This window comes from Stutzerimonas azotifigens DSM 17556, assembly GCF_000425625.1.
GTDB classification, from domain to species: domain Bacteria; phylum Pseudomonadota; class Gammaproteobacteria; order Pseudomonadales; family Pseudomonadaceae; genus Stutzerimonas; species Stutzerimonas azotifigens.
On record NZ_AUDU01000017.1, the window covers coordinates 1 to 55057 of the forward strand.

Genomic DNA, 55057 nt, shown 5'->3' on the forward strand with positions numbered 1-55057 from the left:
GCCCTCGGCAGCGGGAGGCGAATCATACAGCGTTATCCAACCCTGTCAACCCGCCTCGCATTCGCCCGATCGCTCCGGCGAAGCCTTCCAACCCATCGACAACCCATTGATTTAAAAGGTCTTTACTAGCGACTGCGCCGGAAGTGGTGCGCATTATAGAGACCCCATCCGGACCGTCAACAACTATTTTCAATTCAGTCATCCCGTAGGAGCGCAACGCTCATCGCATGACCTTGACCGTCATTCGAGAAACCAAATACTGTTTGCATATCCAGTATCAAGGTACACCCTCGTCATGACATCCGTGGTCGCTCTCGACCGCCTGCTCGATGCACGTCGCGTCTGGCGTGGCCAGACCCTCTCCCCTCTGCCTGGCAGCCAGTCGACCGGGCACCCCGCACTGGATGCCGCCCTACCCGGTGGCGGCTGGCCGGAGTCGGCGCTGAGCGAACTCCTCGTTGCCGCGCCTGGGACCGGCGAGCTGCGCCTGCTGTGGCCAACCCTGGCTCGCCTCACCGCCGCCGGGGAGCGGGTGGTGCTGGTCGGCCCGCCGCATGTGCCCTACCCGCAAGCCTGGCTGGCCGCAGGTATCGATCTCGGCCACCTGAGCATCATCCAGGCAACGGGCCGGGATGCCCTCTGGGCGGCCGAGCAATGTCTGCGTTCGGGCAGCTGCGGTGCAGTGCTGTGCTGGCCATGCCAGGCCGATGATCGCGCCCTGCGCCGCCTGCAGGTCGCCGCGGAAAGCGGCCAGACCCTGGGCTTCGCCTATCGTCCCCAGCACGAGGCGGCGAATCCGTCGCCCGCCGCCCTGCGCCTCGCCGTCGACGCACGGCCGGCACAGTGGCGCATATTGAAGTGCCGTGGCGGTCTGGCCCCGGACCGGCCGATCGCGGCCGGCACCTGGCAGTGAGGCCGGCATGCTCTGGGCTTGCATCCTGCTGCCGCAACTGGCCATGGACGGCGTGCTACGTCAGCGCGCCGACGCCGACTCGCCGCTGGCGTTGCTCGCCGGCCCGCCGCAACGTCGCGTGCTGCAGGCCGTCAATGGCAGGGCGCGCGCGCTCGGTCTCAGACCCGGCCAGACGCTCACCGCCGCCCAGGCTCTGACGCGCGACTTCGCCACCGCCGAATACGACCTGGCGATGATCGAATGCTGGCAGCAGTTCCTCGCGGCCTGGGCATACGGCTTCAGCTCGCAGGTCAGCCTGCACTACCCGCGCTGCCTGCTGATGGAGGTGCAGTCCAGCCTCGCCCTGTTCGGTCCCTGGGCGCATTTCGAAGCCCGCCTGCGCGGGGAGCTGGCAGCCCTGGGATTTCGCCAGCGCATCACGGTCGCCCCCAATCCCGCCGCCGCACGCGTACTGGCCAATGCCCACGACGGCCTGGCGGTGACGGATGGCCGGACGCTGCACCAGGCCCTCGGCAGCCTTCCGGTGGAGCGCCTCGGGCTTTCCCGCGAGGTGGCCACGGCGCTCGTACGCATGGGGCTGCGCAGCCTGTCGCAGGTTCTCGCCCTGCCGCGCGACAGCCTGGCCCGGCGTTTCCCCGTCGAGGTGCTGGCCCAGCTCGACACCCTGCTCGGCAGTCGGCCGCTGGCACTGGAGTTCTACCGGCCGCCAGACGTGTTCGATGCGCGCATCGAGCTGAATTTCGAAGTGGAGTCGCACCAGGCGCTGCTGTTTCCGCTGCGCCGCCTGACCGCCGACCTGGCTGCCTACCTGGCCGGGCGCGACAGCGGCGTGCAGCGCTTCGTCCTGCACCTGGAGCACCGCAACGGTGCCGGCAGCCAGGTCCAGATCGGCCTGCTCGCCGCCGAACGGGAGGCGGCCATGCTCTTCGAGCTGGCCCGCGGGCGCCTGGAGCAGCTGCAACTGCCGGCACCAGTACTGGCCGTGCGCCTGGTGGCCCGCGAGTTGCCGCCCTTCACTCCGGAGCACCGGCAACTGTTCGACGAGCGCCCGCAGCAGTCGCTGCCCTGGGAGCAACTGCGTGAGCGCCTGCGCGCCCGGCTCGGCGACGACGCCGTGCAGGGCCTCGGCGCCCGCGCCGAGCATCGGCCCGAACACGCCTGGACGACGCAACCGGCGGTTCTGCCGCTGCCGCCTTGCGGGCCCCGCCCCGGCTGGCTGCTGAGCGAACCGCAGCCGCTGCGCGAAGCCTCGGTGCGCATCCTCGCCGGCCCTGAGCGCATCGAGTCCGGCTGGTGGGACGGCGGCGACGTGCGCCGCGACTATTACCTGGTGGAAACCCGCAGCGGCCAGCGCGGCTGGGCCTTTCGCGCACTGGGAGACGAGGGGCCGCTGCTGCTGCACGGCTGGTTTGCATGAACGACTACGCCGAGCTGCACTGCCTGTCCAACTTCAGCTTCCAGCGTGGCGCCTCCAGCGCCAAGGAGCTGTTCGAGCGCGCCCTGCGGCTCGGCTACCGCGCCCTGGCGATCACCGACGAATGCACCCTGGCGGGCATCGTGCGAGCCTGGAAGGCCTCGCAGGACAGCGGCCTGCCGCTGATCGTCGGCAGCGAAATGCGCGTCGACAGCGGGCCGAAACTGGTGCTGCTGGTCGAGAACCTGAGTGGCTACCAGGCACTGTGCCGGCTGATCACCCAGGCCCGACGGCGTGCCGAAAAGGGGCGCTACCGGCTGCTGCGCGAGGATCTGGACGCACCGCTGGACGGCCTGCTGGCGATCTGGCTGGCGGAAGACGATGCTCGGCACGGCGCCTGGCTGCGCGAGCGCTTCCCCGAGCGGCTGTGGCTCGGGGTCGAACTGCACCGGGGACCGGACGACGCCGCGCGGCTGCGCACGCTGCTCGACCTGGCCGAAACCCTCGGTCTGCCGCCGGTGGCCTGCGGCGACGTGCACATGCACGCCCGCGGCCGCCGCGCCCTGCAGGACTGCATGACCGCGATCCGCCACCACCTGCCGGTGGTCGAGGCCGGCGCCTATCTTTATCCAAACGGCGAGCGCCATCTGCGCCGGCGCGAGGAGCTGACCGAGCTGTACCCGCCAGCCCTGCTCGACGAGACAGTGCGCATCGCCGAACGCTGCACCTTCGATCTCGGCCAGTTGGAATACCAGTATCCCCACGAGCTGGTGCCTGCCGGGCACGACGCCACTTCCTGGCTGCGCGCGCTGGTCGAAGAAGGCGCGCGCTGGCGCTGGCCGGACGGTGTGCCGGCGAAAGCCCGCGAACGAATCGAGCATGAACTGGACCTGATCGCCGAACTGGAATACGAGAGCTATTTCCTGACCGTCCACGACATCGTCCGCTGGGCCCGTGATCAGCAGATTCTTTGCCAGGGTCGCGGCTCGGCGGCCAACTCCACGGTGTGCTTCACACTGGGCATCACCGAACTGGATCCGACGCTACCGGACCGCCGGCTGCTGTTCGAGCGCTTCCTCTCCCGCGAACGCGACGAGCCGCCGGACATCGACGTCGACTTCGAGCACGAGCGTCGCGAGGAAGTCATCCAGTACGTGTTTCGCCGCTATGGGCGCGGGCGCGCGGCGCTCACCGCGGTGGTCAGCACCTATCACGGGGCCGGCGCGGTGCGCGACGTGGCCAAGGCCCTCGGATTGCCGCCGGACCAGATCAACATGCTGGCCGACTGCTGCGGCCACTGGAGCGACCAGGCGCCCTCACCCGAGCGCCTGGCCGAGGCCGGCTTCGACCCGGACAGCCCGCTGCTGCGCCGGGTACTGGTACTGACCGAGGCACTGATCGGCTTCCCTCGCCACCTGTCGCAGCACCCGGGCGGCTTCGTCATTTCCGAGCATCCGCTGGAAACCCTGGTCCCGGTGGAGAACGCGAGCATGACCGACCGCACGGTGATCCAGTGGGACAAGGATGACCTCGACCAGGTCGGCCTGCTCAAGGTCGACGTGCTGGCGCTCGGCATGCTCAGCGCCTTGCGCCGCTGCTTCGATCTGCTCGCGCACTACCGAGGCACCCGCTGGACCCTCGCCAGCCTGCCTCAGGAGGACCCGGCCACCTACGAGATGATCAGCCGCGCCGACACCATCGGCGTGTTCCAGATCGAGTCGCGGGCGCAGATGGCCATGCTGCCGCGCCTGCGCCCCCGGAGGTTCTACGACCTGGTGATCCAGGTGGCCATCGTCCGCCCGGGGCCGATCCAGGGCGACATGGTCCACCCCTACCTGCGCCGGCGGAACGGGGAAGAGGCGGTGGATTATCCCTCCGCAGAGCTGAAGCCGGTCTTCGAACGCACCCTGGGCGTGCCACTGTTCCAGGAACAGGTCATGGAACTGGCCATGGTCGCGGCCGACTACACGGCGGGCGAAGCCGATGAATTGCGCCGCAGCATGGCCGCCTGGAAGCGCCATGGCGGCCTGGAATCTCATCGAGAGCGCCTTACCACGCGGATGCTCGCCAAGCAGTACGAACCCGAGTTCATTGCGCGCATCTTCGAACAGATCAAAGGCTTCGGCAGCTACGGCTTCCCCGAATCCCACGCCGCCAGCTTCGCCCTGCTCACCTACGCCAGCAGCTGGCTGAAGTGCCACGAGCCGGCCGCCTTCGCCTGTGCGCTGGTCAACAGCTGGCCGATGGGCTTCTACAGCCCCGACCAGGTGCTGCAGGACGTCCGTCGCCACGGTATCGAGGTCCGTCCACTGGACGTCCGTCACAGCGGCTGGGATTGCAGCCTGGAGCCCGCCGGCGATGAACGGCAGCCGGCCATCCGCCTGGGCCTGCGCATGATCCGCGGCCTGCGCGAGGCGGATGCGCGGCGTATCGAGGCCGCACGCCGGGAACACCCCTTCGGCGATGTCGAGGACCTCAGCCTGCGTGCCGGGCTGGATGCCCGTGCCCGCGAACGGCTGGCCGATGCCGGCGCCCTGCGCGGCCTCGCCGGCCACCGTCACCGGGCGCGCTGGGCGGTGGCCGCGGTCGAGCCGCAGTTGCCGCTGTTCGCCGGGCAGCCGGCGCCCCGCGAGGCGCCGGTGAACCTGCCCCGGCCCTCGGTCGGCGAGGACCTGCTCACCGACTACGCCACCCTCGGCACCACCCTCGGGCCGCACCCACTGACGCTGCTGCGCCCCCGGCTCGCGGCCCTGCGCTGCCGCAGCTCGCGCGACCTGCCCAACGTCGAGTCCGGCCGACCGGTCAGCGTCGCCGGCCTGGTGATCGGCCGCCAGCGCCCGCAGACCGCCAGCGGCGTGATCTTCGTCACCCTCGAGGACGAGTTCGGCCTGGTCAACGTGATCGTCTGGCACGACCTGGCCGAGCGCCAGCGACGGGTGCTGGTGCAATCACGCCTGCTGCGCATCGACGGACACCTGGAGGCGGCGAATGGCGTGCGCCATGTCATTGCCGGCCGGCTGCGCGACCTCACCCCACTGCTGGCCGGGTTGAATGTACGCAGCAGGGACTTTCAGTGACGCAAATACCGGAACCGCATTCCGACTCGCCTGCTCGCTAAAACCCGATGGCGAGCCTTGGCAAGGTTGCGATGATAAGCGTGGAGCCGATCAGTACGGCGCCGTCGTCCAGAACCAGCGGGGCCTTCACGCCAGGATTCAGGCCCCTGAAGCGCTCGTAGCCACTGAAGATGGACAGGGGAAGATGGTCGAAGTCCACGTCCAGAAATCCGAGGGTGATGGCGGTCCGCCTGACATAGGGTGAGTCGAGCTTGCCGACGAGCTTCACGGGTTCATCCTCTCGCCTGGGTTGCCGGGCGGGCGCGCCCGCACAAAACATTGTTCGATGACCTTCGTTCCCCACTGCTGTCCCTCGGACGCCTCCTCCAGCACGAATCCCTGACTTTCATAGAGCCGGCGCGCGGCGTCCAGGCCCTGGAAGGTCCATAGCCGCGTTTTCGAGAACCCTCCCGCGTCGCAGAATGCCAGCGCCTCTTGCAGCAACCGCCGCCCCGCGCCGGCGCCGCGAAAGCCGTCCTCCATGATGAACCAGCGCAGGTGCGCGCAATGCTCGGGCAGGTCCTCGCCGTCAATGGCCACCGAACCCACGATCCGCTGATCCGAGATGGCCAGCCACAGGCCGTTGCAGGACCTGTCCAGGCGCCCGGTGAACTCGGCCAGGCCGCCAGCGACCTTTCTTTCGAAGAAAGACCCGAATCCGGCTTGCGAGCCATAGAACCTCGCATGCATCTCGACGATGCGCCCGATGGCGCCACATCGGTAGCCACGCTCGATCTGGATCGGACGAATGACACCCGAGGAACCGCCTTGCCGGTTCGCAGCCAGGGCGCGCGCATACATTGCCAGGCCCGAGGAGACTTCGTGCTGCTGTTCCGGCGCCAGTTGGGCCAGGGCTTCGGCCACCTGCTTTCTGCCGAAGGCTTCGATGGAGGTATGCGAGCGCTTGCCCTTGGCCGTCAGGGACAGCCATTTGACCCGGCCATCGGTCTCGCAGGCAGATTCCTCCAGCTCTCCCGCGTCGATCAGCTTGCGCACCATGCGGCTGACGCTGGATCGCTCGAGGCAAAGCCGTTCGCAGAGCTGCGCGGCGGTCAGGCGGCCCCGGGGACCGATCTCGAGAATCGTGTGAACCGCCGAAGGTGGATACTCGGTCGCCGCGAGGGTGGTCTGCATGAACCCCAGTTCACGCACCATCTCCCGTGAGGCGGAGCGAATGCTGTCGATGAGTTGCAGGTTCCGGTGCGCCACTTCTCGCTCCTCGTTTTTGTTGCACGCTACAACAATATCGCCGACCATGCCAAGCATCGGCCGGCACGACGCTGCAGGCCATCGTTCGGGAGAAGCGCCCATGCCGGACCAGGATATGACCGTCGTTCAGCCTTGCCGCCTTCGCGGAAGGGTATGCCTCGTCACGGGAGGCGGTAGCGGCATCGGGCGGGCCACGGCGCTGCTGATGGCGCGCGAAGGTGCTCGAGCGGTGGTGGTGGCGGGCAGGCGCGAGGACGAAGGGAACGCGGTCGCCGCCCAGGCCCGGCGCCATGGGTGTCGTTCTCTCTTCATTCGCACCGACGTCACCCGCGAAGAGGACGTCGTTCGACTGATCGAGCGGACGGTCGAGGAGTTCGGCGGGCTGGACGTCGCGTTCAACAACGCGGGCCTCCAAGAGAAACGCGCTCCGCTGGAGCGACAGGGAAGCGAGGTCTACACGAGGATCTTCAATGCCAACGTACGATCCGTCTTCCTCTGCCTGAAGTACCAGATCCCTCACATGGTGGCTCAGGGTGACGGCCGGATAGTGATCAATGCATCGGTCAGCGGTATGCGCAACCCGAACCCCGGCCTGGCGCTGTATTCCGCCTCCAAGGCAGCAGTGATTTCACTGACGCGCTCGGCGGCACTGGAATGCGCGCCCCGAGGGCTCCGGATCAATGCCATCGCCCCCGGCCGGGTGGTCACCGACATGATGTTGTCTTCCGGCATTGCCGACATGTCGGCTGTCGGCGCAAGCCTGCCGTTGAGGCGCATGGGAAGCCCCGAGGAGGTTGCCGAAGCGGTCGTCTGGCTATCGTCGGATCAGTCCGCCTATGTCGTCGGCCACGTACTGGTCGCCGACGGTGGCTTCATGGTGACTTGAACGCTTTCGCTACACGTTGCGTCACGCTCACCAGCTCGCCCGATAAAGGGCCAGCCCTGGTCGGGTATGCGGACAGGGCGCCGATGGGTAGCCGATCATCATCAATCGTCCCCACCTTGAACCTGGAGGTTCACATGCGTGTTGGCTTCATCGGGCCCGGCATCATGGGACAGCCCATTGCATTGAATCTGGCGCGCGCCTGCGTGCCGCTCATCGTCCTGATCACCTTGGTGACCGGCTTCGTCGGCGCGCATAGGCTGGATCCGGATCGGCTCCGCGCGATCCTCGACGCCGGCCCGATGGCGCGCAGGATGTCGCGAGCAAAAGGACTCAAGCTCGCCATCAGGGACCTGGAAGCTCAAGCCGCGATAACCGATGTTCTAAAGAACAGCCGGCTTGTCGCCGAAGCGGCCGCTGGCACCGGCCTCGCGCGCCCCCTGATGGGTGTCTGCCTCTCGTTGTTCAACGAAGCGGTCTCGCCCGGGTTCGGCCACGCAGACATGATCGCCGTCATCAAGGCGACCGAAGCACGAAGCGATGCCGCTGCACGCCACGAAGAAGGCGGTACGCCATGAACTCCCCAGGCTCGGCGCCCACCATGCCGTAGGCTTCTATCTGCGAAAGCAGGATGTGGACGTCACTCATCCACGGCCTATCCCTCACCGTAGCTCTTGGTCATGAAAAAAGCCTGGAGCTGGCTATGCCGCATTTGTCCGCCATTGCGGACGCCATCTACCGGTATCACAGCTCTCCATTGCTGAGCGAGTTCATGGACACAGTCCTGGCTCGCTTTATGCGAGAAAACGATTACGCGCCCAAGGCGGCCTACATGCTTCGAGCGCGGATGGCACGATGACGCCCGCCGCGTCCAGCACTTGGGCGACGGTTTGGTCGGCAGGCACCTGTAGCACTTGCCCGCTACTGCTCAGCTGGACTTCGAAGCTGCCGTCATCCACCTGCGCGGTGGGGGCTGCGCTGAAATACTCACGATGCAGGTTCGCCTCGTGCCAGCCTTGCGCCCTGGCGGTGCTCAATACGTGCGCCATGAAGCCGCTTGGACCACAGACATAGAGATGCGTACCGTCTTCCGGCGCAGCCAGCACAGTCGGCGCGTCGAGCGGCTCACCGCCCGCGCCATCATCAAAGTGGCTGGCCACCAGTGATAAATAATTAATTGAGATTAGATGGAATCTGATGACGCTTTGCGTTGGGATTGAGCAACGCCTATACGAGCTTGCTTAAAAGAATTGCTAAGCAAGTTCTGATAATGAAAACCGGCGATTTACATTTGCCAAGCAGGTTTGTTTTAGATGCTTAAGAACATCATCTTCTGATTCTGACGGAAACAAATCCCCTGCATCATAAGCGTTAGAGATTTTAAAGCCGGGGCCAAGCCTGATTTTTACACCCAAATATCGCGCGCAGTAATTTCGCGCTAGGTTTCCAGCACCTCCTAGCAGACCACACTGTTGCCTTTCAGGTCTTTTGGCACCACTACCCGAAAGGATTGAGTTTAGGTCCAGATACGTATGTAGACCTTTAACTAAAGGGAAAACGTAAATAGTCGGCCAATCTTCAGAAGATCTTTCATTCCAAGAGTGGCTTTTATACTCCATCTTCCCGTTACTGGCGATGCACTTCCTTGTTGCGAACCAAGCTGCAATGGTGTGCTCGCGAGTTATATCTAAATATGCGGAAGGCGCCCCATACTGCTGCAGAATTAAGCCTCTTTGATAGGACTCTAAACCGCTAGCGTTAACTGCTGCCACACCAGCGGCTTGTGTATTGATGTTAGCTTGGCTGCCACTAGGTATAATCTGCTTTGCATAATAAACCCACTCCGCCAATTCAAGCACAAGCCCTTCATAATGGCTCTCACAATCTAAGAATTCATCATATTTCCGATACAGAGATGGCGTAAAATCAGAGTCCCTTACGTTTGAGTACGGAGTAATGTTTAGCTGAGTTAGAATGGAGCGATCTGGAGTCTGGTAGTCCTGGCTCTGCCCCCTAAACCAAAGTTCGACACCTGGTAAATTACTGGCGCTATCTTTTAGTACTTTTATTAGATCCCCAAGCTCGGACTCTGAATTTACCACCAATACAGGAGGAGATGCTAATTTTATAGGGTCGGTTTCTGGAGGTATCAAATCTTTAAGCAACAGCCTTCCTGCAAAAGCTCCGCCTGATAGCATGTCATCAGCCCGGTTCTTCCAAAGACCTTCAGATAGCTGGACTGGCATTGATTTGAGGTGTGATGACCAAACATCTATTGCTAGACAATGGTTATGAATCTTGCCATTTCTGGGGAGGTAAACAAATCCATACAATGGATCAAGAAGATACAAAGGCGATTGAAATCCACTCTCCATCATCTTTCTTGCGTCGGACTCTGGAGAGTATCGCCTCAACATTTCAAGAGACACTAGTGAGAGCCTGCAGTCTTTGTGCCTCTCTCGAATAATTGGATTGATATTGAGTTTCTCGAAAGCTCTATCTAGATATCGCGACTGGACCGGATGAGCAGGCTCTATTGTTAATGCAGACTTTTCATGCGGATTTGAGAGCCCCAGACTTTTAATAACTTTTGCCAGCTCTGTAAAATATGATGCTCGCGCGGCCTGTTCCTTATGAAGCCCTTTGAAGCCTCTAATACTCGAGGCTCTACTGGCGGCATTTTTTGCCTCTAATAGCGCTGTCTTCCACTCTTCATGCATTATTATTAATCGCTGTCATTTAATTTTCTGGCCGAAAGCGCATCTAACTATAAATATGACGCCATGTTGTGAAAAACATGAGGTGATGAATCCAGCGGAACGTCCTGGGGTAGACTGGGCGAAGTAAAATGGCGGACTAAGCTCACCACAACTACAACTCCTTAGCTGGCGGTGTTCGAGCTAGCGCAAGACTACCTCCCAGCGAGGGTCACTCACAATCTCTGCTCCATCGATCTATTGTGACAGGCTGCTTTTGGCCAGCTCTAGCTTCTCGCTCAAGATTGCTCTCGGAAAAGCAGCCGGTCTACCCAATAAAAACTATCCCCCCTTTCCACGCGATTGAGCAACTTGCTCCCGAAGGGCCGGACTGACCTCCGTAAGGTTATCTGCACGCACGCCCACCTTCAGGCGCGCGAAAGGATTCGTTTGAGAGGAGCATTGATTGCATCAAATGAATTGATGACACCATCTAGGACAAAATCTAGTGCTCGCCCGTATCCCTGATGCAGGCTCGCGATATCGAATCCTTGATCCTGTAGCCTCTGAAGGGACTCACCCACTGAGTCATGGGCGTCAGCAATTCGAAAATCATTGGCAACAAATAGCATCGCCAATCCAGAATTCCTGTCATCCCAATGTTCTGGCACCTGGTCGCTCTTAAAAGCGTCCACTGCCTCTTCGTCATTATCTAAGCGTTGCAGGATGTTCAACAACGTTTGCAACAGCCTCAAGCTTGCCCGATTAGAAATCTTGACTCGTGGAACACCGGCCATTTGCAAAATTTGTTTTAGAAAACCGTTGGGTAGCTTTTGCCAAAGCTCATGGATGGACTTGCATCGAGCTAGGAACGCTTGCTGGGTCATCGCTATAGGAGCAACTTGGGCGAGCTTTTCAAGCTGAGGGTAATGCAGCCAACCATCGTCCTTTACTACGCTGCGCGTGAATCCAATCAAGTCGTTTGCGGACCTTTCTATGCCCAAGGCGCCTGCGAGTTCGGACAGACTCTCCCCCAAAGCCAGCAGTTGAGCCAATAGCCTATCCACCTTTGAGACGATGTGCTCTTCGCTCATATCGTGCTGAGCGACGATATGGGGATCTAGCGCATGGGCATGCGCATGCAGAATCTCTCGGTCCGGCGTTCCTTTGTATAGCTCGCGCAATGGCACCCTAATCAGGTTGCGACCAACGCGCATGCAGCCTGAGAAGGCCCACTGCCCCAAGTAAGAGGGACTACAGTGCCAGAAGCCATACAGGTTGACTGGAGTGCTATCGTAGAAACTGCTCTGCTCATATCGCTCAAGAAATCTGTCGTCGAGATAGATGCTGTCTTCGTTCAAAATAGCGTTGGCGCTGACGCGGGTGACCGCATTCTTAATACCGGGCCAATGTAGGCCTTCGGCACTCTGCTCCGGGGAAAGCTCGCAGGAAATAGCCTCTACAGTCGCCCATACCTGAAGGAGGAAACCATCACGCTCCTCTCGAATATCACCCTCAAGCCAGCCTCCACTCGCCCCAAGCTCGACAAACTGACGTCCGTTCATCCACTCGCGCAGCTCCGGAACGTCTTGAAGCATCACCTTGTAATAGAGCTGGCGAACACCACGCCCGCCTCTTAGCCACAGATACTTGCGCAGGTACTCATTGGACATGAACCATTGGATTTGACGGGACGCAGTAAAGTAGTACTGGGCTGAGATCTCACCCTCCGCAACGCCGAACTCAGGAAGCCCGAGATCATCGTAGACCAGCCGCTGCTGCTCATTGCCGAAGCAACGAGGGGTGAGTCCTAGTGTCATCCATACCTTTTCCGCCAAGTGATAGGTATAGAAAGACCCATCCCCCCAAGATGCGACGATATAGTCATATCCACTCACGCTGGGCGAGAAGCCTCTCTCGCTACCCTTCTCACGCAGTATCGGAGTCGAATAAGCAACCTGACCTTGTTCGCTACTAAGGATGGGGACAGCGCTATGACTGTCGCCGGGAACGACAGCCATCAGCATAAATACAGCCTCGCGTTTCGGCTCGGAGGGGGCATCTTCTGTGAAGCAACTGACCTCCACCCGAAGCGCTGGATCGGTACCGATTGGTTGTAGCAGTAGGCGTAACCGTTCTGGCAGCAAATGTGCTGGAACAGGGAATGCTGCGAGGTAATCAATCATCTATATGCGTCCTTGCCTCTTAACGCCAACCCACATCAATTCTTCGCTCGGCGAAAACCCCAGGATGAGAGCGGCAAAATTTTGCTTGTTTGAACTCGGGCAGCCAAGGCGCAGGGAGCGGCTCAAATCTCTGCCTGTTAGCCTTGCGTGAACCACCTTTGTACTGTAGATGCCTCTGACCGATCTGAGCCCTCGCACTGAGCATCAGAGCTGAAGGGATCGAAACCCCAAAAGCAGGTAAGCATTTTCAGAAGCATGGCGTCACCGGACACAAAGTGCGAGCGCAGCACAAACGGTCACCAAACGGTCACCAAAACCGATCACGAGGGGCTTATGAAAAAACTACTGCCCATAAAAAAATCCAGTCACCGCTAAGTGACTGGATTTTCTAGGGTTTTTTGGTCGGGACGGAGTGATTCGAACACTCGACCCCTTGCACCCCATGCAAGTGCGCTACCAGGCTGCGCTACGCCCCGACTGATGCCTACTGGGTAGGCGGAGCGCACTATACACTAATCGCCTGATAAGTAAAACAATTCCCCGTTGGTTACTTTCCGAGCACCTGCAGCAGCTGCTCGAGTTCAACGATCATCTGACGGATCAGCTGGCGGTACTGGGTGGTGTCTTCGCGTGCTTCGTCGCCGGAGAGGCGTTGGCGGGCGCCGCCGATGGTGAAGCCCTGGTCGTAGAGCAGCGAGCGTATCTGGCGGATCATCAGCACGTCCTGGCGCTGATAGTAGCGGCGGTTGCCCCGCCGTTTGACCGGGTTGAGCTGTGGGAATTCCTGCTCCCAATAGCGCAGCACGTGCGGTTTCACCGCACAGAGCTCGCTGACTTCGCCAATCGTGAAGTACCGCTTCCCGGGGATGACGGGGAGTTCGTCGTTATGGCTTGGTTCCAGCATAGGCCTCGACCCTTGCCTTGAGTTTCTGACCCGGCCGGAACGTCACGACTCGTCTGGCAGTGATCGGGATTTCCTCGCCCGTCTTGGGGTTGCGACCGGGGCGCTGACGCTTGTCCCTGAGATCGAAGTTGCCGAAGCCGGACAACTTGACCTGCTCGTTATGTTCGAGCGCCTGGCGGATTTCTTCGAAGAACAGCTCCACGAGCTCCTTGGCCTCACGCTTGTTCAGGCCCAGCTCTTCGTAAAGACGTTCCGCCATCTCAGCTTTCGTCAGTGCCCCCATACGCTATTTCCTTAACGTGGCATCGAACCTTTCTTCCAGCGAGGCGAGCACGGACTGAGCAAAACCGTTCACCTCTTCGTCGTTTAGAGTGCGGGATGGGTGCTGCCAGGTCAAGCCGAAGGCCAGGCTTTTACCAAGCGGATCAATGCCTTTACCGTGATAGACATCAAACAACTTGAGGTCTTGCAACAAGGGCCCTGCGGCCTCCCGGACGGCACCCAAAATTTCCGCAGCCGGCACGTCGCGGCCGACCACCACGGCGAAGTCCCTTCGCACTTCGGGGAAGCGGGACAGCTCGCTGAACTTCGGCAGTGCGCCTTCCGCGATGGCCGCCAGATCGAGTTCGAACAGCAGCACCGTCTGCGCCAACCCGAGGTTGGACGCCAGCGAGGGGTGAAGCGTTCCGAGGAAGCCCACCGGCTTGCCGGCGCGCACGATCCTGGCGGTCTGGCCCGGGTGCAGGGCCGGATGCTCGGCGGGTTCGAAGTCGTATGCGCCTTCCAGCCCGCCGGGCAGATCCAGCAGCGCCTCGATGTCCGCCTTCACGTCGTAGAAGTCGACGTCCTGGCGCGGGTTGCTCCAGGCCTCGACCAGCCGCGAACCGGTCACCGCCCCGGCGATCACCTTCTCCTGACGAAGCCCGTCCAGTTGCCCGACGAAGCGCAGGCCGGTCTCGAAGATGCGCACCCGGCTCTGCTGCCGGTTGAGGTTGTGCTGGACGACCTTGATCAGTCCCGGCCACAGCGACGCGCGCATGGCGGACATGTCGGCGGAGATGGGGTTGGCCAGCAGCAGCGGCTCGACACCCGGCGAGAACAGCTCGAATGCCTTCGGGTCGATGAAGCTGTAGGTGATCACTTCCTGGTAGCCACGCGCGACCAGCAGCCGACGCATCGCCGGAACGCCCGCCTCCGCCTCGGAAGCGGCATGTGGGGCGAGCCGGGCCTGCGGGTAGCGCACCGGCAGCTGGTTGTAACCGTACAGCCGCCCCAGCTCTTCGATCAGGTCGATTTCGATCGAAACGTCGAAACGGTGCGAGGGTACGGAGACGCGCCAGCCCGCCTCCTGCGCGACCAGCCCGAAACCAAGCCCCTGGAGAATCCGCTCGACCTGGACATCCTCCAGGCTGAGCCCGAGGACCTGTTCGATCCGCGCGCGCCTGAGTTCGATGTCGGCCGGCTTCGGCAGCACCGCCTCGTCTGCCGCCTCGACCACCGGGCCGGCGCTGCCGCCGACGATGGCCAGCACCAGCTCGGTGGCCCGCTCGATCGCCTGTCGCGCCAGCTGCGGATCGACGCCGCGCTCGTAGCGGTGCGAAGCGTCGGTGTGCAGCCCGTAGGAGCGGGCGGTACCAGCGAGCGCGATCGGATCGAAGTAGGCGCTCTCCAGGAACAGGGAGGTCGTGCTTTCGGAAATGCCGCTGTGCTCGCCCCCCATGACGCCTGCAATCGCCAGCGGTCGCTCGTGGTCGGCGATGACCAGCGTCTTCTCGCTCAGCGTAACGTCCTGCCCGTCGAGCAGGGTCAGGCGCTCGTCCTGTCCGGCGAGGCGCACCCGGATGCCGCCGCGGATTTGCTCCAGATCGAAGGCGTGCATCGGCTGGCCGAGTTCGAGCATCACGTAGTTGGTGATGTCGACGACCGCATCGATCGAGCGGATGCCGGAGCGACGCAACCGCTCGGCCATCCAGCCCGGCGTCGGGCGGGACAGATCGATGCCGCTGATGACACGCCCGAGGTAGCGCGGGCAGGCCTGGGGCGCCAGGATTTCCACCGGTCGAGAGGTGTCGATGCTAGGCACGACCGGCTCGATCGCCGGCTCCCGAACGGGTACCTGATAAATCGCCCCCACTTCGCGGGCCAGCCCGCGCAGCGAGAGGCAATCGCCCCGGTTCGGGGTAAGGCCGATTTCGATGCTGACGTCGTCGAGCCTGAGGTAGTCGCGCACCGACTGGCCGACCGGCGCATCGCTGGCGAACTCCATGAGGCCGCTGTGATCTTCGCTGAGATCCAGCTCCGCCGCCGAGCACAGCATGCCCTGCGACTCGACGCCACGCAGCTTGGCCTTCTTGATCTTCAGCCCGCCCGGCAGCTCGGCGCCGATGCGCGCGAACGGTACCCGCAGGCCGGGCCGTACGTTGGGCGCGCCGCAGACCACCTGCACGGTCTGCGCGCCGTCGCTGACCTGGCAGACGCGCAGCTTGTCGGCATCCGGATGCGGCTCGACCGCGCTCACTTCGGCCACCACCACATCGTCGAAACGGCCGGCAACCGGCGTGACCGCGTCCACCTCCAGCCCGACCATCGACAGGCGCGCCACCAGCTCCTCGCGGGAAACGCCCGGCTCGGCCAGGCTACGGAGCCATTGTTCGCTGAATTTCATGCTGCTCTCCTAGAAAATCTGTATGTGGCCTTAGCGGAATTGCGCGAGAAACCGCAGGTCGTTGTCGAAGAACAGGCGCAAATCGTTGACTCCATATCTGAGCATGGCCAGTCGCTCGGCTCCCATGCCGAAGGCGAAGCCCTGGTAGCGTTCCGGATCGATGCCGGACATGCGCAGCACGTTGGGGTGTACCATGCCGCAGCCCATCACCTCGAGCCAGCCGGTCTGCTTGCAGACACGGCAGCCCTTGCCGTTGCACATCACGCATTGCATGTCGACTTCCGCCGACGGCTCGGTGAACGGGAAGAACGAGGGGCGGAAGCGCACGCCGAGTTCCTTCTCGAAGAACACGCGGAGAAACTCCTCGATGGTCCCCTTCAGGTCGGCGAAGTTGACGCCCTCGTCGACGAGCAACCCCTCGATCTGGTGGAACATGGGCGAGTGGGTGACGTCGGAATCGCAGCGATAGACCCGTCCTGGGCAAACAATGCGGATCGGCGGCTGCTGCGATTCCATCGTGCGCACCTGCACCGGAGAGGTGTGGGTGCGCAGCAGCATGTTCGCGTTGAAATAGAAGGTGTCGTGCATCGCCCGCGCGGGGTGATGGCCCGGAATGTTGAGCGCCTCGAAGTTGTGGTAGTCGTCCTCGACCTCGGGGCCCTCGGCAACCTGGTAGCCGATGTTGGTGAAGATCTGCTCGACACGCTCCAGGGTGCGCGTGACCGGATGCAGGCCGCCGGAGGTCTGGCCACGGCCCGGCAGGGTCACATCGATGCGCTCGGCGGCCAGCTTCTCGTCGAGCGCGGCCCGCTCCAGCAGCGCCTTGCGCACGTTGAGCGCGTCCTGCACCTGCTCCTTGGCGGTGTTGATGCGCGCGCCCGCCTGCGGCCGCTCTTCGGCGGACAGGCTCCCGAGCTGCTTCATCAGCGAAGTGATTTCGCCTTTCTTGCCCAGATAGTGGACGCGCAGCTGCTCCAGCGCAGCGACGTCCCCGCTGTGCCGCACGGCCTCCAGCGCCTGAGAGACCAATGCATCCAGGTTTTCCATTTACAACCTCCAGAGGGTCTTGCAAAAGCGGCCTGTGAGCCAGGCGCCCGCCTTTTGCAAAAGCCCCTTCCCATATACGAAATAGGGGAAGAGCACAGGCTCTTCCCCTATCGGTGACACCACTACGAATCGGCGGATCCGTGATTGTCGCGAGGACTCAAGCCAAGGATGCTTTTGCTTTCTCGACAATCGCGGCGAATGCCACTTTTTCGTTGACTGCCAGATCGGCCAGAACCTTGCGGTCGATCTCGATGGACGACTTTTTCAGACCGGCGATCAGGCGGCTGTAGGACAGACCGTTCTGACGGGCACCGGCGTTGATACGGGCGATCCACAGGGCGCGGAACTGACGCTTGCGCTGACGACGGTCACGGTAGGCGTACTGGCCAGCCTTGATTACCGCCTGCTTGGCGACACGGAACACGCGCGAGCGCGCGCCGTAGTAGCCTTTTGCGAGCTTCAGGATTTTCTTGTGACGAGCACGGGCGATTACGCCACGCTTAACACGAGCCATTTTTCAGTCCTCTCAAAAATATCAACGCAGGCGCAGCGAACGCTCGGCACGAGCGACGTCAGACGGGTGCATCAGCGAAGTGCCACGCAGCTGACGCTTACGCTTGGTGGACATCTTGGTGAGGATGTGGCTCTTGAAGGCGTGCTTGTGCTTGAGGCCACCAGCAGTCTTCTTGAAGCGCTTTGCAGCGCCACTCTTGGTCTTCATCTTTGGCATGTTCGGTACTCCAGTAGAGTGATTACAAAATAACCGCAAGGCCTGCCAGTGCCCTGGAGGTTACTTTTTCTTCTTGGGAGCGATGACCATGATCAGCTGGCGTCCTTCCATCTTCGGATGCTGCTCGACCGAACCGTATTCGGCGAGGTCGTTCTCGACCCGCTTCAACAGCTCCATCCCCAGCTCCTGATGTGCCATCTCACGGCCACGGAATCGCAAGGATACCTTGGCCCTGTCCCCATCGCTAAGGAAACGTACCAGGTTGCGAAGCTTGACCTGGTAGTCGCCCTCTTCCGTCCCTGGGCGAAACTTGACTTCTTTGACCTGAACCTGTTTCTGGTTCTTCTTCGCCGCCGCTACCTGCTTCTTCTTCTCGAACAGGTGCTTGCCGTAGTCCATGATCCGACATACGGGAGGCACGGCGTCTGCGGAAATCTCGACCAGGTCGAGCTTGGCCTCTTCCGCTACACGAAGCGCTTCATCAATCGAGACGATGCCGATCTGCTCGCCATCCGCACCAATTAAACGAACCTCGCGTGCCGAGATGTTCTCGTTGATCGGGGCTCTGGGTTGAGCTCGTTTATCTTGTCTCATTTCACGCTTAATAATGATTACTCCAACTCTTGGCGACCACGCCGGGCAACCGCCTGTGCAAGCATCTCGCGAAAGCCGTCGAGCGGCATGCTGCCGAGGTCGACGCCATCACGGGTGCGCACAGCGACGGAACGTGTCTCAACTTCCCGGTCTCCGATAACCAAGAGATAGGGAATCTTGAGCAAGGTATGCTCGCGGATTTTAAAACCGATCTTTTCGTTTCTCAAGTCACACTTGGCACGAAATCCGCTTTGATTCAGGGTCTTCTCGACTTCCTCGGCGAAGGCGGCCTGCTTGTCGGTGATGTTCATCACCACCGCCTGGACCGGCGCCAGCCAGGCCGGGAACGCACCCTCGTAGTGCTCGATGAGGATGCCGATGAAGCGCTCGAACGAGCCGAGGATCGCGCGATGCAGCATCACCGGATGCTTGCGGCTGTTGTCCTCACTGACGTACTCGGCGCCCAGGCGCACCGGAAGGTTGAAGTCCAGCTGCAGCGTGCCGCACTGCCAGACGCGCCCCAGGCAATCCTTCAGCGAGAATTCGATCTTCGGACCATAGAAGGCGCCCTCGCCCGGCTGCAGGTCGTACGGCAGGCGAGCGCTGTCCAGCGCCGACGCCAGCGCCGCCTCGGCACGATCCCAGAGTTCGTCCGAACCCACCCGCTTTTCCGGACGAGTGGACAGCTTGAGCTGGATGTCGTGGAAGCCGAAATCGGCATAGACGGCCTGCGTCAGCCTGATGAACGCCGCCGATTCGGCCTGCATCTGCTCCTCGGTGCAGAAGATGTGCGCGTCGTCCTGGGTGAAGCCGCGTACCCGCATGATGCCGTGCAGCGCGCCGGAGGGCTCGTTGCGGTGGCAGGCGCCGAACTCGGCGAGGCGCATCGGCAGCTCGCGGTAGCTCTTCAGACCCTGGTTGAACACCTGCACGTGGCACGGGCAGTTCATCGGCTTGATCGCGTAGTCGCGGCTTTCCGACTCGGTGGTGAACATGTTCTCGGCGTAGTTGGCCCAGTGCCCCGACTTCTCCCAGAGGCTGCGGTCGACGACCTGCGGCGTGCGGATCTCCAGGTAGCCGTGCTCGCGCTGGACGCCGCGCATGTACTGCTCAAGCACCTGGTAGATGGTCCAGCCGTTGGGGTGCCAGAACACCATGCCTGGCGCTTCTTCCTGGGTGTGGAACAGGTCGAGCCGCTTGCCCAGCTTGCGATGGTCGCGCTTCTCGGCCTCTTCGATGCGCTGAATGTAGGCCGCCAGCTGCTTCTTGTCCGCCCAGGCGGTGCCGTAGACCCGCTGTAGCTGCTCGTTCTTGGCGTCGCCGCGCCAGTAGGCACCGGACAGCTTGGTCAGCTTGAACGCCTTCAGAAAGCGCGTGTTCGGCACGTGCGGACCGCGGCACATGTCGACGTATTCCTCGTGGTAGTACAGGCCCATCGCCTGCTCGTCGGGCATGTCCTCGACGAGACGCAGCTTGTAGTCCTCGCCACGCGAGCTGAACACGTCGATCACCTCGGCGCGCGGGGTCACGCGCTTGATCACGTCGTAGTCCTTGTCGATCAGCTCGCGCATGCGCTGCTCGATCGCCGCCATGTCCTCCGGTGTGAAGGGACGCTCGAAGGCGATGTCGTAGTAGAAGCCTTCCTCGATCACCGGACCGATGACCATCTTCGCCGTCGGGAACAGCTGCTTAACCGCGTGCCCCACCAGGTGCGCGCAGGAGTGGCGAATGATCTCGAGCCCCTCCTCGTCCTTCGGCGTGATGATCTGCAGGCTCGCATCCCGCTCGATCAGGTCGCAGGCATCGACCAGCCTGCCGTCGACCTTGCCGGCGAGCGTGGCCTTGGCGAGGCCGGCGCCGATGGACTGGGCAACCTCCATCACCGAAACCGGTTTGTCGAATATGCGCTGACTGCCGTCAGGGAGGGTAATGGTGGGCATGGCTGCCTCCTGTCCTAGTGGTGACCCCTACCAAAGGCCACGTGGGTTGGGATGAGCCAGTAAGCGATGCGGAGGAAGACCCGCCTCACGATGGCGGGCGCCCTTGGCACTCCTGCCGCATCACGATCACTGGAAAGGGGGTGCATGCTTTCAGAAAGCCGTTTTGCTGGCAAGCTGCGAGCACCGGCGCTCGCTTGCCGGAAAAGAAAAAGGGCGACCCACCGGATCGCCCTCTTCGTGACCGCCGAAGCGGAATTTGGTAGGCACAATTGGACTCGAACCAACGACCCCCACCATGTCAAGGTGGTGCTCTAACCAACTGAGCTATGTGCCTTCGTTGGACGCGCATTCTACGGCGCGATTCGAAGGAGTCAAGCGGTTTCTGGATAAGCCACTGAATCTTTTCTTTTTTTCAGGCGCGCCCGTGCTTCAGGGACAGGCCGGCAACACCGGGCAGGCAGGTGCCCCGCCCCGCGCGCCGCCTTGCGCTTGCGGAAGCGCCGCGGCCATCCGAGCGTCTTCGGGAGCGAGGCGTCGGGCGCAGCCGAGCGCGGCGTCGGCGGCCGTCTCGCAGGCCCTCCCCGCCAGGACATGCGCCAGGTTGAACCAGGCCGGCGCGAATGTCCGGTCGGCCTGCACGCTCGACACCAGCGCCTGCTCGGCGCCCGCCAGGTCGCCGCGCGCATGGCGATTGTTGCCCAGGGCGAACCAGGAAGTGCCGTCACCCCAGCGCCGGACCGCCTGCTCGTAGGCCGTGCGCGCCTCGTCCGAATGGCCCGTGGTCTCCAGGTCGGCGGCCGCGCGCAGCCAGGGAAGCCGCTCCGCCGTGGCCGGGAAGACGTCCGGCTCGACGGTGATCACCGCCCAGCGCTCGCCCTTTTCCCAGCTGCCGGCGAAGGCGCTCAGCGATTCGACGCGGCGCCGGGTCGTCCCCGAACGCAGGATCACCTCGCCCTTGTCCAGGTCGTAGCCGACGACCACCGCGAAGTGCCACTGGGGCCAGCGTTCGAACGCGAGGTTCTGCAGCACCAGCACGGGGTTGCCCGCGGCGACCTCGGCGAACAGCGTCTCGAGCCGGGGTTTCAGCGGGTAGACCAGCAGGCCGTGGGAACGCGCCGCCGCGACCATCTCCACCTGCAGGCTGCCCTGGCGACCGGGCAGGTAGACCTGGTCAACCAGCGCCTCGGGGCCGGTATCGCGGCCGCGCTGCACCAACAGGGTGGCCAGCGCGGCCGGCCCGCACTGGTACGCCTGCTGTGGATAGAAGGGAGTGTCGCCGAGTTCGGCGCGCCTCGGCAGCCCCGAGTCATCGAGCCGGGAGACCGGCGCACCGGCACAGCCTCCCAGCAGCACCACCAGGATCAGGGCGAGCGCCCGCCCCATCAACGGTTGATGCAGTTGATGAAGTTGAAGATGTTAGTGGCGCAGAGCATGTCGGTGATGATGAAGATCACCAGGAACAGCACGATGATGCCGACCACGCCCGCCCCGGCCGGCGCCTCGTCGAGCTGCTGGTTGAACTGGGCGAGTTCGGCGGGGGTGAGGCTGGCGATGCGCGTCTCGACCTGCTGGCGGTCGACGCCCATGGACTCCAGCTTCTTCTGCACTTCCTCGTCGTCGAGCATCGCCAGCAGCTCCTCGCGGTCAACCTGCTGCTGTTGCTCGACGAGCACTTCGGGGGTGCCGATCATCGACGCCTGCGCCATCGGCACCTGCGCGAACAATACGAAATGCAGGGCGGCCAGCACGGCGGCCAAGCGACGCTTCCAGGAAAAACTGCTCATGGCGGGCTCCATCTTTCTGCTTGTTGGGGGTCCGGCTCGAGACCGCGATGCGTCTGGCACGCACGCGCCGAGTGTCATCCGATAGACGGACGGGCCAGCCGGTTGGTTCCGGAGCCCGGGCCGCGGCGTGAAGTGCAACACGAAAAAAGGGGGCCCGAGCCCCCTTCCCTTTTTCACGTGCCCCACCCGGCTTCAGCGACTGCGCAGCAGCTCCTTCGGCACGTACTTGCCGAGCTCGTGCTTGCCGATGGAGGCTCGATGCACCTCGTCCGGGCCATCGGCCAGGCGCAGCGTGCGCTGCATGGCGTACCAGTGCGCCAGCGGGAAGTCGTCGGAGACCCCGGCGCCCCCGTGGATCTGGATCGCGCGGTCGATGACGCGCAGGGCCACGTTGGGCGCGACCACCTTGATCTGCGCGATCTCGCTCGCGGCGATCTTGTTGCCCACGGTATCCATCATGTACGCGGCGTTGAGCGTCAGCAGGCGCGCCTGGTTGATCTCGATGCGCGACTCGGCGATGTGATCGATGTTGGCGCCCAGGCGGGCCAGCGGCTTGCCGAACGCGGTACGGCTCACCGCCCGTTCGCACATCAGTTTCAGCGCCCGCTCGGCGACCCCGATCGAACGCATGCAGTGATGGATCCGCCCCGGCCCGAGGCGCCCCTGGGCGATCTCGAAACCACGCCCTTCGCCGAGAATCACGTTCTCGTAGGGCACGCGCACGTTGTCCAGCAGCACCTCGGCATGGCCGTGCGGCGCATCGTCGTAGCCGAACACCGGCAGCGGACGCAGCACCTTCAACCCGGGCGTGTCCATCGGCACCAGGATCATCGAGTGCTGCTGGTGGCGCGGCGCGTCCGGATTGGTCAGCCCCATGAAGATCAGTATCTTGCAGCGCGGGTCACAGGCGCCCGAGGTCCACCACTTGCGGCCGTTGATCACCCACTCGTCGCCCTCGCGCACGGCACGCGCCTGCATGTTGGTGGCATCCGACGACGCGACCCCCGGCTCGGTCATGCCGAAGGCCGAACGGATCTCGCCGCGCAGCAGCGGCTCCAGCCAGGTCTTCTTCTGCGCCTCGCTGCCGTAGCGCACCAGCACTTCCATGTTGCCGGTGTCCGGCGCGGAACAGTTGAAGGCTTCCGGGCCCAGTCCGGAACTGCCCATGATCTCGGCCAGCGGCGCGTACTCGGTGTTGGTCAGGCCGAAGCCAAGCTCCGAATCCGGCAGGAACAGGTTCCACAGCCCCTCGGCCCTGGCCTTCGCCTTCAACTCCTCGACGATCGCCGTGGGCTGCCAGCGATCGCCTTCCGCGACCTGCTGATAGAAGATCTTTTCGGCCGGATAGACATGGGCGTCCATGAACGCCTGCACGCGTTCGCGAAGCGCCTGGACCTTCGGAGAGTAGGCAAAATCCATGGGAACAACCTTGCGCGGGGTGGGTGATGCGGAGGAATGTAGAACACGCCCGGCAATTAATCGAAGCTATTTTCAGCGTGTATAAAGATTCATCACCGATATATGATCGCTCGATAATTCATACAAAGGAGCGCAGGCAGAAATGAATCTGAACAAGGTCGATCTCAATCTGTTCATCGTCTTCGACGCCATCTACACCGAAGCGAACCTCACCCGCGCCGGACAGATCGTCGGGATCACCCAGCCTGCGGTTTCCAACGCGCTCGCCAGGCTGCGCGAGACCTTCAACGACCCGCTGTTCGTCCGCACCGCCCAGGGCATGGTGCCGACCCCGATGGCGCAGAATATCATCGGCCCAGTGCGCAACGCCCTGCAGCTGCTGCGCGTCTCGGTGCAGGAAAGCCGGACCTTCAGCCCGCTGCAGGCGAACAAGACCTTCCGCATCAGCATGACCGACCTCACCGAGGCGGTGATCCTGCCGCCGCTGTTCCAGCGCCTGCGCCGGCTGGCGCCGAACGTGAAGATCGAGAGCTTCCTGGCCAAGCGCCGCGAGACGACCAAGGAATTGGCCGCCGGCCGGCTGGATTTCGCCGTCGACGCCCCGCTCAATACCGACCCGCAGGTCCGTCACGTCAAACTGCTCGAGGACCGCTACGTCTGCGCCATGCGCCCGGGGCACCCGCTGGCGAAGGACAGGATCAGCCTCGACGAGTACCTGTCGGTGGCTCACATCCACATCTCCAGCCGGCGCAGCGGCCTCGGCATGATGGATCTGGCGCTCGGCAAGATGGGCCTGCAGCGCAAGGTCGCGCTGCGCTCTCAGCATTACCTGATGGCCACTCTGGTGCTGCAGCAGACCGACCTGGTGATGACGGTGCCCGAGCGTTTCGCGCGCCGACATCAATTGCACCACGTGGCGCTGCCGGTCGATATCCCGGAACTGGAAACGCACATCTACTGGCACGAGAGCACCGACCAGGATCCGGCCAACCGCTGGATGCGCGAACAGATGATCGAGATCGCCCAGCAGATCACCGCACAGGAAAAGGCGGCCTGAGATGGCCAAGGCAATGGCGCGCCACATTCTGGTGGCAAACGAAGAGCAGGCCAGGCGCCTCAAGGAACGGCTCGCGGCCGGCGAGCCGTTCGACGTGCTGGCGCGCAAGCATTCGATCTGCCCCTCGGCCAAGCGTGGCGGCGACCTCGGCGAACTCAGGCCCGGCCAGCTGGTGCACGCGGTCGACCAGGTGGTCTTCCGCAAGGCCCTGGGGGTGGTCCACGGCCCGGTGAAGACCCGTTTCGGCTACCACCTGATACAGGTGTATCACCGCAGCTGAGCATGGCCGCGGTGAGGACTCATTAGCCGACCGCGGTGCTCCAGTCGATCAGGTGCAGCTGCCAGGTCGCCAGGATCAGCAGGCCGAACGCGATGCGGTACCAGGCGAACGCGGCGTAGCTGTGGTTGCCGATGAAGCGCAGCAGCGCGCGCACCGCCAGCATCGCGAAGATGAAGGACGTGACGAAGCCGATGGCGAACACCGGCAGGTCCGCCGGCTGGAACAGATCGCGGTATTTGTAGCCGGAGTAGACCGCCGCGCCGACCATGGTCGGCATCGCGAGGAAGAACGAGAACTCGGTGGCGGCCTTGCGCGACAGGCCGAACAGCAGGCCGCCGATGATGGTCGAGCCGGAGCGCGAGGTGCCGGGCACCAGCGCCAGGCACTGCGCCAGGCCGACCTTGAGCGCCAGGCTCCAGGTCATGTCGTCGACCGTTTCGGCCCGCACCTGGTGCTCGCGCTTCTCGGCCCAGAGCATGATCACGCCGCCGATGACCAGCGCGGTCGCGACGGTGATCGGGTTGAACAGGTACTCGTGGATGGTATCGGCGAAGGCCACGCCCAGCACCACGGCGGGCAGGAAGGCGATCAGCAGGTTCACCGTGAAGCGCTGCGCCTCGCGCTCGCGCGGCAGCCCCAGCACCACGTCGAGGATCTTGCGGCGGTATTCCCACACCACCGCCAGGATCGCGCCCAGCTGGATGATGATGTTGAAGGCCAGCGCCCGCTCGCCACCGAACCCGATGATGTCGGCCACGATGATCTGGTGGCCCGTACTGGAAACCGGTAGAAACTCCGTCAGCCCCTCGACGATACCCAGAATCAATGCCTGAAAGGCAGTCCAAAGATCCATCTATTCTCCATCTCAGCGATGCATGATCGCGCCTGTACTGATTCCAACGACGGGCAAGCGCCCGACCGCCCCGGCGCTTCTCTGACTCGCCGTTCGACCGGAAATTCACCGCTCCGTCTGCCGCCGCGCATTTTTGTCAGGTTTCGTTCAAAAAACCACGCCTCGCCGGCCGCCGGGCAGCACGGACGTCCAGGCTCTCTACCTGCCTATCACCCCTGTGCCCGCCACCTGGGCCCCGGCCTTCGCCGGGACGACGGACTCGGTGCAAGCCGGGCGTAGGGTGGGCTTCAGCCCACCAATGGGCGTACCGTCCGCCATGCCAAGCGAAACGGCAAGCCCAGGCACACAGCGGCAACCGCCATGATGGTGGGCGATTGGCGTGCCGAAAAGCTGTCATAGCACTTCGACATTATTTTGACTCGACTGCTTTCAACCGACGTTCAAGCTGCTAAAGTAGGCGCTCGACCCACCGTCGACGCCACGAGGACTGAGGAACCGCGGTCCGTTCTCTTGCTTCATCCGAGATCGCAGGCCTACCTTGACCCGTCTGACCTTCATGCGCGTACGCGATTTGCTCAAGCAGCACTTTCACCCACTGGGATGCGAAGCCGTGCTCGAATCGCCGAACAGCCTGCTGGTGCGTGTATACGATTCGACCAACGACGAGACGCTGCTCACCGTCACCGGCATCGCCTGCTCCTCCTCCTTTTCGGACGCGGAGGTGCAGCGGCTGATCGGCACCATCGAGTCCGATCTCGAGCTCGTCCAGTCACAGGGCAAGCGCACGCGGGACAAGTGAGCCACCCTAACAACCGGCGCGTCGGAAAATTCCCTGCATTTGCGAACTCGGTTGTGACTTTCCAGTCATCTGCATACATCCATGAGCTGTAGGCTGGTGTCCGATGCACCAGGCAAGCACTCGGTTTTGGGTACACGCAGAGAGACAGCCCACCATGAACGCTCCCCTTCGCTTCAACGAGGCATTGCTGATCACCGACCAGGCCTTCCAGCCGTTCCAGTGCGTCGCCTGGACACTGCCCGAAGGTAACGGCGAAGTCAGCATCACCGTCATCGACCGCACCCATTCACGCACCCTCGCCCGCCGCAGCCTCTCGCGGGGGACCTACACCGACCCGGTCAAGCTCGGCGAAACCCTGGCAGAAACCCGCGAAGAACTGAGCCGCGAAGGCGTAAGCCTCCAGCCCTGGCACATGCCCGAGTAAGCGCCACATACCACAAGAGCCCGGCATCTGCCGGGCTCTTCGTTTGCGGGGCCGCCGTGGATGACAGGGGTGTTCTTATCGGACTTCGCTTCACCCAACCTATGGAGGGAGCGGTCTTGACCGCAATCTTGCTTTGGCATTGCCGGATTCGCGAACAAGGAACTGGCGTCCCCTCGATCCTACGGTGCCCGTGCGCCTTGTGAGCTCTCGCTTCGTCCGGTACGTTCTGCCGGCTGCTCATTCGCGGCACAAGAACAACAACCACGGCAGCGCCACGGCGTTGCCCTGCCAAGGAAAACCGATGAAATATCCGATTTCGGCCGGCCTGTTGCTGGCCAGCGGGGCCGCGTTCGCCGCCCCTTCTGCCTCGCTGCTCGATGACGTCCAGCAGCGCGGGACGCTAAGCATCTGCACCACCGGCGACTACAAGCCCTACACCTTCCTGCGCGAGGACGGCGGCTACGAGGGCATCGACATCGCGCTGGCCGAGTCGCTGGCCAGGAGCCTGGGCGTGAAGGTGCAGTGGGTGCCAACCACCTGGAAGACGCTGATGCCGGACTTCCTCGCCGGCAAGTGCGACATGGCGGTCGGTGGCGTTTCCATTTCCCTGGAGCGGCAGAAGAAAGCCTACTTCAGCGACCCGATCACGGTGGACGGCAAAATTCCCTTCGTCCGCTGCGACGACACGGACAAGTACCAGACCATCGCCCAGCTGAACCAGCCCTCGGTACGACTGATCGAGCCGCCGGGCGGCACCAACGAGGCGTTCGTCCACCGCGAGCTGCCCAAGGCGCAGCTGGAGCTGTTCCACGACAACACCGTGATCTTCCGCCACGTCGCCGAGAACAAGGCGGACGTGATGATCACCGACGCCTCCGAGGCGCTGTACCAGCAGCGCAATTACCCGAGCCTGTGCGCGGTGAACCCGGACAAGCCGCTGCAGTACAGCGAGAAGGCCTTCCTGCTGCCGCGCGACGACAGCGCCTTCAAGGCCTACGTCGACCAGTGGCTGCACCTGGCCAAGGCCACCGGCGAGTACCGCCGCATCGCCGACACCTGGCTGGCCAAGCCGGCGCAGTGACGCGCATTCAGGGCGCGCCGAACAGCGCCGTCCAGTAGATGCCGGCGTCGCTTTGCGGATCCACCGCGTAGGCGGCGCCGAATTCATCGAAGCGCGGGTTCATCAGGTTGGCGCAGTGGCCGGGGCTGGCCAGCCAGCCCTCGACCACCCGGCGCGGGCTGCCGTGGCCGGCGGCGAGGTTCTCGCCCACCGCGCCACCGCGGTAGCCCGCGAGCTCCGCGCGGTCGCTCGGGATGCGGCCGTCCTGTCCCAGGTGGGAGAAGAAATTGCCGTTGGCCATCGCCCGGCTGTACCCCTCGGCGGCGGCGCCGAGTTCGGCATTCCAGCGCAGCGGCGCGGCCGCGTCGAAGGCCTGGTCGCCACACTGGCGTGGCTGCGTGCGGGCGACGTTGATCTGCTGCAGCAACGCCTGCCCTTCCGCCTGCCAGTCGCCGAGGCGGCCGTCCAGCAGCGGCCGGGCGAGCACGATGCGCCAGTCGCGCCCCTGCTGATTGACGCCGATATCGACGAACTGCGGATCGAGCAGCACCTTGCAGAAGCTTTCCTGCAACGCCGCCATGGCCGCCGTTGCGTCGCGCGGTCCGGAAAGGCTGATCGCCTGCACGGTGACCATCGGGTAGCCGCTGGCCGCCAGCGCCTGCTGCAGATCGCCGACGCCTTCCACCGACAGCCGCAGGCGCGCATCCGCGGCCAGCGGTGCCAGCACCTCGGAAGCCTCGCCACCGCAGCGTTGCACCTCGCCGCGATAGGCATTGATTGCCTCGACCAGCCGATCGGGCTCGGCCGCCGTGGCCGGAGCGATGCCGGTGAATGCGAGGCAGAAGGCGACAGCGGACAGCAAAGGCGGGACGACACGCATGACGGGCTCCTCGAAGCGCTTAAAGCACCATGATGCGCGAATCGCAGGACGTTGGGCCATGGCCGAAACCTGCCCTGCCCGGGCTCCGCCTATGCCGTTCCCAGTCCGTTCAGAGCCCGAACATCAATGCTCGGTGCGCGGCGGCCCCTGCCATCGCGCCGTCTCCGACGGCCAGGGCGACCGACCCGGCGGCCCGCGCGGTATCACCACAGGCGAAGACGCCAGGCACCGAAGTCGCCTTGGTCGCATCGGTCTTGATAAAGCTTCCGAACGGCCCCTCTTCCAGCCCGCAGCCGATCTGCGAAGCCAGCATAGAGATGCGCATGCGTGGAGCAAGGAACAGACCATCCAGCGGCAGCGCCCGATCGTCCTGCATCACGACCTCGATTCCGGCACCGGCGAGGCGCGCAATTGCGCCTCGCTCGAGCAGGACGTTGCGCGCCTGCAACTGTGCCAGTTGCTGCTCGTCGGGCTCGAAACAGCCGTTGAGGAAGAAGGTCGTGTCCCCCCAGTCCGGCAACATCAGAGCCTGGTGCATGGATAGCGGCGAGGTCGCCAGCACGCCGATGCGCCCCTGGTTCAGTTCATAGCCATGGCAGTAAGGGCAATGGAACACGTGCCTGCCCCATCGCTCGGCCAGCCCCGGCACATCGGGTAGCTCGTCCACCACTCCGGTCGCCAGGACGAGCACCCGCGCGCTGCGAGAGCCACCGTGCTGGAGACGGACCGAAAAGCCTTCCTCGTGCCGCTGGATCTCTTCGGCCTTCGCCTGCAGCCAGTCGACGGTTGCGTAGTCCATCAGTTGCGCACGCGCCTCGGCGGCGATCTCGTCCGGCGGAGCTCCATCCTGCGTCAGGAAGCCATGGGATGCGGATGCGAAGCGGTTGCGGCGCTCGCCCGCATCGATGACCAGCACCCGCCGGCGCGCCCGAGCGAGCTGCAACCCCGCCGACAAGCCGGCATAACTACCGCCGAGGATGATCACATCGTAATGCATGAGAAGCCCTCTCGCTCGTTTAGGTATCTTTTGAAGTTACACTAAATGGCGAACGGGAGGAAAGCGCTGAGCTGTTCGCTGGTCGGGCGGGTCTGTTGCGTGGATTCAGGTCGGCTTGTGGGTGGCTGCGTTCCGGCAACGGGTGCCGTACAAGGCGTTGAACTCGGCCGAGAGGTCGGCCAGGGAAACCGAACCGAGGCGCCGCAGCAACGATGCCTCGGCCTGCTGCAGCGCATCGGCGACGGCTTCGTTGACCACCCGCTCGACCAGACAATCCGGGTTTTCCCGGTCCAGGCCGATGGCGAAGATCCTGGGTCCGCCCACGGCATGGAAGATATCCAGCAGCGTCACCTCGGCGAGATCGCAGGAAATCATCCAGCCGCCGTTGTAGCCCTTCTCCGCGCGAACGTAGCCCGCCTTTCGCAGCCCGGCCATGGTGCGCCGGACCACCACCGGGTTGGTGCCGAGCATTTCGGCGATCTGCTCGGAGGTCACCGGCCGCTCGTCGCGGGCCATGTGCAACAGTACATGCAGCATTCGGGAAAGACGGCTGTCGGTTCGCATGATTCAGCCTGAAGGGCTTGGCGGAATGGGGGCTCGGCACGATACAACGTAGGCCCGCAGATCGCACGTGACCAGACACCTACGCGGCAACGCCCATTGGTTAAAGGAGTCGGACTCAGCGCCCACCACTCAGCGCTTCGACGATCCGGCATTCCCTGACCGACGATTCGGTGCAGCCGACCAACCGCTCCAGCTCGGCTTCCAGCCGTCGCAGATCGGCGATGCGCTGGCGGACTTCGGCCAAGTGGCCCTCGGCCAGGCGGTCGACCTCCGCGCAGGGCTGGCCGGGCTGGTCGGCCAGTTCCACCAGCGTGCGGATCTCTTCGAGGGAGAAGCCGAGTTCGCGCCCGCGCTTGACGAAGCGCAGTCGCTCCGCCTCGCGTTCGCCGAAGGTGCGGTAGCCGGACTCGGTGCGCACAGCGGGCGTCAGTAGACCGATGCGCTCGTAATAACGAATGGTTTCGACGTTCACGCCGGTGGTCTTGCTCAGCTTTCCGATCGTCAATGTCATCGCTTGACCCTGTAGTCGCTACAGGGTTTAGCGTAGCCGCATCCTTCGATGGGGAGTCAACAGATGGCGGGAAATTGCTGCGGTCAAGGCTGCGCCAGTCCGGCGACGAGCGTGCGCTATCGGCGCATCCTCTGGGTGGCGCTGGCGATCAACCTGGCGATGTTCGCGCTGGAGATCGGTGCCGGCGTGCGGGCCGGCTCGGTGTCGCTGCTGTCGGACTCGCTGGATTTCTTCGGCGATGCCGCCAACTACGGCGTGAGCCTCTGGGTGCTCGGCCTGGGCGTGGCGATGCGGGCGCGGGCGTCACTGGCCAAGGCCCTGACGATGGGCGCCTTTGGCCTGTTCATCCTGACGATGGCAGTCGTCCACTTTCTCTACGGCAGCCCGCCGCACGCGGCGACCATGGGCGTGGTCGGGTTGGTGGCGCTGCTCGCCAACCTGGCGGTGGCCACCCTGCTGTTTGCCTACCGTGAGGGCGACAGCAACATGCGCAGCGTCTGGCTGTGCAGCCGCAACGATGCGCTCGGCAACCTTGCGGTGATGTTGGCGGCACTGGGGGTGTTCGGCACCGGCTCCGGCTGGCCCGACCTTGTCGTGGCGAGCTTCATGGCCCTGTTGGCCATCAGCGCGGCGGTGCAGGTGGCGCGGCATGCGCTGGCGGAGTTGCGCGAGCAGCGGCTCGTGGCCGAGCGGGGTTGAGGCCCGGCAGCCAATCCCATTGGGGCACCAGACCGGGAGGGTGGAAAACCGCGAAGCCTTTTCCACCGCGTTTCGCCATGCCAGACGTTCGAAACGACGAGCCCGGGCCCGGACGGCGAGCGAACCCGACGCGTGGATGAGGCTGGCGCCGTCATCCACCCTACCTCTCGCCCGAGGTCGGGCCCACTGTGGGAGGCGCGCCCTCGCGGCGACCGTCGATGCAGGCAGGCAAAGAAAAACCCGCACGAGGCGGGTTTCTCCAGGCTCACCGCTGGCCGGCGAAATACGCCCGTGCCCGCTCGGCCTCGGCGGCCGTGGGCTTGTAGCTGAGCCAGGGATCCTGCTCGTTCTTCTTGTAGCGGACAACGCCCTGCGCCACGTCGAACTCGTAGTACGGGAACACTTCGCGCAGGTTGTAGAACAGCGCCGGCGCGAAGAACAGGATGTCCGCCGCCAGGTAGCCGCCGTTGAACTTCAGCGGAACGATGCCGTACATCGGCTCCATGCCCGGTTGGGTCGCCTCGAAGCGGTACTGGCCGAAGCTGGTGGCCTTGTAGGTCTTGTTCACCGGAGCGCTGAGCATCAGGGGCGCGTCCTGGTTGATCTTCACCGCGAGGTCGGGCTCGGTGGAACGAAGGGTGGTGGTTGCGGTGCAGCCGCTCGCCAGAACGAGAGCGGCAACGAGGGTTGGCAGGCCTTTGGCTTTCATAGTCATCCATCGATCAAATGAGGGACGGCCCTTGGCCCCGGTATGACCGGAGCCATCGCCATCCTTGGCGGCCCGAACGGGTCGGACATGAGGCTTCGCTGGCGCGAAGCGGGCGCACTGTAGCGAGGGCGGCCGCTGATGGCAATGTGGCGTCACGCTTCTGCCGCCTGCACGCGAAAAGCTCGCCCCGAGGGCGGGCCTCCCACAGAAACCCGCCAGCCTCGTATTCAGTCCGTGGGAGGCGCGCCCTCGCGGCGACAGGTGCCGATACCGCCCCCGGCGAGCAATAACCGCGGCTAGGCGCCCAGCATCTCCACCTCGCGAATCTCGAAGTCGCGGCGCAGGTAGTCCATTCGCCGTTCGTGGAAGGCGCGCATGTGCGGCAATGCGCTGTGCACGGCCAGGTGCTCCTTCGATTGCCAGACCTCGAAGAAGATGAACAGGGTCGGATCGTCCTTGTCACGCAGCATGTGGTACTGGATGCAGCCGTGCTCGGCGCGGCTCGGTTCGACGTAGGGACGCAGCAGCCGCTCGAACGCTTCGGCCTGCTCGGGGCGGGTGTGGGCTTGAAGGATGAAGGCGTACATGGTGGACTCCGGCGATGAATTTGCCTTTACACTATCGCAACACAATCGCTTCCATTCCTGCCTTTGAGTCAAAGATCATTTGACGAGCGAAGGGCTGTTTCGCCCGCACGACCTCGGTAAGCTGCCGCCCTCGATCGACCCGAGGTATCCCATGAAGAAAATCCTGCTCCTCAACGGCGGCAAGCAATTCGCCCACTCCAACGGCCGCTACAACGCGACCCTGCACGAAACCGCGGTGGCTTTCCTCGACCGCGCGGGCTTCGACGTCAAGACCACCGAGATCGATGCCGGCTACGACATCGCCGAGGAAGTCGAGAAGTTCCTCTGGGCCGACGCGGTGATCTACCAGATGCCTGGCTGGTGGATGGGCGCGCCCTGGACCGTGAAGAAGTATATCGACGAGGTCTTCACCGCCGGCCATGGCAGCCTCTACGCCAACGACGGTCGCACCCGCTCGGACGCCTCGCAGAAATACGGCAGCGGCGGCCTGCTGCATGGCAAGCGCTACATGCTGTCGCTGACCTGGAACGCCCCACAGCAGGCCTTCGACGACCCCACCGACTTCTTCGAAGCCAAGGGCGTGGACGCGGTTTACTTCCCCTTCCACAAGGCGCACCAGTTCCTCGCCATGAGCGGACTGCCGACCTTCCTCTGCACCGACGTGATGAAGCAGCCGGACATCGAGCGCGACATCGCCCGCTACCAGCAGCACCTGGCCGAGGTGTTCCAGGCCGGCTGATGGCGGGCCCCGGCCGCACGGATGCGGCCGCACGGTGACCGCCCCCGCGCGCCGTCTGTGACGGCGCCATGATTTTCGAGATGCCGGCTTGCTTTCCCGATGGCTGCGGATAAGGTGCGCGTGACGGCGCAATGATGTCGCCATGACCCATCACTCAGGAAAGAGTCAGTCATGTTCAAGAAAGCAATGCTGCGCGCCGCGCTCCTCAGTTTCGTCCTGCTGCCCGGTTGCGCATCCGTACCGATGGAATCCAGCGACAAGGACCAGGCCTACAAGGCCTTCCCGGCGCCGCCGCAGGACCAGGCCGGGCTGTACATCTTCCGCGACTCATCCCTTGGCGCCTCGCTGAAGAAGACGGTCAAGCTCGATGACGAGGTGCTTGGCGAAACGGCCAGCAAGACCTACTTCTACCGGCTCGTCACACCCGGCCCACATGTGCTCGCGACCGAATCCGAATTCGGCGACAACACCCTCGACCTGAACGCCGAGGCCGGCAGGAACCACTATGTCCGCCAGGCCATCAAGATGGGCGTGTTCGTTGGTGGTGCCAAGTTGCAGGAGGTCCCCGAAGAACAGGGCCAGAAAGGCGTAATGGCCTCCAGGCTGGCGCGCTGAGCGCGCCAGTACCGTTCCCCCGGGAGAAACGCCACTCATAGCCACTCATATAAGAGCGCGGCGTTTCCCGCGCTCGAGCGAACCCGTGCCCCCCGTAGGAGCGAGATTGCTCGCGAACATGGCTCGCACGGCAATATCGGCTCACGCCAGGCCCTCCCCTTATCCGGCCCTGCAGGCCAGCCCCTCGTCGGGAAAGGGAAAAGCCTGGCACCGCTTGTGGAATGCCGTGCGCGCAGACCATCGGTTCGTGGGCTTTAGCCCACCAAGGGGACGACCTCTGCCTGGGCTGAAGCCCACGACGAGCCATGCCGGGACGACAGACCGCACGGTAATCGCCGAGCACCTGTCAATCCTGTCTGAAAGCCGCCCTTATCCGGCCTTCATCCGGCGGGAAAAGGGAAAAGCCCGGCGCAACCCGTGTGCCGGTCTTGAGCGCGAACAAGACCGGCACACGGCCGACGCCCGGGGTTAATCACCGCAGCGGCCCGGGCCCCGTTAAATTGCATCCATCGGTCGATGGCGGATTGGCGGAACGCGGATGAGACTGGAGGCTCCCCACAATACCTGCGGGCGTCCACGCCATGTTCAAGCACAGCCTCCTCGCCGCGTCGACTTCCCTGCTTGCCCTGCATCATGCCTACGCCCAGAACACTGCCGTGCAGGTTCAGGAAGGCACCGACAACGAAGCATCGGCACTACAGATCTGGGGCACCGGCAATCAGGCGACCCAGACCCAGTCCGGATCACGCAACCAATCGGACGTGACGCAAGTAGGCGCCAACCTCACCGCCACCACGCAGCAGACGAGCGTCGATAACTGGACATTCGTCTACCAGGAAGGGATGAACAGTACCTCCGTCGTCTCGCAACTCGGCGCGTTCAATGTCGCGACCCTCTACCAGGACAGCGACGGCTACGGCCACACGGCCATCGTCAGCCAGGAAGGTAACGGCCACCGCGCCGGGCTGCAGCAATACGACGGCGAGGGGTCCTGGGCGACGGTGTATCAACATGGCGCCAGGCATGGGCTAATCGTTTCGCAGACCTCAGACAACAACACCGTCCAGAGCTCGCAGGCCGGCTACGACAACCGCGGCCTCGTCGTGCAGTGGGGCCATGCCACCGCCCGCGTGCAACAGAGCGGCATTGCCAACGACCTGCGGCTCGTCCAGTCGGGCGACGCCTTGAGCTCGGCGGAAATCACCCAGAGCGGCCAGGCCAACGTCGCCGACGTCGACCAAGTGGGCAGCCCCATGGGCAACAGCGTGCGCCTGAGCCAGCGGGGCACCGCCAACGACGCGCTGATCCACGAACATGCCCTCGGCGCCTGGATCGACTACACCCAGGACGGCACCGGCAACGAACTGGTCGCCGACCAGGGTTCGGCGGAGGGCGCGCTGACCGGTTCCTCGATCGGCGACTACAACCGGGTAGTGGTCGAGCAACTCGGCGAGAACGCCTACCTGAACATCCAGCAGGACGGAGCGAACAACCTCCTCACCGCCACCCAGACCGGCTTCCAGCAGACCGCCACGGTGTCGCAGATCGGTTCGGGCAACGAGGCGCTGCTGATCCAGCAACTGCCCACCGCCGGCGCCGTGGCGAGCATCACCCAGAACGGCGCGGGCAACTACACCGCCGTGATCCAGCAGTAGCCGCAGGCCGCTGCCCCCCCCCCCCCCCCCCCATCGACGTTCCGTCGCGTGCCGGTGCCTGCGCAGCCGCCGTCGATCGGTTTCTTGATAGACTGGCGCTCCCTTGCGCCGGCCGACCGCGTGCTCCATTCGTACGGCCGCCGCGCGTCGATCGCCCCGCGCTTCCCGGCGCCTGTACGGCGTAACACCAGACGGCAACGATGTCAGAAATCACCGCACCCCCTGTAACCGCACGCCTCGCGCCGTCCCGACGCTTTTCCGTGGCGCCGATGATGGATTGGACCGACCGCCACTGCCGCTTCTTCCTGCGCCAGCTGTCCAGCCACGCCCTGCTCTACACCGAGATGGTCACCACCGGCGCACTGCTGCACGGCGATGCCGCGCGCTTCCTGCGCCACGACGAAGCCGAGCATCCGCTCGCCCTGCAGTTGGGCGGCAGCGTGCCGGCCGACCTCGCCGCCTGTGCCCGGCTGGCCGAGCAGGCCGGCTACGACGAGGTGAACCTGAACGTCGGCTGCCCCAGCGACCGGGTACAGAACAACCTGATCGGCGCCTGCCTGATGGGCCATCCCGCGCTGGTGGCCGATTGCGTGAAGGCGATGCGCGACGCCGTGGCGATCGAGGTAACGGTCAAGCACCGGATCGGCATCAACGGCCGCGACGGCTATGCCGAACTGTGCGACTTCGTCGGCCAGGTCGCTGAGGCCGGCTGCCGCAGCTTCACCGTGCACGCGCGCATCGCCATTCTCGAGGGCCTGTCGCCGAAGGAGAATCGCGAGATCCCACCCCTGCGCTACGACGTGGTCGCGGCGCTCAAGCGTGATTTCCCGCAGCTGGAAATCGTGCTCAACGGCGGCATCAAGACGCTCGACGAATGCCTGGCGCATCTGCAGCAGTTCGACGGCGTGATGCTCGGCCGCGAGGCGTACCACAATCCCTACCTGCTCGCCGAGGTGGACCAGCGCCTGTTCGGCAGCACGCGGCCACCGATCGGCCGTGCCGAAGCCCTCGCGCGCATGCGTCCGTACATCGAACGTCATCTGGCCGAAGGCGGTTCGATGCATCATGTCACGCGCCACGTGCTCGGCCTGGCGCAGGGCTTTCCCGGTGCGCGGCGTTTCCGCCAGCTGCTGTCGGTGGACATCCACAAGACACCCGACCCGCTGGGGCTGTTCGACCAGGCCGTCGGGCTGCTGGAGGGCCGCTGACGCGATCCGTCGCACCCTCGGAACGCGCGAGGCGTTATTCGATCCAAGCCGTGTCGCCGGCACACCGATGTACCGACCTGACGCACCGACGACCCGGTCATGCCAACTCAGAGGATAGAGCGCTCCCATGACTTCCAAGCTGGAACAACTCAAGCAGTTCACCACCGTCGTCGCCGACAGCGGCGATCTGGACGCCATCGCCCGCCTCAAGCCGGTGGACGCCACCACCAACCCCTCGCTGCTGCTCAAGGCCGCCGCCCTGCCCCGCTATGACGAGCACCTGGACGCCGCGCTGGCCGGCGGCAAGGGCGACATGGGCATGACCTGCGACCGTTTCGCCGTCGCCGTGGGCCGCGAGGTGCTCAAGCTCATCCCCGGCCGCGTCTCCACCGAGGTGGACGCCCGCCTGTCATTCGACACCCAGGCCACGCTGGAGCGCGCCGAGCGTCTGATCGGGCTCTACGAGCAGGCGGGTATCGGGCGCGACCGCGTGCTGATCAAGATCGCCTCCACCTGGGAAGGCATCCGCGCGGCCGAGCAGCTGGAGAAGGCCGGCATCCAGACCAACCTCACCCTGCTGTTCTCCTTCGCCCAGGCGGTGGCCTGCGCCGATGCCGGCGTGTTCCTCATCTCGCCCTTCGTCGGGCGCATCTACGACTGGTACAAGAAGAGCGAAGGCCGCGACTACACCGGCGCGGAAGACCCGGGCGTGCAGTCGGTCACGCGCATCTACGACTACTACAAGGCACACGGATACGAGACCGTGGTGATGGGCGCGAGCTTCCGCAACGTCGGCCAAATCGAGGCGCTCGCCGGCTGCGACCGGCTGACCATCAGCCCCGAACTGCTCGGCCAGCTGGAGACCGAACAGGGCGCGCTGGAGCGCCGGCTCGCGCCAGGGCGCGGTTCCGAAGCCCGTATCCGGCTCGACGAGAGCGCCTTTCGCTGGGCGCACAACGAGGACGCCATGGCCACCGAGAAGCTGGCCGAAGGCATCCGCCAGTTCGCCCGCGACCAGGAAAAGCTCGAAGCCCTGCTGCGCGCTCGCGGCTGACGCACACGCACGCCCTGGCCGGCGCACAGGCGCGGGCCAGGGCTGCTAGGAATCGAACAGGAAAAAGGAAAGCGCCGGGATCAGGTGCGTTCGAGCGCGGAAACCAGGTCGTGGAAGGCTTCGCGATTGGATTCGTTGAGGCTCATGAGGATCCGGTGCGCCTCGAGCACCTTGGCCTTGACCACTTCCTCGGACTGGTCCTGCGATGGCAGGTCCGAGAGGCATTCCGGACAGGGCAACGGCTGGTCGACGATATTGAACACCTGGTCGAAGCCCATCGACGACAGCAGCCGGGTGATGTCCGGGTGCGTCGTGACCACCGTCGGCAGCAGGCCGACCTTCTGTCTGGACAGGATCGAGAGCTTGGCCAGCAGGCCCAGCGTGGTGCTGTCGATGCTGCGCGACTCGGTCAGATCGATGACGATCGAAGAGAAATTGAGCGCCGAGAAGATTTGCTCGATGGTCGCATCCAGGGCCGAGCAGAGCGTCAGGCGGATTTCGCCGACGAATTTGAGGACGAAGGTGCCGTCCAGCTCGGCGAACTGGATTTTTCCAGTACTCATGCAAGGTTCCTGCTCAACACCAGCAAGGCGATATCATCCGGCATCTCCGCCAGCTCGGCCAATCCCAGAACCTGCCGCAGCCCATCCAGCGAGCCTGCAGCCTGCTCGACCAGACCCGGCAACGCAGCCTCCTTGTCTTTGAGTGTGGCGCCGGGCAAAAGGTCCAGAACGCCATCGGAAAGAAGCGTCAGGCTGAAGGACTCGGGCAGCTCCAGCTCGTAGTCCTGGTATTCCGCTTCCTGGAACAGCCCCACGGGCAGGCCCCGCCCCTGCAGGTATTCGGCCTTGCCGTCACGGTAAAGCACCGGCAGCGGCAGGTGCCCGCCGATGCAGTAGTGCAGCCGGTTGTGCTCCTGGTCGATCACGCCGCCGAGCATGGTCACGTGCTTGCCCAGCCGGCAGTTGAGCAGCCCGCGGTTGATGTGGCCCAGCACCTCGGACGGCTTGAACTCACGCAGCACGCCATGCCGGCGCGACTCGTAGAGCAGGCGCGTGGTCATGAACTTCAGCAGGACGGTGACGAAGGCGGACGAGGCGCCATGCCCCGAGACGTCGGCGAGGTAGAAGACGATGCGTCGCTCGTCGACCCTGAAGTAGTCGACGAAATCGCCGGACAGGTACAGCGACGGGATGATCTGGTGCGCGAAATGGAAATCGTCGGTCACCCAGGCCGCCGCCGGCAGCATGTTCATCTGCACCTGGCGGCCGGCGTTCTGGTCTTCCTGCAGCAGGTTGAGGCTCGCCTGCAGGTCGCGGTTGGCTTCCTCGAGCTGCTCGCGGTAGCGGCGGTTCTCCAGCCGCAGCCGCGACCGGTCCAGCGCGCGGCGCACCGAGTGCTCGAGCATCGCCAGGTCTTCCAGCGGCTTGATCAGGTAGTCCGCCGCACCCAGCCGCAGCGCCTCGACCGCGTCGTTCATCACGCCGGCGCCGGACACCACGATGACCGGCAGGTCGGCCTGCCGCTCGCTGACCAGACGGATCAGCTCGAGCCCGTCCATCTGCGGCATGCGCAGGTCGCAGATCACCAGGTCGGGGTGCTCGCGATCGAACAGCTCGAGACCTTCGGGACCGCTTGCCGCCTGAAGTACGCGGAAGCCACTGTCATCGAGATAGGCGGCCAGACTGGCACGAACCTCATCGTCATCGTCAATGATCAGCAGCGTGGCGCTTGGGTTGTGCATGTACCTACCGGGCAGTGCGCCAGGACGATTGAAAAGCCCGCATGCACCCTGGGGCGCGGCGAGTTCGTTCACGGCGCAGACGGTACTCCCATACGTTCGGCGTTTCAAGCGTGCGCCAGATCACTGCAGAAACCTTTACAGCCGGAATTGGCGAACGCTATAACGCCCCGAATCGACACCGGGAAGTCAGGAGTGAGCATGAGCCAGCGCGATCGCGACTACGACGAGAAGCGGGATTTCATTCGCATGCGGATGGACGCCGGCGTGATCCTCCTGCTGGACGAGCAGCGCATCGAGGGCGTCTGCCTGGACCTGTCCAGCACCGGCATGCAGGTCGAAGCGACCTCGAGCCTGCGCATGGGCGACCGGGTCCGGGTCCAGATCCCGTCCACGCACCCGTCCCTCAGAGGCCTCGACGCCGACGCCGAGGTGGTTCGCGTCAGCGCACTGGACCAGGGCCGGCAACGTCTCGGCCTGGCGATCCTGGAAATGCGCTGAAACATGCGCCCGGGCCGTGAGGTCCGGGCAGCGCGGTCAGAAGTCGTCCTCGACCTCGCCATCCTTGACGCGGAATTCGCGGTTCTGCAGGTAGGCGTTGCGCACGAAGACATAGCGATCGCCGCTGATCATCTTTTCCGCCGAGAGCAGTTCGGCGCGGGTATCGACCACATCCACGCCACGCATCAGGTTGCGCGCCGACACGTCGTCCATGTAGGGGTACGGCTGCAGATAGGCGTCCGGCACGCGGCCGAAGGCGTCGCGCACGCTGCTCGGCCCCAGCAGCGGCAGCACCACGTAGGGCCCGCTGCCCAACCCCCAGGCCCCGAGGGTCTGGCCGAAGTCCTCGTCGTTGCGGTAGAGCCCCATGTGGGTGGCCACGTCGAAGAAGCCGAGCAGCCCGAAGGTGGTGTTGAAGAGAATGCGGCTGGCGTCGATGCCGGCGTCGCGCATCTTGCCCTGCAGCAGGTCATTGGTCATCACGACCACGTCGCCCAGGTTGTTGAATACGTTGCCGATGCCGTCCTCGATGAAGGTCGGCGTGACCTTCTGATACCCCTGCGCCAGCGGCTTGAGGGTGTAGGTGTCGACCGTGTCGTTGAAACGGAAGACCGCCCGGTTGAAGCCCTCCCAGGGATCGTCCTCGGCGGCCTGCAGCGGGACCGGGCCCAGCATCGCCAGCACCGCCAGCAGCCCCGCCTTCAGCCAACCCTTGTCCTCAGCTCCGATCACTCGCATCGCAGACTCCCTTGTTCGTCATGTGTGGCGCCTGCCAGCGAGGCGCAGAGTGTGTCCAGTCATCCCGGCAGGCGCCGGAAGAGCGGCAATTCTAATGCAGCGCAGCCCGGCCCGGGTGGCGAAATCCGTGCCTGGCCGGCAACGTTCGGATACAGCCCGGCCGGCACGGCACCTGCCGCTGGTTTAACCTTGGGGGACCTTCGGTGGCCCGAAGCTGTCCATCATCCTGACGATGAGAGGTAGGATCATGCCCGCACCCGAACTCCAGACCCAGCTCGAACAGCTACGCAACCAACTGAGCGAAGGCACGCCGCTGACCGACGAAGAGCGCGCGTCCCTGCTGGCCATTGCCCGGGACATCGAGGCCCGGCTGGAGCGCGACGGCGCCGAGCCGGACGACTCGCTGGTCGACGGGGTCAACCTGGCGGTCGAGCGCTTCGAGGTCAGCCATCCCGGCATGGCCATGACCTTGCGCAACATCATGCAGAGCCTGGCCAGCATGGGCATCTAGGTCACCCGACCGGTTCGCGTGTCACTGCCGGACCAGCCGCAGGTTGGCCGGCCTCAGCGCCTCGGTGCTGCGATACGGATTGATGTCCAGGCCACCGCGCCGCACGTAGCGCGCATACACCGTCAGCCGCTCCGGCTGCAGCAGCCGGTGCAGGTCGAGGAAGATGCGCTCGACGCACTGCTCGTGGAAATCGGCATGCTGGCGGAAGCTCACCACATAGGCGAGCAGGCTCTCCGGCTGCAGCGCCGGGCCACGGTAGTCGACCACCAGGCTGCCCCAGTCCGGCTGACCGGTGACCGGGCAGTTGGATTTGAGCAGGTGGCTGTGCAGGCAGACTTCGGCCGGCTCGCTCGTGGCGATGCGCAGCAGCTCGGCGCGCGGCGCATCGTAATGCTCGATGGCGACATCCAGCGCGTCCACGCACAGCCCCGGCAGACGACCGATGCCCTCCCCCGCTACCTCATCGAGGCCGCGCACGCGAGCCGTCACCGGCCGGCCGGCCACCGCGGACAGGTCCCTGCGCAATACCGCCTCCACCGCCCCAACGCCTTCGAATACGCTCTGGTTCAGCGAGTTGAGATAAAGCTTGAACGACTTGGATTCGATGATATTCGGCGAGTCGGCCGGGATGCCGAACTCGGCCACCGCCACCACCGGCCTGCCCGACGGCAGCAGCCAGGACAACTCGTAGCAGTTCCACAGGTCCACCCCCTGGTAGGGCAGCGTCTCGGCGGTCAGCCCGAACTCGGCCCATTTGCCCGCGCGCGGGATCGGAAACAGCAGCTCCGGGCTGTAGGTGGCGACGTAGGCAGTCGATTTTCCCAGCGGGGATGACTCGGCAGGATGGTGCATGGCGCTGTCCAGGGCGGAAAAACGGGGCAGTTTAAAGGAAGGTGCGGCGCGCGCCACCACCGGTTGGCGGAGATGCCCCCAATGCGCGAACCCCCAGTTGCCGTGGGAAGCCCGACCCCGGGGCGAGCTTCTGGGAATCTGTGCAGGCCGCCCAGTCGCCGCGGGGGCGCGCCTCCCACAGATTTATGCCGAACGCCGCCCCGGTCGCAGGCAGAGCCTGCTCCTACCTACGGACGAGCACCGAAGCCACGGGCAGCGCGATGCTTTTCCCTTCTCCCTCCGGGAGAAGGTGGCCCGCAGGGCCGGATGAGGGAGCATCGCCCCGGCCCTCGTTGGTGGGCTGAAGCCCACCCTAGCCAGCAAGCAGTGACGCCTCACACAGGTGAATCAGCGCCGTGCCGCCTCTGGTCGCAGGCAGAGCCTGCTCCTACGGACGAGCACCGAAGTCACAGGCAGTGCGATGCGTTCCCTTCTCCCCCGGGAGAAGGTGGCCCGCAGGGCCGGATGAGGGAAAGCCCCCAGCCTCCCGCGCTACTGCCGCATCCCGCGGCCGCTCACCAGCAGCCGGATACAGGCGAAGTAGAGCACCGCCACCGCCACCAGCATGAAGCTGATGGCCACGCCGATGCGGATGTCGGACACCCCGAGGATGCCGTAACGGAAAGCGTTGACCATGTGCAGGATCGGGTTGGCCAGCGACACGCTCTGCCAGAACGGCGGCAACAGGTTGATCGAGTAGAACACCCCGCCCAGGTAGGTCAGTGGTGTCAGCACGAAGGTCGGCACGATCGAGATGTCGTCGAAGTTGCGCGCGAACACCGCATTGATGAAGCCGCCCAGCGAAAAGATGGTCGCCGTCAGCAACATCACCAGCACGGTCACGCCGAGGTGGTGGATCTGCAGGTCGGTGAAGAACATCGACAGCAGCGTGACGATCAGTGCCACCGCCAGGCCACGGGCGATGCCGCCGAGCACGAAGCCGCTGAGGATCACGTGGGGCGACACCGGCGAGACCAGCAGCTCCTCGATCGAGCGGTGGAACTTGGTGCCGAAGAAGCTGGAGACCACGTTGGCGTAGGCGTTGGTGATCACCGACATCATGATCAGGCCAGGCACGATGTAGGCCATGTAGCTGAAGCCGCCCATGTCGCCGATGCGCGCGCCGATCAGCCGGCCGAAGATGACGAAGTACAGCACCATGGTGATAGCCGGCGGCAGCAGGGTCTGCGGCCAGATGCGCATGAAGCGGCGGATCTCGCGATGGACGATGGTGGCCAGGGCGACCAGGTTGGGACGCAGCTCCGCGCTCATTTGGCCCCCTTGGGCAGGTTGTTTTCCACCAGCGACACGAACAGCTCCTCCAGCCGGTTGGTCTTGTTGCGCAGGCTCAGCACCTCGATGCCCTGGGCGGCGAGCAGGCGGAACAGCTCGGTGACGCCCTGGCTCTTCTCCACCTGCACCTCGAGCGTATGGTGGTCCACCAGCTTCGCCGGGTAGGCGCCGAGCTCCGGCGGGACCAGTTGCGACTCCTTGAGGTCGAGCAGGAAGGTCTCCACGTGCAGTTGCTTGAGCAACTCGCGCATGCTGGTGTTCTTGACGATCCGCCCCTGGTCGATGATGCCGATGTTGCGGCATAGCTGTTCGGCTTCCTCCAGGTAATGGGTGGTCAGGATGATGGTGATCCCCTCTTTATTGAGTTCGGTGAGGAAGGACCACATGGATCGCCGCAGTTCGATGTCCACGCCAGCGGTGGGCTCGTCGAGGATCAGCAGCCGCGGATGGTGGATCAGCGCGCGGGCGATCATCAGCCGGCGCTTCATGCCGCCCGACAACATCCGCGACGGTACGTCGCGCTTGTCCCACAGCCCGAGCTGCTTGAGGTACTGCTCGGCGCGCGCCTTGGCGATGCGCGCCGGAATTCCGTAGTAGCCGGCCTGGGTGACGAGGATGTCGAAGGCCTTTTCGAACTGGTTGAAGTTGAATTCCTGCGGCACCACGCCCAGGCAGCGCTTGAGCCCGGACGGGTCGCGGTCCAGGTCGTGCCCGAACACCTGCACCGTGCCCCCGGTCTTGTTGACCAGCGTGGAGAGGATGCCGATGGTGGTGGACTTGCCGGCCCCGTTAGGGCCAAGCAGGGCGAAGAAGTCACCTTCGGCGACGTCCAGGTCGATGCCCTTAAGGGCCTGAAAGCCATTGCCGTAGGTCTTGGTCAGTTGCCGGATGGACAGGGCAGAACTCATTCGGATGCGCGCTTGTGTGCCGGAAGAGACTGCTAGATAGGGGCAGTTGCAACAAATTGCAACCTCGCCCGCCCGCGCCCGCGGCCGAACTCGTGCAGCCTGGGGGCGGTCACTGACAAAGACAGCAAACGGCTCGGCTTTCAGCCGGGCCTGCCGCTCACCGAGTCTGGGAGGACGCCATGGTCTGGCTCTGGTTGCTCGTACTGCTGGTGGGGATCACCGGCCTCGCCCACTGGCGCCTGTCGCCGATACCGGCGCTGGTGATCGTCGGGCTCTACCTGGTGGCGATGTCGGCCTCGGAGGACGCGCCCGCCTGGTTGATGCTAATTCTCTGGCTGCTGTGGGCGATCGTCGCCGTGCCGTTGCTGTTCACCGACCTGCGCCGCAAGTACATCACCGCGCCGGTGCTCGACTGGTTCAGGGAGGTGCTGCCGCCGATTTCCGCCACCGAGCGCGACGCGATCGAGGCCGGCACCGTCTGGTGGGACGGCGAGCTGTTCAGCGGTCGCCCGGACTGGAACCGCCTGCTCGGCTACCCGCCGGCCCGGCTGACCGACGAGGAACAGGCGTTTCTCGACGGACCTACCGAAACCCTCTGCGCCATGGTCAGCGACTGGGATATCGCCCAGCGCATGGACCTGCCGCCGCAGGCCTGGGCCTATATAAAGGAACAGGGCTTCTTCGCCCTCATCATCCCCAAGGAATACGGTGGCAAGGGCTTCTCCGCCCTCGCCCACTCCCAGGTGGTGATGAAGCTGGCAACCCGCAGCAACGACTTGGCCAGCACGGTGATGGTGCCCAACTCGCTGGGCCCGGCCGAACTGCTGCTGCGCTACGGCACGCCGTCTCAGCGCGACCACTACCTGCCGCGCCTGGCTGACGGCCGCGACATCCCCTGCTTCGCCCTGACCGGGCCCTACGCCGGCTCCGACGCCGGCGCCATGAACGACACCGGCGTGGTCTGCCGCGGACTCTGGCAAGGCGAGGAAGTGCTCGGCCTGCGGCTGAACTGGGAGAAGCGCTACATCACCCTCGGCCCGATCGCCACGCTGCTCGGGGTCGCCTTCAAGACCTACGACCCCGACCACCTGCTCGGCGAGCAGAGCGAACTGGGCATCAGCCTGGCGCTGATCCCCACCGACACCGAGGGCGTGAGCATAGGCCGTCGGCACGTCCCGCTCGGCGCCGCCTTCATGAACGGCCCGAACTGGGGCAAGGACGTGTTCGTGCCGCTGGAGGCGGTGATCGGCGGCCGCGAGATGATCGGCAAGGGCTGGATGATGCTGATGAACTGCCTGTCGGTCGGCCGCTCGATCTCCCTGCCCGCCACCGGCACCAGCGCGGCCAAGCTGTGCAGCTACGTCAGCGGCCGCTATGCGCGCGTGCGCGAACAGTTCGACGTGCCGCTCGACGCCTTCGAGGGCATCCAGGCCTCGCTCGCCCGCATCGGCGGCAATGCCTGGCTGATGGACAGCGCCCGCATCCTCACCGCCCATGCGGTGGACCTCGGCGAACGGCCTTCGGTGCTCTCGGCCATGGTCAAGTACCACCTCACCGAGCGCGGTCGCGAATGCATCGCCCACGCCATGGACATCCACGGCGGCAAGGGCATCATGCTCGGCCCGAACAACTACCTGGCGCGCGCCTGGCTGTCGGTGCCGATCTCGATCACCGTCGAAGGCGCGAACATCCTCTCGCGCAACCTGATGATCTTCGGCCAGGGCGCGATCCGCTGCCATCCGCTCGTGCTGCGGGAAATGGAGGCGGTGCAGGAGCCGGACCGCGAACAGGCGATCGCCCGCTTCGACCGGCTGCTCATGGAGCACGTCGGCTTCGCGGTGGGCAACCTCGCCAGCACCCTGGTCTACGGCTTCACCTTCGGGCTGTTCGGACGGGGGCCCGGAGACCCGCTGGCGCAGTCCTATTTCCGCGCGCTGGACCGTATCGCCGCGGCCTTCGCCCTGCTCGCCGACCTGTCGATGATGCTGCTCGGCGGCGAACTCAAGCGCCGCGAGCGCCTGTCGGCCCGCCTGGGCGACGTCTTCAGCTACCTGTACCTGGGCTCTGCCGCGCTGAAGCATTACCACGATCTCGGCCACCCCTCCGAACAGCGCCCGCTGCTGCGCTGGGCCATGGAGGAATGCCTGGCCCAGGCCGAGACGGCGATGGTGGGCATCCTCGCCAACTTCCCCAACCGGCTGCTCGGCGGCCTGCTGAACCTGGCGGTCTTCCCATTCGGGCGACGCCACAAGGGGCCTTCCGACCGCCTGGATACGCAGGTGGCGGCCATTCTCGGACGACCGGACGGCGATCCGGCGCTCGAACGGGTACTTTCGGCTGTCTACCGTCCCGAGAGTGGCGACGAACCACTGGCGGCGCTGCGCCGGGCCTTCGAGACCGTAGCGGACAGCCACGAGGCCGAGCGCAAGCTGCGCCGCGCGTTGAAGGCCGGGGCGTTCGCGCCCGGCCCGAACGAGGACCCGATCGAGGCCGCCCTGGCCGCGGCTGTCATCAGCGAGGAAGACGCCGCCCGCCTGCGCGTGGCCCACGCGGCGCGCCGCCAGGTGATCGACGTCGATGACTTCGCCAGGGACGAACTGGAGCCGACCCCGGGACGGGTACGCTGACCTTCACGAACGCGGCGCGTTGCCTATAATCGCGCCCCCAGAACGATACAGGTGTTTCATGGCCAATCCCTACGTTGACCACAACCTCGCCCTGCTGGCCCAGCTGCGCGGCATTCTGCTCGCCATGGGCGAATCCGGGCAGGTTTCCGAAGAAAGCCACGAGCTCTTCCTCGAGCGCTTCGACGACCTGCTCATGCGCCTGCCCGACGTGCCGGAAGAGCGCCACCTCGGCCAGGATCTGATCTGCCAGGTGTTCCACCGCTACCCGCAGATCGCCCATCTGGTTCCGCGGGACCTGCTGTGGTTCTTCGGCGGCGACTGCCTGCACTTCATGCCGGACGACGAGATCGCGCTGTTCCAGGCACTGGAAGAACGACGTCACGAAGCCGAGGAGAACGACGAGCCGTTCGACTGGAACCGGGAGAAGCAGCTGCTGGCCATGCCGGATCAGCAATCGCGGCATTGAGCGCCCTGCCCCCCGGCTGTTGAGGTGCGCGCGGCGCGCCCCATGCGCCCTCGTGAGGCGACGGCCAACGTAGGGGGCGCCTCGACCGGCGCGCGGCACTCGCCTCGACCTACCTGGCGTGAACGCGGGCAAACCGTAGGGTGGGCTTCAGCCCACCACCGCCGCCACCACATTGCTCCTTGCCACCCAACGCCTAAAAAACGCGCACAAACGAAAACGCCGCTCGAATGAGCGGCGTTTCGTGAATTTGGAGCGGGAAACGAGACTAGAGCCTAGCCTTCAACCTTTTGATTTAAAAGGGGTTTCCGCTTCCGCTGTTTGATTAGCGGACACAAGTATGGACTTATCTGGACAGGCAGGCAACCCCCACGCCAATTTTATTCCAAGATAGTTCACAGACAGCTACTGGCTTCCTGCAGCCTGGCACCTTCGCCCGGGCATGATGGGCTACAGGCACAGGTCCGATCCTTTATCCCTCTTCAACCCCATCGCCACTACTCCATTTGGGACGTAGTGCTCAATCCTGACAATGCTACTCCCATCGACGGAGACCCCGTGCGAATTGTCTACGCCTGTTCCTGTCTGGTTCACTATCTGACTTTTAAGAACAAAAACTGACCAATGTCCGATTGTTGCGCTCTGTACCTTTGGACAAACTCACAACACGGTAAGGCAGCTACGGTATGAGAATACGTCACCTGCGCTACTTCCTGGTTGTGGCCGAAGAACTGAGCTTTTCGCGGGCTGCAACCAGAGTCCATATTGAGCCTTCCCCCCTCTCGCGGGCGATCAAAGAACTGGAATCAGAGCTAGGAACCCGCCTGTTCCATCGCATCCAAGGGCGTATTCGCCTGACCTGGGCTGGAGAGGTATTTCAGGAGGAAGCACGCCATGTGCTTATGCGCATGGATGGAGCACGAGCACGAGTACATGCTGCAGCAAGAGGATTTCGTGGTCGGTTGCGTATCGGCTTAGCCGATAACCTTGCACAGCCAAGACTGACCAGGTTATTGGCGTGTTGTCGTGAGGAGGAGCCCCTCACAGAGATAAAGATCGTAGAAATGACTGTCAGCGAAATGGTCAAAGCCCTAGACCACGACCAGATTGATGCTGGTTTCACTGTGCATACTGAGCCCGGTAGTAGGCTCATCAAGGAAGTGGTCTGGACAGATCGTCCTGCTATCGCGATCCCTCGGAACCACCCACTTCTTTCTCTCGATAAAATACCGCTTCGCGAGGTTGCCCGACATCCGTTGATTCTCTGCCATCCTGAACGGTGCTCGGGCGGGCACGATGTCATTCGCAATTGGTTCTGCGCCCCCACATTGCCATCACTTAACGTCGCCGAATACGTTTCAGGTCACGAACCCATGATGATGCTTGTGGCCGCAGGCTACGGTATTGGCGTAGGGCTGTCGTCGCAGGCCACCCTGTACAAGCACTCCGACGTCATCATACGCCCTGTCACCGACGACGTACCCAGCACAGCGACCGTCATTGCCATGCTGGACAAGCCTCCATCGGATGAGCTGGCTAGGTTCATCGCGCGAGCCCTGCAAGTTGGTGCAGCACCAACTATTTGATAAACCTTTCTCAAAATGAGATGTATGGCTCCGTGCCAGCAACCAGAGCCCTACTGTTTTCGTCAGATCCCTGACTGTAAAAGTCAGCTGAGTCCAGACTAAACACCAGCCACAACGCACTACGAGTGCGGCACCGCACCACTCAGCTCTAACCACAACAAAGCTTATTTTGCACATGACACTTTCTGTCACCGGCATGACAAAAAATACTGGGGCTTCCGCTCGTCGGTCTTCCAGAGGTTAGGTGTGCCTTTTACTCTTGATCGCTCCAAAGACTTTACCAATATGGAACGCATACGGGTCAGCTTGACGTTGTATGTCCTCAGATTAGTAGAAATCGGATCAGCGAACGCAGTCGCTCTCCGATGAATCCGGTGGTCAGCAAGATCCGATTCTTTGGTGCACACATGCAGTGTGGCTCATCTACTCGAGTCACGCCTACGAGTGCTACCAAGCATAAAGGAGTGACCACCATGTCCACCGAGCACACCTTCTCAATCGCGGATCGACGCATTCTGCGTCGCGCAGAAGTTGAAGCCAAAACTGGATTCAAACGCGCACATATTTACAATCTGATGAAGGACGGAAAATTTCCCAAGGCCTTACGTCTAGGTATCCGCGCTGTCGGCTGGGATTCAGCTGAAATCGACCAATGGATTACCGAACGTCTCCAAGAGCGCGCTTGACATCGCTCCACTGCCCAAGAGGAGCGAGTCATGCAAGTGATCGCCATCATTTCGACCAAGGGCGGCGTTGGCAAGACGACCGTCGCCGCCAACCTGGGAGGCTTCCTCGCTGACGCAGGCAAGCGCGTGCTCCTGCTCGATCTGGATGGTCAGCCCACGCTGTCGTCCTACTACGAGCTAGCAAGCCGTGCCCCGAACGGCATCTACGAGCTGCTGGCATTCAACGAGAGAACACTGCCGCACCTGGTTTCGCACACCATCATCGAGGGACTTGATGTGGTGCTATCCAATGACGAGCACCAGCAACTGGGAACATTGCTGCTGCACGCAGCGGATGGACGCTTGCGGCTACGCAACCTGCTGTCATTGTTCCAGCCACATTACGACGTGATGCTGATCGACACACAAGGTGCCCGCAGCGTTTTACTTGAGATGGCCATGCTCGCCGCTGACTTCGCCGTGTCACCGATCACTCCGGAAATTCTGGCAGCCCGCGAACTTCGGCGCGGCACGCTCCAACTTGTCGACGCAATCGCCGCTTACCGCTACCTGGGCATCCAACCGCCACCGCTGCATTTGCTGATCAACCGCGTTCCGGCCGTTTCGTCGAGCGCCAGGTTGGTCCAGCAAACGCTGCGCCTCATCTTCCGTGAACATAACGAGATCCAGATTCTGCGTACTGAAGTACCGGCCATCGAGGCATTTTCTCGTGCTGCAACAGCAGGCCAGCCGGTACATCGCATCGAACACCGGCGTCCGTCCGGGCGTCAGGCACCCGCGGCGCTGGAGACCATGCGTACCCTGGCAACCGAACTCTGCCCGCATTGGCAGGAGCAGTTTGCCCAGGTGACCGGCCGGATCGACAGGAGGCGAAGCCATGTCGAGCGTCCATGACCTGTGCCGTGGCCACAATCGGCTGTTAACGCTGATCGAGTTTGCCTTGGAGGATGGCTGGGAGGTCAGTCGCACATCCGGAGGCCACCTGAAATTCGTGAAGACGGGCCTGCCACCGATATTCACCAGCTCGACGGCAAGCGATCTCCGTGCAAGCCAGAATGCCTGGGCACAACTGCGCCGGGCAGAGCGGGGCCTATCGGGAGGTCAAGATGGCTGACGTCACGCCTCAGGAAATGGCCGGCAAGCTGATGGCCGATGCGTTCTCTCGCAGCGGTCCCACTGCACAGGGACTGAGCGATCCCGCCGTGGAAACGCCGATGGTTGTCACGCTAGACGATCTGCGCCCCTACGAGCTTGATCCACGTATTACGCGCAATCCTCTCTACGATGAAATCAAGGCCTCAATCCGGGAGCGGGGTCTGGATGCACCGCCATCGATCACTCGGCGGCCCGGTGCCGATCATTACATCATCCGCAATGGCGGCAACACCCGACTGGCGATTCTGCGCGAGCTCTGGGCGGAGACTAAGGATCAAAGATTTTTCCGTATCCCGAGCCTGTTCCGCCCTTGGCCAGAGCGCGGTGAAATCATTGCGCTGACCGGACACCTGGCCGAAAACGAACTGCATGGTGGACTGACCTTCATCGAGCGAGCGCTGGGTGTCGAAAAAGCGCGTGAGCTGTACGAGCAGGAGATCGGCAAGACGCTCTCTCAGTCGGAACTCGCTCGCCGCCTCACCGCTGACGGCTACCCGATCCCGCAGCCTCACATCAGCCGTATGCAGGACACGGTGCGCTACCTCCTGCCCACCATCCCAAACGTCTTGTACAACGGACTGGGAAGGCACCAAGTCGAAAGGCTGGCGGTACTGCGCAAAGCCGCCGAGTTCACCTGGGAAAAACAGGCAAGCGGCAAGCCATTGGGTGTCGACTTCGAAACGCTGTTCCACGACGTCCTAGCACCGTTCGACACACAGCCCGCAGTCTTTTCGACCAGGCGAGTCCAAGACGAACTGATCGGGCAAATGGCAGAGCTGCTCGAAGCCGACTACAACGCGCTGGAACTGGACATCGACAACACCGAGCACCGTCAGCGTGCAGTAAACACCCCGCCACCTTCAGTCGAAGCTACGCCCGCTATCGCCATCCCCGAAACCGGCGCTGTGCCTCCCCCAAAATCGACTTCGACTCGGCACGATGATGCTGCGGTACATTCACCAAGCACTGCAGCTACGGACACGGCAACACCGCCAACGCCAGTACAGCCGCATGAGCCGCATGAGCCGGATGCTGCCCTGAGTAACCCTGATCGCGAGGACATTACAGACGCGCAACTTCAGGGCCATATCGTTTCACCTGTCGCCAGCACCGAACGTCTGCAAGCGATCCAGCATCTGGTGGCCGAGCAAACCGGCGAACCCATGCCGGGGTTTGCAGAAAATGTATTGCAAGCCATCCCCGTCCAGGCCGGCAGTGGGCTCTTTCCGATCAGCGATGTCTGGTACATCGATCCAGGGCTGGACTCACCGGATCGGCTACGTATCCACATCGCACAATTTGCACGGGAAATCGCAGAGGAAGCCGACCTGACCGACTGCATCGAACCACTCAATGCCGACATCGGCTTCACCTGCAGGGCTTCCACACAGGGCACTAGCGCACTTTCGGTGTTTGAGCGAACGGTATTGGCCCTGCTGCGCGCATTGAGTACCCATTACGACGCAGAGTCATCCGTATTCGATCACGACGACTTCATGCTGGACGATGGTTTGGGATCACTGATGCATGGGACCGACATCAGTGACACAGCAACTCGCTCCCGCCTGAGCGACGACGGCTTGGTCAAGTTCTTCCGCCTGGTCCGGCTGGCACGCCGACTTCGTGACCTGGATACCAATCCCGATGAGACCGGCCACTGACAAGGTCAGGAGAGAACCATGTTGGCACCCCACCCACTGAATCAAGCTGTCGTGGCTCAAGCATTGCACGACCTACGCAACGGTCAACTGCGTCGCTGCCTGGCGATGGGATTCAGTGAGCGGGAGCTGGACGTCCTGAAGCAACCGACACTGGTGAACCTCTTAGTCGATGCCAAAGTGCCCTGGTGTTCGGTGACGGTCAATCGTGAGGTGCTGTGGCGACTCCTGAGCCAGATGCACGACATCGAGCAAGAGATTGCCACGATTGATCGCATGCTGCGCTTGGGAGCCAGTACAGAAATGGTCAGCAAGTTCTATGGTTTGACCCATCAAGAGGTGGCACTGCGTCGCGACATCATCGGCTTGCCCAAACGCAAAGGCCGGCACCACGTCTTGAATGAAGACCAGGAGATGACCCTGTGGAAGCACTGGAAGTCTGCTGTTGAAGAACGAAGCATCGCACTGGACGACGACAGCGCGATGCTGGAATTGGTGATGGACCTGGCCGAAGATTTGGCGTTGCCCATATCCGTGATCTGGGCCGCGATACGGAGCTGGATCGACCAAGGTCTGGTGTAGCCAGCCATGGTGCCGCCAAACCCTCGACCTGCAAGCGCTGCCTCTCTTTCAGCCCTGCTCGACGACGCCCTGCGGCACCTGACACCACCCAAGAGTACTGTGGCTGTCAGCAGCGACGGATTTATTTATAGCGGCAACCATCATGAAAGCGTGCCACGCACACTGTTTCTCGACAAACGCCTGACACCACTGGAGCGCAACGCCTGGCAGGTTTTCCGGCTCTTGCTCAACAAGGATGGAGTGACGGCATTTCCCACCTACGATCAATTACGTCCCTACTTAGCCTCAACGCCCTGCGCGGAACAGGCCTCGCATGAAACCGTGGCACGTGCGCTAACACTGCTGCGCCTGACACGCTGGCTCAGCCTCGTGCGCCGCCGGCGCGATCCCAAGACCGGGCGCATCAAAGGCAACCTCTACGTCCTGCACGACGAACCGCTTACACCCTTTGAGGCCATGCAGCTCGACCCTGAGTACCTTGGGCTGGTCAGCCACGCACTCAATCACGCCAGCAAGGCAATCCAACGAGTGGGCTACCACGCAATACAAGAGCTTTCCGAAGACCCCATGCTCAGCGGTCGTGTATTGCCAACGCGGCTGCAGGTGCTGGCGCAGCGCATGGCCCAGGGCAGCACACCCGCATTAAATAGTTATCCACAGGAGCAGCCCAGCCACGAATCCGAAGAAGGCAGCGACGCCTTTCTTCGGAATGGTGAACCACTGCTTTCGGATTCCGAAGCAGGCTCGAAAGCCAGCAAAACCAACCCTCTTCGGATTCCGAAGCAGGACCGTACTGAAGTACTTAGTAATCGTATAAATAAAATACGTACAGTACCGCGCGCGCAAGAACTCCAGGATCTGCAACTGCCCGAGCGTTTTCTGTCGCTGAAAGAAGAACAGCAGGCCGGTGCTCTGGTGGCTCTGCAACAGGTCGAGGCCGAACAGCGGCAAGCGGTGCTCGACGAATGGGCGGCACGCTGTCGCAGCAGCGAGGTGCGCAAACCTGCAGGCTACCTGTTCGGCATCATCCAGGCGGCCATTCGAGGTGAGTTCAAGGCATGGGCTGGACAAGGACAGAGCAATACCGTCACAGCCGATCCGACACCCACAGCCAATCCTAGGCCTGCGCGCCCCGAAGTCGTCCAGGCCCACCTGGAAAGCCTGCATGCACTCTTGAACCGCAACCGATGCTGAGTGGGATACGGCTGTGGACCTCCTTAGCGCTATCCCCAAGGGATAGTTGGAACAGACTGCCTTCCCTCGCCCACAAACCGGGCTGCATGCAGCTGCGTTTTGTTGACTGATCGCCTTCCGCTCAGTGCCCATGCTGACGACTCGTCTTTCTACCGCGAGTCGCCCTCATGACCACCGACAACACCTTGCAACTGAATCTCGGATCGCTGCGCAGCGTGATGTCGCTGACGCTGCACACCCACCACGCCTCGCGCATCTGGCACGGTCGAGCGGCAAGCGACGGGAAGCCCGGCATTGTTGGCTTGAACGGCTTCATTGCCATCGCCAACAAG

Annotated in this window: 57 protein-coding genes and 2 tRNA genes (1 of these 59 cut by a window edge); 28 read left to right on the plus strand and 31 right to left on the minus strand. The window is 63.5% G+C overall.

Going from position 1 to position 55057, the window contains the following annotated elements; translation table 11 throughout:
* Nucleotides 1–295 precede the first annotated feature (295 nt).
* From imuA to H610_RS0100850, 3 genes are read left to right on the plus strand one after another with little or no spacing between them, the layout of a single operon-like run.
* The gene (imuA, locus tag H610_RS0100840; RefSeq protein WP_028237962.1) at nt 296–913 is read left to right on the plus strand and encodes a translesion DNA synthesis-associated protein ImuA; all 618 of its coding nucleotides are present in this window, start codon (nt 296–298) and stop codon (nt 911–913) included.
* 7 nt (nt 914–920) lie between these two features.
* Nucleotides 921–2330, plus strand: a complete 1410-nt coding sequence (locus H610_RS0100845; RefSeq protein WP_028237963.1) for a Y-family DNA polymerase — start codon at nt 921–923, stop codon at nt 2328–2330.
* Nucleotides 2327–5404, plus strand: a complete 3078-nt coding sequence (locus H610_RS0100850; RefSeq protein ID WP_028237964.1) for an error-prone DNA polymerase — start codon at nt 2327–2329, stop codon at nt 5402–5404. Before H610_RS0100845 ends, H610_RS0100850 begins: the two co-directional genes overlap by 4 nt.
* A gap of 37 nt (nt 5405–5441) precedes the next feature.
* Here H610_RS0100850 and H610_RS0100855 read toward each other — a convergent pair whose 3' ends face one another.
* Nucleotides 5442–5672 (minus strand): glutathione S-transferase N-terminal domain-containing protein, encoded by a 231-nt coding sequence (locus tag H610_RS0100855; protein WP_028237965.1) that lies wholly within the window; start codon nt 5670–5672, stop codon nt 5442–5444.
* Complete coding sequence (locus H610_RS0100860; RefSeq protein ID WP_201768338.1) at nt 5669–6709, minus strand: bifunctional helix-turn-helix transcriptional regulator/GNAT family N-acetyltransferase; 1041 nt, start codon at nt 6707–6709, stop codon at nt 5669–5671. Before H610_RS0100860 ends, H610_RS0100855 begins: the two co-directional genes overlap by 4 nt.
* Before the next feature lie 43 nt (nt 6710–6752).
* On the opposite strand from H610_RS0100860, the gene H610_RS0100865 reads away from it, so the two are divergent.
* Together H610_RS0100865 and H610_RS0100870 are read left to right on the plus strand one after the other, a co-directional pair.
* On the plus strand, nt 6753–7538 hold the full coding sequence (locus H610_RS0100865) for an SDR family NAD(P)-dependent oxidoreductase (protein WP_161630451.1): 786 nt from the start codon (nt 6753–6755) through the stop codon (nt 7536–7538).
* A gap of 134 nt (nt 7539–7672) precedes the next feature.
* Nucleotides 7673–8113, plus strand: a complete 441-nt coding sequence (locus H610_RS0100870) for an NAD(P)-dependent oxidoreductase (protein ID WP_028237968.1) — start codon at nt 7673–7675, stop codon at nt 8111–8113.
* Nucleotides 8114–8329: 216 nt separating this feature from the next.
* Here the strand turns inward: H610_RS0100870 and H610_RS25290 are convergent, their stop codons facing one another.
* From H610_RS25290 to H610_RS0100955, 16 genes are all read right to left on the minus strand, one after another.
* Entirely contained in the window at nt 8330–8695 is a 366-nt protein-coding gene (locus H610_RS25290) for a ferredoxin reductase domain-containing protein (RefSeq protein ID WP_152529027.1), read from the minus strand.
* A 93-nt stretch (nt 8696–8788) separates the two neighbouring features.
* Nucleotides 8789–10255 (minus strand): hypothetical protein, encoded by a 1467-nt coding sequence (locus H610_RS25295; RefSeq protein WP_152529028.1) that lies wholly within the window; start codon nt 10253–10255, stop codon nt 8789–8791.
* A 404-nt stretch (nt 10256–10659) separates the two neighbouring features.
* Entirely contained in the window at nt 10660–12417 is a 1758-nt protein-coding gene (locus H610_RS0100885; protein ID WP_028237970.1) for a hypothetical protein, read from the minus strand.
* Nucleotides 12418–12816: 399 nt separating this feature from the next.
* Nucleotides 12817–12893: transfer RNA gene (locus H610_RS0100890), tRNA-Pro, on the minus strand.
* A gap of 71 nt (nt 12894–12964) precedes the next feature.
* Nucleotides 12965–13321, minus strand: a complete 357-nt coding sequence (locus H610_RS0100895; protein ID WP_028237971.1) for a MerR family transcriptional regulator — start codon at nt 13319–13321, stop codon at nt 12965–12967.
* On the minus strand, nt 13302–13604 hold the full coding sequence (ihfA, locus tag H610_RS0100900; protein WP_011913482.1) for an integration host factor subunit alpha: 303 nt from the start codon (nt 13602–13604) through the stop codon (nt 13302–13304). Before ihfA ends, H610_RS0100895 begins: the two co-directional genes overlap by 20 nt.
* A gap of 3 nt (nt 13605–13607) precedes the next feature.
* Nucleotides 13608–15986, minus strand: coding sequence for a phenylalanine--tRNA ligase subunit beta (gene pheT / locus H610_RS0100905; protein ID WP_028237972.1), 2379 nt, complete (start codon nt 15984–15986; stop codon nt 13608–13610).
* Between the two features lie 30 nt (nt 15987–16016).
* Complete coding sequence (pheS, locus tag H610_RS0100910; RefSeq protein WP_028237973.1) at nt 16017–17033, minus strand: phenylalanine--tRNA ligase subunit alpha; 1017 nt, start codon at nt 17031–17033, stop codon at nt 16017–16019.
* Nucleotides 17034–17190: 157 nt separating this feature from the next.
* Nucleotides 17191–17547, minus strand: a complete 357-nt coding sequence (gene rplT / locus H610_RS0100915) for a 50S ribosomal protein L20 (RefSeq protein WP_028237974.1) — start codon at nt 17545–17547, stop codon at nt 17191–17193.
* A 21-nt stretch (nt 17548–17568) separates the two neighbouring features.
* Nucleotides 17569–17763 (minus strand): 50S ribosomal protein L35, encoded by a 195-nt coding sequence (gene rpmI / locus H610_RS0100920; protein ID WP_028237975.1) that lies wholly within the window; start codon nt 17761–17763, stop codon nt 17569–17571.
* 60 nt (nt 17764–17823) lie between these two features.
* Nucleotides 17824–18375: a translation initiation factor IF-3 gene (gene infC / locus H610_RS22990; RefSeq protein WP_201768341.1), complete on the minus strand. Its 552-nt coding sequence runs from the start codon at nt 18373–18375 to the stop codon at nt 17824–17826.
* Nucleotides 18375–20297 (minus strand): threonine--tRNA ligase, encoded by a 1923-nt coding sequence (thrS, locus tag H610_RS0100935; RefSeq protein ID WP_028237977.1) that lies wholly within the window; start codon nt 20295–20297, stop codon nt 18375–18377. Before thrS ends, infC begins: the two co-directional genes overlap by 1 nt.
* A gap of 257 nt (nt 20298–20554) precedes the next feature.
* A tRNA-Val gene (locus tag H610_RS0100940) sits at nt 20555–20631 on the minus strand.
* 95 nt (nt 20632–20726) lie between these two features.
* Nucleotides 20727–21680: a PA2778 family cysteine peptidase gene (locus H610_RS0100945; protein WP_043237318.1), complete on the minus strand. Its 954-nt coding sequence runs from the start codon at nt 21678–21680 to the stop codon at nt 20727–20729.
* On the minus strand, nt 21680–22081 hold the full coding sequence (locus tag H610_RS0100950) for a PA2779 family protein (protein ID WP_028237979.1): 402 nt from the start codon (nt 22079–22081) through the stop codon (nt 21680–21682). Before H610_RS0100950 ends, H610_RS0100945 begins: the two co-directional genes overlap by 1 nt.
* A 192-nt stretch (nt 22082–22273) precedes the next feature.
* Complete coding sequence (locus H610_RS0100955; RefSeq protein ID WP_028237980.1) at nt 22274–23500, minus strand: acyl-CoA dehydrogenase; 1227 nt, start codon at nt 23498–23500, stop codon at nt 22274–22276.
* 142 nt (nt 23501–23642) lie between these two features.
* Here H610_RS0100955 and H610_RS0100960 point away from each other — a divergent pair, with 142 nt between their 5' ends.
* A complete protein-coding gene (locus H610_RS0100960; RefSeq protein WP_028237981.1) occupies nt 23643–24557 on the plus strand; it encodes a LysR family transcriptional regulator in 915 nt (304 codons plus the stop codon).
* A 1-nt stretch (nt 24558) separates the two neighbouring features.
* Nucleotides 24559–24837 carry a peptidylprolyl isomerase gene (locus H610_RS0100965; protein WP_028237982.1) on the plus strand — a complete coding sequence of 93 codons (279 nt, stop codon included), beginning with the start codon at nt 24559–24561 and terminating at the stop codon, nt 24835–24837.
* A 22-nt stretch (nt 24838–24859) separates the two neighbouring features.
* Here H610_RS0100965 and H610_RS0100970 read toward each other — a convergent pair whose 3' ends face one another.
* Nucleotides 24860–25690 carry an undecaprenyl-diphosphate phosphatase gene (locus H610_RS0100970; protein WP_028237983.1) on the minus strand — a complete coding sequence of 277 codons (831 nt, stop codon included), beginning with the start codon at nt 25688–25690 and terminating at the stop codon, nt 24860–24862.
* 538 nt (nt 25691–26228) lie between these two features.
* On the opposite strand from H610_RS0100970, the gene H610_RS22995 reads away from it, so the two are divergent.
* The 3 genes from H610_RS22995 to H610_RS0100985 all read left to right on the plus strand — a co-directional run bounded on the left by H610_RS22995 (nt 26229) and on the right by H610_RS0100985 (nt 27994).
* Entirely contained in the window at nt 26229–26489 is a 261-nt protein-coding gene (locus H610_RS22995; RefSeq protein WP_051231410.1) for a DUF1652 domain-containing protein, read from the plus strand.
* Between the two features lie 154 nt (nt 26490–26643).
* Nucleotides 26644–26913, plus strand: a complete 270-nt coding sequence (locus tag H610_RS0100980) for a hypothetical protein (RefSeq protein ID WP_028237984.1) — start codon at nt 26644–26646, stop codon at nt 26911–26913.
* A gap of 301 nt (nt 26914–27214) precedes the next feature.
* Nucleotides 27215–27994: a transporter substrate-binding domain-containing protein gene (locus H610_RS0100985; protein WP_028237985.1), complete on the plus strand. Its 780-nt coding sequence runs from the start codon at nt 27215–27217 to the stop codon at nt 27992–27994.
* Between the two features lie 7 nt (nt 27995–28001).
* Here the strand turns inward: H610_RS0100985 and H610_RS0100990 are convergent, their stop codons facing one another.
* The 4 genes from H610_RS0100990 to H610_RS0101005 form a co-directional block, all read right to left on the minus strand.
* Nucleotides 28002–28853 carry a CAP domain-containing protein gene (locus tag H610_RS0100990; RefSeq protein WP_028237986.1) on the minus strand — a complete coding sequence of 284 codons (852 nt, stop codon included), beginning with the start codon at nt 28851–28853 and terminating at the stop codon, nt 28002–28004.
* A gap of 109 nt (nt 28854–28962) precedes the next feature.
* A complete protein-coding gene (locus tag H610_RS0100995; protein ID WP_028237987.1) occupies nt 28963–29850 on the minus strand; it encodes an NAD(P)/FAD-dependent oxidoreductase in 888 nt (295 codons plus the stop codon).
* Nucleotides 29851–29955: 105 nt separating this feature from the next.
* Complete coding sequence (locus H610_RS0101000; RefSeq protein ID WP_028237988.1) at nt 29956–30414, minus strand: Rrf2 family transcriptional regulator; 459 nt, start codon at nt 30412–30414, stop codon at nt 29956–29958.
* 115 nt (nt 30415–30529) lie between these two features.
* On the minus strand, nt 30530–30925 hold the full coding sequence (locus tag H610_RS0101005; protein WP_028237989.1) for a MerR family transcriptional regulator: 396 nt from the start codon (nt 30923–30925) through the stop codon (nt 30530–30532).
* Nucleotides 30926–30988: 63 nt separating this feature from the next.
* On the opposite strand from H610_RS0101005, the gene H610_RS0101010 reads away from it, so the two are divergent.
* Nucleotides 30989–31624 carry a cation transporter gene (locus H610_RS0101010; RefSeq protein ID WP_028237990.1) on the plus strand — a complete coding sequence of 212 codons (636 nt, stop codon included), beginning with the start codon at nt 30989–30991 and terminating at the stop codon, nt 31622–31624.
* 265 nt (nt 31625–31889) lie between these two features.
* Here H610_RS0101010 and H610_RS0101015 read toward each other — a convergent pair whose 3' ends face one another.
* Both H610_RS0101015 and H610_RS0101020 read right to left on the minus strand, forming a co-directional pair.
* Nucleotides 31890–32333: a hypothetical protein gene (locus tag H610_RS0101015; protein ID WP_028237991.1), complete on the minus strand. Its 444-nt coding sequence runs from the start codon at nt 32331–32333 to the stop codon at nt 31890–31892.
* A gap of 296 nt (nt 32334–32629) precedes the next feature.
* Nucleotides 32630–32920, minus strand: a complete 291-nt coding sequence (locus tag H610_RS0101020; RefSeq protein ID WP_028237992.1) for a putative quinol monooxygenase — start codon at nt 32918–32920, stop codon at nt 32630–32632.
* A 151-nt stretch (nt 32921–33071) separates the two neighbouring features.
* On the opposite strand from H610_RS0101020, the gene H610_RS0101025 reads away from it, so the two are divergent.
* From H610_RS0101025 to tal, 5 genes are all read left to right on the plus strand, one after another.
* Nucleotides 33072–33659, plus strand: coding sequence for an NAD(P)H-dependent oxidoreductase (locus H610_RS0101025; protein ID WP_028237993.1), 588 nt, complete (start codon nt 33072–33074; stop codon nt 33657–33659).
* Between the two features lie 171 nt (nt 33660–33830).
* Nucleotides 33831–34274, plus strand: coding sequence for a DUF2846 domain-containing protein (locus tag H610_RS0101030; RefSeq protein WP_028237994.1), 444 nt, complete (start codon nt 33831–33833; stop codon nt 34272–34274).
* Nucleotides 34275–34855: 581 nt separating this feature from the next.
* Entirely contained in the window at nt 34856–35929 is a 1074-nt protein-coding gene (locus tag H610_RS23000) for a hypothetical protein (RefSeq protein WP_051231412.1), read from the plus strand.
* Nucleotides 35930–36129: 200 nt separating this feature from the next.
* The gene (gene dusA / locus H610_RS0101040; protein ID WP_084166336.1) at nt 36130–37137 is read left to right on the plus strand and encodes a tRNA dihydrouridine(20/20a) synthase DusA; all 1008 of its coding nucleotides are present in this window, start codon (nt 36130–36132) and stop codon (nt 37135–37137) included.
* Nucleotides 37138–37264: 127 nt separating this feature from the next.
* Nucleotides 37265–38191: a transaldolase gene (tal, locus tag H610_RS0101045; protein WP_028237996.1), complete on the plus strand. Its 927-nt coding sequence runs from the start codon at nt 37265–37267 to the stop codon at nt 38189–38191.
* Between the two features lie 80 nt (nt 38192–38271).
* Here the strand turns inward: tal and rssC are convergent, their stop codons facing one another.
* Together rssC and rssB are read right to left on the minus strand one after the other, a co-directional pair.
* Entirely contained in the window at nt 38272–38754 is a 483-nt protein-coding gene (gene rssC, locus H610_RS0101050) for an anti-sigma factor antagonist RssC (protein ID WP_028237997.1), read from the minus strand.
* Complete coding sequence (rssB, locus tag H610_RS0101055) at nt 38751–39935, minus strand: two-component system response regulator RssB (RefSeq protein WP_028237998.1); 1185 nt, start codon at nt 39933–39935, stop codon at nt 38751–38753. Before rssB ends, rssC begins: the two co-directional genes overlap by 4 nt.
* A gap of 198 nt (nt 39936–40133) precedes the next feature.
* Here rssB and H610_RS0101060 point away from each other — a divergent pair, with 198 nt between their 5' ends.
* Nucleotides 40134–40433 (plus strand): PilZ domain-containing protein, encoded by a 300-nt coding sequence (locus H610_RS0101060; protein WP_028237999.1) that lies wholly within the window; start codon nt 40134–40136, stop codon nt 40431–40433.
* Between the two features lie 36 nt (nt 40434–40469).
* Here the strand turns inward: H610_RS0101060 and H610_RS0101065 are convergent, their stop codons facing one another.
* Nucleotides 40470–41171: an MlaA family lipoprotein gene (locus H610_RS0101065; RefSeq protein WP_028238000.1), complete on the minus strand. Its 702-nt coding sequence runs from the start codon at nt 41169–41171 to the stop codon at nt 40470–40472.
* A gap of 247 nt (nt 41172–41418) precedes the next feature.
* Between H610_RS0101065 and H610_RS0101070 the strand changes: the two genes are divergently transcribed.
* Nucleotides 41419–41682 carry a DUF4404 family protein gene (locus H610_RS0101070; protein WP_028238001.1) on the plus strand — a complete coding sequence of 88 codons (264 nt, stop codon included), beginning with the start codon at nt 41419–41421 and terminating at the stop codon, nt 41680–41682.
* Nucleotides 41683–41703: 21 nt separating this feature from the next.
* Here H610_RS0101070 and queF read toward each other — a convergent pair whose 3' ends face one another.
* The 3 genes from queF to H610_RS0101085 form a co-directional block, all read right to left on the minus strand.
* Nucleotides 41704–42534: an NADPH-dependent 7-cyano-7-deazaguanine reductase QueF gene (gene queF, locus H610_RS0101075; protein WP_028238002.1), complete on the minus strand. Its 831-nt coding sequence runs from the start codon at nt 42532–42534 to the stop codon at nt 41704–41706.
* 531 nt (nt 42535–43065) lie between these two features.
* Complete coding sequence (locus H610_RS0101080; RefSeq protein ID WP_028238003.1) at nt 43066–43845, minus strand: ABC transporter permease; 780 nt, start codon at nt 43843–43845, stop codon at nt 43066–43068.
* Nucleotides 43842–44774: an ABC transporter ATP-binding protein gene (locus tag H610_RS0101085; RefSeq protein WP_028238004.1), complete on the minus strand. Its 933-nt coding sequence runs from the start codon at nt 44772–44774 to the stop codon at nt 43842–43844. Before H610_RS0101085 ends, H610_RS0101080 begins: the two co-directional genes overlap by 4 nt.
* 179 nt (nt 44775–44953) lie before the next feature.
* Here H610_RS0101085 and H610_RS0101090 point away from each other — a divergent pair, with 179 nt between their 5' ends.
* The 10 genes from H610_RS0101090 to H610_RS0101140 form a co-directional block, all read left to right on the plus strand.
* Nucleotides 44954–47401 carry an acyl-CoA dehydrogenase gene (locus H610_RS0101090; RefSeq protein ID WP_028238005.1) on the plus strand — a complete coding sequence of 816 codons (2448 nt, stop codon included), beginning with the start codon at nt 44954–44956 and terminating at the stop codon, nt 47399–47401.
* A 58-nt stretch (nt 47402–47459) separates the two neighbouring features.
* On the plus strand, nt 47460–47867 hold the full coding sequence (locus H610_RS0101095) for a PA2817 family protein (RefSeq protein WP_028238006.1): 408 nt from the start codon (nt 47460–47462) through the stop codon (nt 47865–47867).
* 683 nt (nt 47868–48550) lie between these two features.
* The gene (locus H610_RS23005; protein ID WP_036997746.1) at nt 48551–49450 is read left to right on the plus strand and encodes a LysR family transcriptional regulator; all 900 of its coding nucleotides are present in this window, start codon (nt 48551–48553) and stop codon (nt 49448–49450) included.
* A gap of 473 nt (nt 49451–49923) precedes the next feature.
* Nucleotides 49924–50136 carry an AlpA family transcriptional regulator gene (locus tag H610_RS24635; RefSeq protein WP_003289333.1) on the plus strand — a complete coding sequence of 71 codons (213 nt, stop codon included), beginning with the start codon at nt 49924–49926 and terminating at the stop codon, nt 50134–50136.
* 30 nt (nt 50137–50166) lie between these two features.
* A complete protein-coding gene (locus H610_RS0101115; RefSeq protein ID WP_003289334.1) occupies nt 50167–51030 on the plus strand; it encodes a ParA family protein in 864 nt (287 codons plus the stop codon).
* Nucleotides 51014–51250, plus strand: a complete 237-nt coding sequence (locus H610_RS25880; protein ID WP_084166337.1) for a type II toxin-antitoxin system HicA family toxin — start codon at nt 51014–51016, stop codon at nt 51248–51250. The genes H610_RS0101115 and H610_RS25880 overlap by 17 nt, the downstream gene beginning before the upstream one ends.
* Nucleotides 51243–52952: a ParB family protein gene (locus H610_RS0101120; RefSeq protein WP_003289336.1), complete on the plus strand. Its 1710-nt coding sequence runs from the start codon at nt 51243–51245 to the stop codon at nt 52950–52952. The genes H610_RS25880 and H610_RS0101120 overlap by 8 nt, the downstream gene beginning before the upstream one ends.
* An 18-nt stretch (nt 52953–52970) precedes the next feature.
* Nucleotides 52971–53531 (plus strand): DUF2857 domain-containing protein, encoded by a 561-nt coding sequence (locus H610_RS0101125; RefSeq protein ID WP_003289339.1) that lies wholly within the window; start codon nt 52971–52973, stop codon nt 53529–53531.
* Nucleotides 53532–53537: 6 nt separating this feature from the next.
* Nucleotides 53538–54725 carry an STY4528 family pathogenicity island replication protein gene (locus H610_RS24645; RefSeq protein WP_080573135.1) on the plus strand — a complete coding sequence of 396 codons (1188 nt, stop codon included), beginning with the start codon at nt 53538–53540 and terminating at the stop codon, nt 54723–54725.
* Nucleotides 54726–54892: 167 nt separating this feature from the next.
* On the plus strand, nt 54893–55057 hold the beginning of the coding sequence (locus H610_RS0101140; RefSeq protein ID WP_003289341.1) for a PFL_4669 family integrating conjugative element protein. Its footprint extends 615 nt past the window's final position; only the first 165 of its 780 coding nucleotides appear in the window; the start codon lies at nt 54893–54895; the stop codon falls past the right edge of the window.

Excerpts from the sequence above, each read along its gene's own strand:
- imuA (WP_028237962.1), top strand. The coding sequence starts at position 296 with ATGACATCCGTGGTCGCTCTCGACCGCCTGCTCGATGCACGTCGCGTC.
- H610_RS0100845 (WP_028237963.1), top strand. The coding sequence starts at position 921 with ATGCTCTGGGCTTGCATCCTGCTGCCGCAACTGGCCATGGACGGCGTG.
- H610_RS0100850 (WP_028237964.1), top strand. The coding sequence starts at position 2,327 with ATGAACGACTACGCCGAGCTGCACTGCCTGTCCAACTTCAGCTTCCAG.
- H610_RS0100860 (WP_201768338.1), bottom strand. The coding sequence starts at position 6,709 with ATGCTTGGCATGGTCGGCGATATTGTTGTAGCGTGCAACAAAAACGAG.
- H610_RS0100865 (WP_161630451.1), top strand. The coding sequence starts at position 6,753 with ATGCCGGACCAGGATATGACCGTCGTTCAGCCTTGCCGCCTTCGCGGA.
- H610_RS0100870 (WP_028237968.1), top strand. The coding sequence starts at position 7,673 with ATGCGTGTTGGCTTCATCGGGCCCGGCATCATGGGACAGCCCATTGCA.
- H610_RS25295 (WP_152529028.1), bottom strand. The coding sequence starts at position 10,255 with ATGCATGAAGAGTGGAAGACAGCGCTATTAGAGGCAAAAAATGCCGCC.
- H610_RS0100885 (WP_028237970.1), bottom strand. The coding sequence starts at position 12,417 with ATGATTGATTACCTCGCAGCATTCCCTGTTCCAGCACATTTGCTGCCA.
- H610_RS0100895 (WP_028237971.1), bottom strand. The coding sequence starts at position 13,321 with ATGCTGGAACCAAGCCATAACGACGAACTCCCCGTCATCCCCGGGAAG.
- ihfA (WP_011913482.1), bottom strand. The coding sequence starts at position 13,604 with ATGGGGGCACTGACGAAAGCTGAGATGGCGGAACGTCTTTACGAAGAG.
- pheT (WP_028237972.1), bottom strand. The coding sequence starts at position 15,986 with ATGAAATTCAGCGAACAATGGCTCCGTAGCCTGGCCGAGCCGGGCGTT.
- pheS (WP_028237973.1), bottom strand. The coding sequence starts at position 17,033 with ATGGAAAACCTGGATGCATTGGTCTCTCAGGCGCTGGAGGCCGTGCGG.
- rplT (WP_028237974.1), bottom strand. The coding sequence starts at position 17,547 with ATGGCTCGTGTTAAGCGTGGCGTAATCGCCCGTGCTCGTCACAAGAAA.
- rpmI (WP_028237975.1), bottom strand. The coding sequence starts at position 17,763 with ATGCCAAAGATGAAGACCAAGAGTGGCGCTGCAAAGCGCTTCAAGAAG.
- thrS (WP_028237977.1), bottom strand. The coding sequence starts at position 20,297 with ATGCCCACCATTACCCTCCCTGACGGCAGTCAGCGCATATTCGACAAA.
- H610_RS0100945 (WP_043237318.1), bottom strand. The coding sequence starts at position 21,680 with ATGGGGCGGGCGCTCGCCCTGATCCTGGTGGTGCTGCTGGGAGGCTGT.
- H610_RS0100950 (WP_028237979.1), bottom strand. The coding sequence starts at position 22,081 with ATGAGCAGTTTTTCCTGGAAGCGTCGCTTGGCCGCCGTGCTGGCCGCC.
- H610_RS0100955 (WP_028237980.1), bottom strand. The coding sequence starts at position 23,500 with ATGGATTTTGCCTACTCTCCGAAGGTCCAGGCGCTTCGCGAACGCGTG.
- H610_RS0100960 (WP_028237981.1), top strand. The coding sequence starts at position 23,643 with ATGAATCTGAACAAGGTCGATCTCAATCTGTTCATCGTCTTCGACGCC.
- H610_RS0100965 (WP_028237982.1), top strand. The coding sequence starts at position 24,559 with ATGGCCAAGGCAATGGCGCGCCACATTCTGGTGGCAAACGAAGAGCAG.
- H610_RS0100970 (WP_028237983.1), bottom strand. The coding sequence starts at position 25,690 with ATGGATCTTTGGACTGCCTTTCAGGCATTGATTCTGGGTATCGTCGAG.
- H610_RS0100980 (WP_028237984.1), top strand. The coding sequence starts at position 26,644 with ATGAACGCTCCCCTTCGCTTCAACGAGGCATTGCTGATCACCGACCAG.
- H610_RS0100985 (WP_028237985.1), top strand. The coding sequence starts at position 27,215 with ATGAAATATCCGATTTCGGCCGGCCTGTTGCTGGCCAGCGGGGCCGCG.
- H610_RS0100990 (WP_028237986.1), bottom strand. The coding sequence starts at position 28,853 with ATGCGTGTCGTCCCGCCTTTGCTGTCCGCTGTCGCCTTCTGCCTCGCA.
- H610_RS0100995 (WP_028237987.1), bottom strand. The coding sequence starts at position 29,850 with ATGCATTACGATGTGATCATCCTCGGCGGTAGTTATGCCGGCTTGTCG.
- H610_RS0101000 (WP_028237988.1), bottom strand. The coding sequence starts at position 30,414 with ATGCGAACCGACAGCCGTCTTTCCCGAATGCTGCATGTACTGTTGCAC.
- H610_RS0101005 (WP_028237989.1), bottom strand. The coding sequence starts at position 30,925 with ATGACATTGACGATCGGAAAGCTGAGCAAGACCACCGGCGTGAACGTC.
- H610_RS0101010 (WP_028237990.1), top strand. The coding sequence starts at position 30,989 with ATGGCGGGAAATTGCTGCGGTCAAGGCTGCGCCAGTCCGGCGACGAGC.
- H610_RS0101015 (WP_028237991.1), bottom strand. The coding sequence starts at position 32,333 with ATGAAAGCCAAAGGCCTGCCAACCCTCGTTGCCGCTCTCGTTCTGGCG.
- H610_RS0101020 (WP_028237992.1), bottom strand. The coding sequence starts at position 32,920 with ATGTACGCCTTCATCCTTCAAGCCCACACCCGCCCCGAGCAGGCCGAA.
- H610_RS0101025 (WP_028237993.1), top strand. The coding sequence starts at position 33,072 with ATGAAGAAAATCCTGCTCCTCAACGGCGGCAAGCAATTCGCCCACTCC.
- H610_RS0101030 (WP_028237994.1), top strand. The coding sequence starts at position 33,831 with ATGTTCAAGAAAGCAATGCTGCGCGCCGCGCTCCTCAGTTTCGTCCTG.
- H610_RS23000 (WP_051231412.1), top strand. The coding sequence starts at position 34,856 with ATGTTCAAGCACAGCCTCCTCGCCGCGTCGACTTCCCTGCTTGCCCTG.
- dusA (WP_084166336.1), top strand. The coding sequence starts at position 36,130 with ATGTCAGAAATCACCGCACCCCCTGTAACCGCACGCCTCGCGCCGTCC.
- tal (WP_028237996.1), top strand. The coding sequence starts at position 37,265 with ATGACTTCCAAGCTGGAACAACTCAAGCAGTTCACCACCGTCGTCGCC.
- rssC (WP_028237997.1), bottom strand. The coding sequence starts at position 38,754 with ATGAGTACTGGAAAAATCCAGTTCGCCGAGCTGGACGGCACCTTCGTC.
- rssB (WP_028237998.1), bottom strand. The coding sequence starts at position 39,935 with ATGCACAACCCAAGCGCCACGCTGCTGATCATTGACGATGACGATGAG.
- H610_RS0101060 (WP_028237999.1), top strand. The coding sequence starts at position 40,134 with ATGAGCCAGCGCGATCGCGACTACGACGAGAAGCGGGATTTCATTCGC.
- H610_RS0101065 (WP_028238000.1), bottom strand. The coding sequence starts at position 41,171 with ATGCGAGTGATCGGAGCTGAGGACAAGGGTTGGCTGAAGGCGGGGCTG.
- H610_RS0101070 (WP_028238001.1), top strand. The coding sequence starts at position 41,419 with ATGCCCGCACCCGAACTCCAGACCCAGCTCGAACAGCTACGCAACCAA.
- queF (WP_028238002.1), bottom strand. The coding sequence starts at position 42,534 with ATGCACCATCCTGCCGAGTCATCCCCGCTGGGAAAATCGACTGCCTAC.
- H610_RS0101080 (WP_028238003.1), bottom strand. The coding sequence starts at position 43,845 with ATGAGCGCGGAGCTGCGTCCCAACCTGGTCGCCCTGGCCACCATCGTC.
- H610_RS0101085 (WP_028238004.1), bottom strand. The coding sequence starts at position 44,774 with ATGAGTTCTGCCCTGTCCATCCGGCAACTGACCAAGACCTACGGCAAT.
- H610_RS0101090 (WP_028238005.1), top strand. The coding sequence starts at position 44,954 with ATGGTCTGGCTCTGGTTGCTCGTACTGCTGGTGGGGATCACCGGCCTC.
- H610_RS0101095 (WP_028238006.1), top strand. The coding sequence starts at position 47,460 with ATGGCCAATCCCTACGTTGACCACAACCTCGCCCTGCTGGCCCAGCTG.
- H610_RS23005 (WP_036997746.1), top strand. The coding sequence starts at position 48,551 with ATGAGAATACGTCACCTGCGCTACTTCCTGGTTGTGGCCGAAGAACTG.
- H610_RS24635 (WP_003289333.1), top strand. The coding sequence starts at position 49,924 with ATGTCCACCGAGCACACCTTCTCAATCGCGGATCGACGCATTCTGCGT.
- H610_RS0101115 (WP_003289334.1), top strand. The coding sequence starts at position 50,167 with ATGCAAGTGATCGCCATCATTTCGACCAAGGGCGGCGTTGGCAAGACG.
- H610_RS25880 (WP_084166337.1), top strand. The coding sequence starts at position 51,014 with ATGTCGAGCGTCCATGACCTGTGCCGTGGCCACAATCGGCTGTTAACG.
- H610_RS0101120 (WP_003289336.1), top strand. The coding sequence starts at position 51,243 with ATGGCTGACGTCACGCCTCAGGAAATGGCCGGCAAGCTGATGGCCGAT.
- H610_RS0101125 (WP_003289339.1), top strand. The coding sequence starts at position 52,971 with ATGTTGGCACCCCACCCACTGAATCAAGCTGTCGTGGCTCAAGCATTG.
- H610_RS24645 (WP_080573135.1), top strand. The coding sequence starts at position 53,538 with ATGGTGCCGCCAAACCCTCGACCTGCAAGCGCTGCCTCTCTTTCAGCC.